Source organism: Candidatus Paceibacterota bacterium, from assembly GCA_035546035.1.
Lineage (GTDB): Bacteria > Patescibacteriota > Minisyncoccia > Phycocordibacterales > UBA6065 > UBA6065.
This window is the reverse complement of sequence record DASZXC010000008.1, coordinates 333513-380287: the sequence shown is the minus strand read 5'-3', so window position 1 is coordinate 380287 and position 46775 is coordinate 333513. Positions and strand designations below refer to the sequence as shown.

Here is a 46775-nt window from a genome sequence, read left to right as displayed (position 1 = left end):
ACTTAAATTAATCCCCCCCCCCCCGCACACAAAAACCACTCCAGGCTCTGGAGTGGTTTTTGTGTGCGGGGGGATTAGTAATTCTTCAGTTGCTTGATGCGCTCATGCTGCCTGATCTTCTCATGAGCCTTGGCTTCGATCTGACGGATGCGCTCGCGGGTGACGCCGAATTCCTTGCCCACCTCTTCGAGCGTATGGGTGATGCCGTCGTTCAGACCGTGTCGCATCTCCAAAATCTTGCGCTCCTTCGGCGAGAGGTCGTTCAAAATCCCCCTGACCTGATCGGCGAGGATGCGCCTCGACGATTCCTGGTCAGGCGACAATATCTTGTCGTCTGAAAGGAAGTCTCCGAGGGTCGATTTACCGTCGTCGCCGTCGTCGCCCACCGGCGATTCGAGCGATACGGTGTCCTGGTCGATCTTCTCGATCTGGTAGACCTTCTCTACTTCGAGGCCCATTTCGGTAGCGATCTCGTCAGGCAACGGGTCGCGGCCGAGGTCCTGCGACAATCGGCGCACGACCTGCTTGTATTTGGCGATGGTCTCCACCATGTGCACCGGAACGCGGATGGTTCGGGATTGGTCAGCCAATGCGCGGGTAATGGCCTGGCGGATCCACCACGTCGCATAGGTCGAGAACTTATAGCCCTTGGTCCAGTCGAATTTATCGACAGCCTTGAAGAGGCCGAGGTTTCCTTCCTGAATAAGGTCCAAAAGAGTCAGGTCAGCCGAGCGGCCTACGTATTTCTTGGCGATAGAGACCACGAGGCGGAGGTTCGCTTTAGCGAGAAGGCCCTTAGCCTCGTCGTCGCCGTTCTCGATGCGTCGAGCGAGCTCCTTTTCCATAGCCGCAGAAACGAGAGGATACTGGCCGATCTCCTTGAGGTACATCTGGATCGAGTCGTATGAGGATTCGGACGACGCGCGGCCGAAGCCGTATTTCTTGCCGCCTTTCGTCTCGGCAGGGGGCTCGAGGTCGAGCATGCCACCCGATTCGAGCACGTCCACGCCCGCAGTCGAGAGCTTGTTGTAAAGCTCGTCGAGGAACATGATATCGTCTTCGATCGTCGGGAATTCCTTGAGGATCTCGTCGTACGTCACGAAGCCGCGCTCTTTGCCCTTGGTCAAAAGGCGGTCGGCGCGTTTGGCCGCGTCTTTCGCCTTTTCCTTGGCTTTGAGGGCCTTCGGAGAGAGCTTTGCCTTGGCGACTTTCTTTGACGGCTTCTGGGCCGCCTTTTTCGTCGCCTTGGCCCTGGTTTTCTTTTGCTGCTTTTTCGCCATGTTTTTCTATGATATCAAACCTACATCTTTTCCGCCTGACCCTTCACCTCCTGTATCCTCTTCGATAGTACGTGGATATTTTTGATAAGTTCCGACGCGTCTCCCTTCTCTTTTTCCTTTCGGTGGAGCTCCGCCATCGCCGCTTCGAGCTTCTTCTTGGTCGCCTCTTCTTCAAAATTGAGCATCAGTACCTTCCATTCCCTCGCCGTATCTCCGTCTCCGTACGTGACCTCGGCTTCGAGCGTCAGTTCGGCCATATCGTCCGGAGAGAGACTCGCGAAAGCCCTCGCTTTCTCGTCTCCCGCCGCGCTTTCGAGCTCTCTCCTTCTAACTTCGTCTCCGTTCCAGTATTTTTTCGAATGAAGGAGGCCGAGGAGCTTGCGTTCGATGGATTCGAGGCGTTCAAGGCGCCTGCCGGGACTCTGGCCACTTGCGCTTTGGCCTGGAGACGCTCGCGCCGAGCGATTCGCTTTCACATAGTTCTGGAGGTCCTTCCAAAGCGCGTCTTCACTGATCGAAAGCCTGTCGGCGACTTTCTTGACGGCTTGGAATCGCGGCGTATCGTCGGGAATCGCCGCGATATACGGGAATATGTCGGTTTTGACCTGCTTCGCGACCGATGCGGCATTGGCTTTCGAATCGATGATTATGTCGGTGAGGTAGTCTATGAAGTCCTTTTTGGAGCCGAGCATGGTCGTCCAGTCTTTCGGATTGGCCTTGATGATGTCGGCCGGGTCTTTACCGCCTTTGATGTCGACGATCTTCACGTTCATGCCGAGCGATATCGCTGGGACGATACGCTTTACGGCCTTTTGCCCTGCCGAATCGGAATCGAATGCGAGGACGATATTGTCGGAAAGCCTCGTGAGGAGCCCGAATGCCGAATCGGCGCCGTCATCGTCCGTGAACGCCGTGCCTGACGATGCGACCGTATTGGCGAATCCGCCCTGGTGCGACATGACGAGGTCCATCTGGCCTTCGACGACGATGGAATAACCGCGCTCGCGGATAGCGGTCTTTGCTTTGTCCAAGCCGTATAGGGTTTTGGATTTGCTATAGAGCGCGGTCTCGGGGCTGTTGAGGTATTTCGGAGACTTTCCGTCGTCCACGACGATGCGGCCGGAGAATGCCACGGCGCGGCCCGAGGAATCGGCGATCGGAAACATGATCCTGCCTCGGAATACGTCGTAGAACGGGTCGCCGCCCGGTTTGTCGGTCTTTTTGATGAGGCCGACAGCCGCGACGTCTTCGTCCTTGTATCCCTTGCCTTTCAAATACGATCGGAGCTGGCGCCAGTCGTTCGGGGCATAGCCGATGCGGAATGAATCGATCGTCTTTTGCGTCAGTCCCCTGCCCAACGCATATTCCTTTGCATGAGGCTCGGCAACAAGCCTTTCCTCGAACCATGCCGCCGCTTTTTCAAGGATGTCATAGAGGATCTCTTTCCTGTTGTCCTTCGGCGCCGCGTCGCGGTCGAGCCTCACGCCTGCACGCTCGGCGAGCACCTTGAGAGAGCCCATAAAGTCCAAGCCCTCGAATTTTTCGACGAACGTGAATATGTCGCCCTTCGCCTGACAGCCGAAGCAGTAGAATGAGCCGCGCTCCGGCGATACGAAGAACGACGGCGTCTTTTCATTGTGAAAAGGACACCTCGCCTTGAAATTGGCGCCCACTTTGTCGAGCTTGATATACGAGCCGACGACCGCAGCTATATCGAGCTTGTCTTTGATCTCCTGAACATGAGTGCTCATTCGAATCATTATAAGCCTCTTTGCGAGGGCTTTTGATTATTCCAAGACTACCGAATCCTTCGGAGTGACAGAATCTACTATCTCCTTCTTCGGCGAGCCTGCATAGCCGGTACCTGCCGGTATGAGGCGGCCGATGATGACGTTTTCCTTGAGGCCCTGGAGCTTGTCTTCCGTGCCGCGGATAGCAGCCGAGATGAAGATCCTGGTCGTGTGCTGGAACGATGCGGCCGAGAGGAACGACTGGCGCGAGAGCGACACTTCCGTGATGCCCATTACCACGTTCTCGCCCACTGCCGACGACTTGCCCGCTTCCTTGATCCTGTCGTTCTCGACGTTGAGGTCGTATACGTCCACGACGTCGTCGATCGAGAACTTGGTGTCGCCCGCATCCGTGACGCGTCGGCGGGAGAACATCTGCTTCACGATGATCTCGATGTGCTTTCGCGACACCGTTTCGCCCTGGAGCTCGTAGATCTTGCCGATCTCGCGGATGATATAATCCATCGCGCGCTCCTTGCCCGCAAGCTCGAATACCTCGTCTATATCAGCTGAGCCGTCGGTGAGGAACTGGCCCTTGGCGACCTTGTCGCCTATTTTAACGAGGGCCATGCGACGCGAGCTGAACGTATACTCGACTTCCGCGGCGCCCTTCTTGGTCTTGCCCTTGTCTTCGAGGTCGGGAATGACGGCGATGACCTTCTCCTTGCCCATATCCTTGACCGACGAGACCGTGCCCGAAACCGATGCGATGACCGCAGGGTTCTTTGGGCGTCGCTTTTCGAAGACTTCTTCGACGCGAGGGAGACCTGCGGTGATGTCGCCGCCGACCGATGCCGTACCGCCTGCGTGGAAGGTGCGCATCGTGAGCTGGGTACCCGGCTCGCCGATAGCTTGCGCAGCGACGGTGCCTACTGCCTCGCCGATGTCTATGAGGTGGTTCTTGCCGAGGTCCATGCCGTAGCATGCCTTACATACGCCGTGAAGAGTCTTACATGCGAGAGGCGACCTGACACGGACTTCGGTGACGCCTGCGTTCTCGATAGCGGCTGCTTCCTGCTTGGTGAGGAGATGGCCCTTCTTGAACATAGCCTTGCCGTCCGTACCTTTGACGTCGTCTGCCAATACGCGGCCGCGGATGTTCTTGGCGATCGATACTTCGATGCCCGAAGCGCTTTCCTTCCTGATGATGATCGAGTCCTTGGTGCCGCAGTCGTCTTCGGTGACCATGACGTCCTGCGCCACGTCGAAGAGGCGGCGGGTAAGGTAGCCTGCGCGAGCGGTGTTGAGAGCCGTGTCGGTGAGGCCCTTTCGCGCGCCGTGGGTGGTGATGAAGTACTCGATCGGGGTGAGGCCGTCCTTCATGCCCGATATGATGGGAAACTCGATTGTCTCGCCGGCAGTGTTGGTGATGAGGCCCTTCATGCCCACCATTTGGGTGATGTTGCCCCACGAACCTCGGGCGCCGGACTTTACCATATCGGTGACGGGATCGTTCGGACCGAGAGCGCCCGGAACGAGCTTCTCGATGTCGTTCTTGGCCTTGTGCCAGATCTCGATATTCTTTCGGATGCGCTCGTCTTCCGCGAGGAGGCCTTCGTTGAACTGGTCGTTGACGGTATCGGACTCCTTCTTGGCCTTCGAGATGACGTCGGCCTTGCCTTCCGGCGTCTTGACGTCGTCGATAGCCCAGGTAACGCCCGAATAGGTCGTGTATTTGAAGCCGAATTTCTTGATCCTGTCGAGGAAGGTTGGAACCTGAGAGACGCCGTAACGGACGAGAAGGTCGTCTGCGATTCCCTGCATGCTCTTGCGATCTACTTCCTTGTTGATGAACGGATAATCGTCAGGGAGGACCTGGTTGAAGAGGATCCTGCCGACGGTCGTCTCGAATATGCCGCCCTTGAATTCGGCGTATTTGGCCGTTTCAGGAGCAAGCACCTTTACAGCCGCGCGGAGCGAGAGGACACCGAAATCAGGGGCGAGGACTGCGGCTTCAGGGGATTCGAATATCTTGCCTTCGCCCGCGTCGCCCTTGATGAGCTTGGTGATCCAGTAGACGCCGAGATTGATGTCGAGCATCTTGTTGGTGACCGTCGGGTCGCCGGAGCCTGGCTTGAGGATGTTCTTGTCCGAAGCCATGATCTCCTTCGCTTCCTTCTGCGCTTCAGGAGAGAGCGGGACGTGGACTGCCATCTGGTCGCCGTCGAAGTCCGCGTTGAATGCCGAACATACGAGCGGGTGCACCTGGATAGCGTTGCCTTCGATGAGGATAGGCCTGAATGCCTGGATACCGAGGCGATGGAGCGTAGGCGCGCGGTTCAAGAGCACGTATTTGCCGTCGATGACCTCTTCGAGGATCGCCCAGACTTCAGGGATGCCGTCTTCGATGAGCCTCGACGCGCCGCGGATGTTATACGCGAGCTCGCGGGCAAGGAGCTGGTTGATGACGAACGGCTTGAAGAGCTCGAGAGCCATGTGCTTTGGAAGTCCGCACTGGTCGAGAGCGAGCTCCGGACCGACGACGATAACCGAGCGGCCTGAATAGTCCACTCGTTTACCAAGAAGATTTCCACGGAGGAGGCCCCTCTTGCCCTTAAGGTTGTCGGCGAGCGACTTGAGGGCGCGCTTCGACGCGAGCGAGCCTGCAGCAGTCGTCGAATTGCCGTGGCGAATCGAATTGTCGATGAGAGCGTCTACGGCTTCCTGGAGGATGCGCTTCTCGTTTCGAAGGATGACATCAGGCGCGTTGATCTCCTTGAGCTTCATCAAGCGGTTGTTTCGGTTGATGACGCGGCGATAGAGGTCGTTGACGTCAGACGTCGCATAGCGTCCGCCATCGAGCGGAACCATCGGTCGGAGCGCCGGAGGGATAACCGGGATACGGGAAAGGAACATCCATTCTGGTCGGATCTGCGACTTGATCATCGCGCGGACGACCGAGAGGCGTCGGTTCATCTTGTCTTTCTCGAGGCTGTTAGCCTTCTCGAGGTCGACGACGAGCTTGGCTTCGAGCTTCTTGAGGTCGATGTTCTTGCAGATGTCGAACATAGCCTCTGCGCCGATGCCTGCTTCGAAGAGCGTCGAGTATTTCATCGAGAACTTGCCGTATTCGACTTCGTCGAGGACGGCGCCTTCAGAGATAGCGTCGATCTCCTTCTTTGCGCCCGAGTACATGGACTTGAGAGCCTCGCGGGTCTTCTCGTCCTGGACGGTCTTGACCTTGGACTTATATTCCGATTCCAAGTCCTTCATGATGGTCGCACGAGCATCTTCGTGCACCTTGGTGACGATGTAGCCGGCGAAATAGATGACCTTTTCGAGGTCAGCGGTCGTCATGCCGAGGATGAGGCCGAGGCGCGACGGCATCGAGCGGAGGAACCAGATGTGGGATACCGGCGTAGCGAGCTCGATGTGGCCCATGCGCTCGCGCCGGACGATGGAGCGGGTTATCTCGACGCCGCACTTCTCGCAGACGATGCCCTTGTATCGGATGCCGCGGTATTTTCCGCAGTAGCATTCGAAGTCCTTGTCCGGACCGAAGATCTTCTCGTCGAAGAGGCCGTTCTTCTCGGAGCGCTGGGTTCGGTAGTTGATCGTTTCAGGCTTGGTGACCTCGCCGAACGACCATTCCCTGATCCTGTCAGGCGATGCCAAGCGGAGGGCGACCGTGTCGAAGTCCGTGAACTCCTGCGCCTTAGATTTTGGTGTATATGCCATAGTAGTTTTTTTAAGTTAAGAAGATTATTGGCAATTACTTGTTTCCCTTCTTAATGTCTTTGCCTTCTTTGCGAAGCTCGACGTCCAACGCAAGGCCGCGGAGGCTGTTAAGAAGTACGTGGAACGAGGCCGGGATATTCGGAGGAGCGAGCTTTTCGCCCTTGACGATCGAATCGAACGTCGCCGAGCGTCCCTGGATGTCGTCCGACTTGACCGTGAGGATCTCGCGGAGCGTGTGGGCGACGCCGTGACCGAGGAGCGCCCAGACTTCCATTTCGCCGAATCGCTGGCCGCCGCCCTGCGCCTTGCCGCCCAACGGCTGCTGGGTGATGAGCGAGTACGGACCGATCGATCGCATGTGGATCTTGTCTTCCACCATGTGATGGAGCTTCAAGATGTACATGTAGCCGACCGAGATGTCCTGCTGGAACTTGTCGCCGGTGCGTCCGTCGAAGAGCGGCATCTTGCCGTTCTCGTTGAGGCCCGCTTTCTTGAGCTCGGCCTTGATCTCGTCGGACGTGGCGCCCGCGAACGGAGGCACGACTGCCTGGTAGTTGAGGGTGTTAGCGGCCATGCCAAGATGGAGCTCGAGGATCTGGCCGAGGTTCATACGCGATGGAACGCCGAGCGGGGTGAGGATCACGTCTATAGGCGTGCCGTCTGCCATGTATGGCATATCCTCTTCAGGGAGGATGCGCGAGATGACTCCTTTATTACCATGACGGCCTGCGAGCTTGTCGCCTACCGATACCGTTCGGAGCTGGGCAACCTCGACATGGATGCGCTTGATGATGCCCGATTCGAGCTTGTCGCCCTTCTCGCGAGAGAAGACTTTGACTGAAATGACGCGACCGCGCTTGCCGCCTTCCATGCGCTTGGACGTGTCCTTAACGTCACGCGCCTTCTCGCCGAAGATCGATCGGAGGAGGCGCTCTTCAGGGGTGAGCTGGGTCTCGCCCTTCGGTGTGATCTTGCCGACGAGGATATCGCCTGATCGCACTTCTGCGCCGATGCGGATGATGCCGTCTTCGTCGAGGTTGCGGAGCTTGCCTTCGCCGACATTCGGTATGTCGTGGGTCGTGACTTCGGGGCCGAGCTTGGTGTCGCGGACGTTCACGACGAATTCCTCGATATGGATAGAGGTGAATTTGCTGTTCTTGACGACGCGTTCCGAGATGATGATGGCGTCTTCGTAGTTCGCGCCGGACCATGACATGAACGCTACGAGCATGTTCTGGCCGAGGGCGATCTGACCGCCGTCAGACGACGACGCGTCTGCGAGGACTTGACCCTTCTTGACCTTCTCATTGAGGTTAACGACGGGGCGCTGGTGGTACGAGGTGAAGCCGTTCGTTCGCTCGAACGATACAAGCTTGTAGGTCGTCTCCTTGCCCTTGGCGTTCTTGAACGTGATGCTCGTCGCGTCTACAGCCGAGATAGCGCCGTCTTCAGGGGCGAGGACGATGCGGCCGGTGTACTCAGCAGCCTTAGCCTCGATGCCGGTAGCGACGAGCGGAGCTTCGGGGATGATGCACGGGGTCGCCTGCTTCTGCATGTTCGAACCCATGAGCGCTCGGTTCGCGTCGTCGTGGTTGAGGAACGGGATCATGTTCGTCGCGATCGAGAACGCCTGGTTCGTCGAAACGTCGATGAAATCTACTTCGTTCGGATGCGCGAGCGACGGCGAGCCGTTCTGTCGGATCTCGACGGCATTCTCCGTGATCTTGCCGTCTTTGTCGTATGCCGTCGCTGCATGAGCGATACGGTGCGACTCTTCCTCGAGTGCATTGAGGTATACGATCTCCTTGGTGACCTTGCCGTTCTTGACCTTGGCATACGGCGTTTCGATCATGCCGAAGTCGTTGAGGCGCGCATACGTCGAGAGGCGGAGGATGAGGCCGATGTTCGGGCCTTCAGGGGTGTGGATCGGGCAGAGTCGGCCGTAGTGCGACGGGTGCACGTCGCGGACTTCGAAGCCTGCGCGCTCGCGGGTAAGGCCGCCCGGGCCAAGGGCCGAGAGCGTGCGGAGGTGTTCGAGCTCGGTGAGGATGTTCTCCTGCTGCATGAACTGCGAGAGTTGGTTCGTGGTGAAGAACTCCTTGAGTCGGGCCTGGAGGGGTCGAGGCGATACGAACGTCAGAGGCTGGGTCGTATCAGGCTCGATAGTGGACATCCTGTCCTGGATGTTCCTCTTCATCTGCGAGAGGCCGACGCGGAGCTTCTGCTGCATCAATTCGCCGACATATCGCACGCGGCGCGAGCCGAGGTGGTCGATATCGTCTTCGACAGCGTCGAGCTTGTTGTTGAGGTGGATTATATTGCCGATGATGGTAGCAAGGTCGGAGGCATCGATGGTCTTCTTCTCGAGCGTCTTATCGTCCATAGGCTTGCCGAAGCGCTTGTTGAAGCGGAAACGGCCTACGTTCGAGAGATCGTAGCGGTCCTTGTGGAAGAGGCTCGAAATGAATTCCTTTGCATTGTCCGCGGTAGCAAGGTCGCCGTCGCGGAGTCGCTTGTGGATCTCTATATATGCGTCAGAGACGGTCTTTGCCGTGTCTTTCGCGAGAGATGCCGCCATGACCTTGGCTGCGGTCTCGTCGCCCTTGAAGAACGAGAGGATCTTTTCGTCGGTATCGGCGCCGAGGACGCGGAGGAGAGCCGTGACCATGAACTTTCGCTTGCGGTCGATGCGGGCATAGATGGTGCCGTCGTTGTCGGTCTCGATCTCGAGCCATACGCCGCGGGCGGGGATGACCTTGGCGCCGAAGACGGTCTTGCCCTTCACCTCGTCAGAGGTGAAGAAAACTCCGAACGAACGAGCGAGCTGGGGCACGATGACGCGCTCGATGCCGTTTATGATGAACGTTCCGTGATTCGTCATCAACGGGAAGTCCGCGAGGAATATCTCCTGCTCCTTCTCCGAATTGAACATCTTGTTCTTGAGCTTGATGCGGACTTTGAGAGGCGCTTCGTACGAGAGCTTGTTGTCTTTCGCGTAGTGCTCGTCGTATTTAGGCTCGGCGAGCTCGAAGCCCGTGAACGAGAGCTCGAACTTCTTGTCCGAGTAGTCCTTTATAGGAGAGAACTCCTGGAAGAGGTCCGCGAGGCCTTTCTCCACGAGCCATTTGAACGATTCGGTCTGCGCTTCGACGAGATTCGGGATCTCGGCGAGGGCTTCCTTGAAGCGCCCGAAATACTTCTGTTCCCTTTTGATCATTGCTGTAGGTTTCTAATACCGACGACCGGCAATTTATAAAAATACCGACGGCTGCCCCTGCCTTACGGATGGTTCAACCTCTCTATTGACGAACGGGACATAAAGACGCCTAAAAACACAAAAAGGGCCTCTGGGTGAAAGGCTCCTACCGGTTTTGGAATCGTTTATGAGATCGCTGGCAAGAAAAGTATGAAAACCGCCAATAAGCTACCTGCATACTTCGTGTTTCCCCAATAACACAATCAGCGTTGAAGTGAGGATAAGTATACTGACCGGCCGAAAGATGTCAAACAAAAAGGCCCCGGAGCACGGAGCCTTTGTTTCTATGCCTTTTGGAGAGAACCGACGAACCGGATGCTATCGATCGCCCCCTTCAGGATCATAAGTAAGAACAGCGTTCCCGCAACCAGCGCACTTTTGACGATAACATCCGCGTGCGCGAACGCCGCGGCGAAGAACCGCATCACGGCTGGGATGTCTAATGCCGCGGGCATATTGGCGAGCACATGGGAGACTGACACGGTCGATCCCACCACTACCGCCGCGGCTACAAGGAACACAAAAGGCGCGGCGAGCTTCCGTATCAGGAAGATCCTCCGCACCTTGATCATCACGTTATCCATTATTTGAGTCATTGAGGTATTTCGGGTGGACGGCAGCGCCGTCCTAATTATTACTACGCGTCGCTCTACGATATCTTTCGAGCGATGTCCCGCAGCTCTTCGCGGGCGCGATGCATGCGAGTCTTGATCGCGCCTTCGGACACGCCTTCGACTGCGGCTATCTCCTTATAATCCTTGCCTTCGCTCACATATAACCGCAATACGCGGGCGAAAGTTTCAGGCAGGCGCGAGAACATGGATTCAAGGTAGTCCCGGTCCAGTTTTTGCGTCCTTTCAACGCTATCGTCATGGGGTAATACGGCCTCCATGTCTTCGTCCAAGGCCGAAAAGAAGTCGCGCTCGCGCTTCATCTTCTTGTACCACTGGAAACAGACGTTCATGAGCACTTTATATGCCCACGATGAGAACCGCGCGCCTTCGACCGGTTTGAACGTCTTACCGTACAGATATATTTTGACGAAGGTATCCTGGACGATGTCGCGGGAAGCCTCGTCATGGCGCACGATGGACCGCGCTTTGCGCAGAAAAGCATCTTCGTAGCGCTCGACGAGGAGCTCGAACAGATACGGATACTTGAAAGACGCGGCGAGAACGTCTTCGTCCCGCTTTTCCTTGAATTCGGCCTTGTGGGCGTGAGGATTCATTGCCGTTATAGTATAGAATACTTCGGCAGCACCGCAGGTTACGCGCTCTTCCTGCCCGCCTTCCACTCGTCTATGAGCTTGTGATTGCCCGAAAGGAGCACTTTCGGCACGCGGTATTTTTTGCCGCGATATTCGATGACTTCCGGGCGCGTATACACGTCAGATGATGAGATGCGCTCTTCCTCGCGCGAATCATAGTTGCCGAGCACGCCTTCGATCTGGCGCGAGACCGAGTCCATGACGATCATAGCCGGTAATTCCCCGCCCGTGAGCACAAATGGACCGACGGATACGTCTTCCATCCTGAACATTTTTTTGACGCGAGCGTCGATGCCTTCATAGCGGCCGCAGACGAATATGACGTTCTTGTATTTCTTTGCCGTCGCCTTCGCATATGCCGTATCGAACGATTTCCCTGCAGGACTGAAGAAGATCATCTTCGTATCGCGCGCAGCTTTACCATTTTTGCCGCCTGCGGCTTTGACTGCCTTCTCAAGAGCCTTCGCCACAGGCAATGCCTGAATGACCATGCCGGGACCGCCGCCGTACGGCTTCTGATCGACGCGCTGCCATTTGTCGTCGGCGAAATCGCGCGGATTATAGAATTTCACGCGGATCTTCTTGTCTTCCAAGGCGCGCTTCAAGATCGATTCGCCGAGGTACGAATCAAATGCGCCAGGGAAAAGCGTGACTATATGGAATGTCATATCGCTACACTACCTCGAAATCGTCAAAAAGTGGAGCTTAGGCGAAGACGGCCTGCATGCACGCGACCGAGGCGGGCTTGCCCCAGCTCGCGCAGTACTGGATGAGCTCTTCGGCCATCGTCTTCGAGATCGGCAGCCCGTCGCGCAGTTCGGCGATCTTTTCCATATCGCCGTCGCGGAATACGGACATGACGGCCTGCCGCACGGTTTCGTCTATCGAGTCTTGCTCCATGTCGAACGCACTTTCGGCCGCGCGTGCGTTATAGATCTCCCCTTTCTTGAGGAAAGCGATGATAGCCTGGCGGACGATCTCGCAGATCTCGATCTCGGTGCCCAAATCTATGTCGCCCATATCTTCGCGGATCGTCAAAGCCTCCTGGATGTCTCCTTTCGATAGGGCCTTCGCGATCTTTTTGATGTCTTTTTGCATCGTTGCAGATGATTATATCATTTGACGTTATCCCCAAAGAACCGAAAACGCTCCTGACAAAAGAAAAACTCCCTTTCGGGAGGTTTTCTTTTCATTCTAGAGGTTGAGGTCGGCCATCGCTTCGTCTACGGTCTTCGAAGCGCGGGCTTCTTTCGGCATGCCACCCTGCGGTTCGCTGATCTTCAGGTTCACGCGGGAATTATTCTTCATCCCTACGATGCGAAGGAGGGTTCGGATCGCCTTGGCGGTATTGCCTTCGCGACCGATGATCTTGCCCATGTCTGCGGGATTAACGTCGAGGGTGAGGAGCACGCCCATCTCGTCTACGGTGCGGTTGATCTTTACGTCGTTCGGATTGTCTACCAGGGACTTAACGAGGAAATCGAGAAACTTTGCGTCTGCTTCCATTGTTATGCGGTTAGCGGGACTAAATCGAGCCTATATCGCTCTATCGGATAGCATAGCACGGGTACCATTGACATACCATGACATGTGTTGATAATTCCAAACAGGAACCTGTCTCGCCTGCACAGCTCCTTGAGATACGAAGCGGCCTTTCATCCCGGAAGGATGCATGGACGCGGGCCGGAAGCCCTTTCTCATAAAAACCGCGGGCTCGGAGATCCAGCAATGAAAGAAACATGTAGTTCAAACGGAGAGTTCATAGCCCTCCATCTGGAAGACAGGATAAGCCCCGTCCTCCGGGCGGGCTGGAAAAAGCGATCGGGGTTAGACCCTCTCGATCGCTTCGTCGCCGAAGCGGCTCGATATGGCGAGCGCATCGATTCGAATACCAGCTACCGCATCTCCGCCATACTCGCCGTCGTATCGCCGTGGAGCCTTGCCTTCCTCTTTATGCTGAAGGACGGGCTCCTCCCGGCACGAATCGAGAGGGCGATAGGAGCGGTCGCGCTTTCGGGATCCGTGGTCTTCGGAATCGCGACGATCGTCCATAGCTTCAAGAAGGCGCTTGAAAGACGGGCCTTCGACAGCTTCCTGGCGTCGGACAATGAATTCTTAGGAGGGATGCGACGGCTCTGCGAGATCCTCGACATCGATATCTCGTCCGCGCGCCTGCTCGATTGGGAAAGCTTCCATCAGAAAGCAAAGCGAGAGATCCATTCCCTCGCCCTTTCCCTGAAGGTCGCGGAACACCGGTCGGAGAAAGAAAAAGACGGCTCCTTCATATCGGACTGCAGAGAGAAAGAGAGCGATCGCCGCCGGGAATACAGCGAGGCTTTCGATCTCATGTCTGCTTTCGATGTCATCAAAGTCAGCCACGAGCAAGGCCTTGACCAAGTGACGACGGAAGAGGTTGCGCTCCGGACAGAGTGAGCGCCCGACCAAATCAAACCGCCCACAGAGATGTGGGCGGTTTTTTCTTGCTCTAGCGTCGGGCGAAATTTACGCCTTCGGAGCTTCTGCTGCGGGAGCTTCGGCTTTTGGAGCCTCTACCGGCGCTGCTGGCGTGGCGGCCTTTGCGGCCTCAGCGGCTGCTTTCGCTGCCTCTGCAGCCTTCGGGTCGACGATCGGGCTCTTCTTCGGGAGCGCGTTCACCTTCTTGCCGGGAATGACCTTCTTGTCGATAAGCCAATTATGGACGGTATCCGAGAGCTTCGCGCCGTGGCCCATCCAGTGCTTTACGCGGTCAGCCTTGATCTCTTTAACGTCGTTAACGGGGTCATACGTGCCGATAACCTCGAGCGAGCGGCCCGATTTTGTGGAATTCTTGGAATCAGTCACGACGACGCGGAACGTTGGAACGTTCACTCGGCCGACGCGCTGGAGTCGAATCTTTAACATAGACCAAGATACTAGCAGAAGCCCTTAAAATCGTCAATTTCTTCGATATTTGCTATAGTATCCTCAACAAAAACCTATCCACGATACATTAAATGACCCGTTCAGAACGAAAGGAAATGAAAGCGAAGACCCGCATGGTATCAGGCATCATATCGGTCAATTCGAAAGGCGTCGGATTCCTCGAAGATCCGGAGCATAAGGATCAGGAAGACCTCGAGATCCCTTCGGAGGCTCTCCATACGGCTATGCATAAAGACACGGTCGAGGCGCATCTGACCGGCGGCAAGAGCCGTTTCGGCAGGACGCTCGCCGAAGTCACGAAAATAGTGAAGCGCGACAAGATGCGATTCGCGGGCGCTTTGGAAGCGGCTGGCGATAATTTCGCGCTCGTGCCGGATGATAAGCGCCTCTATAAAGACATATTCATCGCAAAGGCAGACGCTCTCCACGGCCGCGCGGGAGACAAGGTATACGCCGAGATCGCCGAATGGGACGAAAAGAAGGGCTACCCCATCGGCAAAGTCATCGAAGTCATCGGCAAAAAGGGCGAGCATAACGCCGAAATGCGTGCCATCGTTTTGGAGCGCGGCCTGGCATACGACTTCCCCGTCGAAGTCGTGCGCGAAGCAGAGGCTATAGAAAAGAACAAGGCGATCACGGCCGCCGAACGCGCATTGCGCCGCGACTTCAGCGATACGCCGACGTTCACCATCGACCCCGTGGACGCGAAGGACTTCGACGACGCTATTTCTATGAAATTCCTGCCCGACGGCAGATACGAGATCGGCGTTCACATCGCTGACGTGTCTCACTATGTCCGCGAAGGCACCGCTTTGGACAAAGAAGCCCGCGAGCGCGGCTTCTCCGTATACCTCGTCGACCGCACCATTCCGATGCTGCCTGAAGTCCTGTCGAACGACGTGTGCTCGCTTAATCCCAACGAGGAGAAGCTGACGTTTTCATCCGTCTTCGTCATGAACGATAAAGGCGATGTGCTCGATCGCTGGTTCGGCAAGACCATCATCAAATCCTGGAAGCGCTTCACGTACGAAGGCGCACAGGACGTGCTCGAAGGCAAGTCGGAGGAATATAAAAAAGAGCTCTTCAAGCTGAACGAGATCGCCAAAAAGCTCCGCGAGAAGAAAGAGGCGGAAGGCGCCATAGATTTCGAGACGGACGAAGTGAAATTCGAGCTCGACCGCGCCGGCAAGCCTATCCGCGTATTCAAGAAGACCCGCAAGGACGCGCACAAGCTCGTCGAGGAATACATGCTCCTCTCCAACCGCGAGGTCGCATTGCGCATGTTCCAGGCTACTGAAAATACCGGCGGCGCGTTCCTGTACCGCATCCACGACCAGCCGGTCATGGAGAAACTCGACAATCTCGTGACGCTCGTCCGCGCTCTCGGATATCACCTCCCGGTCACGAAGAAAGGCGTCGCAGTGAAAGACCTGAAGCACTTGTTCAAGCAGATCGAGGGCAAGACCGAAGAATCACTCATCAAGACCGCCGCCATCAGGTCGATGGCCAAAGCAGTCTATTCAACCGAGAACATTGGCCACTACGGCTTGGCATTCGAGTACTATACGCACTTCACGTCCCCTATCCGCCGCTATGCCGACCTCATCGTCCATCGATTGCTCCAGCGCGAGCTGACGCATGGCAAAGTCGCCCGCGGCGAAATGTCGAAATATCAGAAGATCGCCGACGATAATTCGGAGAAAGAGATCCGCGCAGCGGAAGCCGAGCGCGCGTCGATCAAATACAAGCAAGTCGAATACATGATGGACCGCATCGGCCAGGAATTCGCCGGCACCGTCTCGGGCGTTTCCGACTGGGGCATATACGTCGAAGACAAGGAGACCAAGTGCGAAGGCATGGTCCGCCTGAAAGACATGACCGACGACTACTACGTATTCAATGAAAAGGCATATGCCGTCGTGGGCGAAAAGACAGGCAAAAAATACAGCCTCGGCGATACGGTGAAGTTCAAAGTGATGGGCGCCGACATGGAGAAAAGGACGCTCGACTACAAGCTGGCATAGACCCCCCCCCGGCGCGTATAAAAAAAGAACCTCCTAAGAGGTCCCTTGAGAAAGTCGTCTGATGATCGCGGCGTCATATGTGCCGAGGAAAAGCTCGCGGCTGAAACGGTTATTCCAGTCCTGCCGGGACTCGCCTTCGCGGCGCGGGCAGATCGTCTGGATCTGCGCATCGCGCTCTTTGGCGGCGTCGAGGACGACGACATAGACGTGGTCGTCATCGCCGATCCTCACGCGGCCGGCCGCGGTCAGGGCGTTCGTCCCGTCGTCAGGGACGGCTTTTTTCGCCTTTGTACGCCCGCCGGCGGGCGCATCGAATTCGAATTCCATTCCGGGGCTTAACGCCCTAAAAAGAACAGGTATATACATGCGTATGTGGGTTTCGTGTATAGAGTATGGCTTTAGAGCTATTTTCGCAAATGATCCAGGAATCACGTACTTAGTACGCGCCGCTCCGGCGGTTCATATTCAAACGAAAAGGCCCGACACGGTGGTCGGGCCTCGAGGAGGGTCAGACGGTGCAGGCGGAGCGCTCGACGAGATCGCCGCCCTGCATGCTGATAAGGCGGCCAGTCTGGACGCAGACCGCTTCGAGCGTCCTGCCGTCCTCCGTCCGGACGGGCTGGACGCGGATATACGTCAGCGCATAATCGACGCCGAGGCGATGGTCGCCGTTCGGGCCGAAAAGCTTGAAGCCGACGCTCGTAGGCACTTGGGAGAAAGGAGTCGGGAGAGGCATGGGAGAGCAGGGTTTGGATATATGATAGCGCCCCTTCCGGTTCGCGCAAATCGCAAAAAATCGGAGAAAGAAAAAAGGCCTGCGACGCGAAGCGTCGCAGGCCTTGAATACAAGCCCTCAGAAACCATGGCCATTGGCGACCGGATCGTTCTTGAAATCGGCGAGGACGGCATTCCAGAAAGCGTTAAGCGCTCTCCGTTCCGCCGTAGGGCCGAATTCGATCGGAACCAGTCCGCAGTCCTGGGCCTTGCGATCGGGCAGATCCTTGATCTGAAGCCCGAAACGGCTGACGACCAGATTGAAGGGCGCCCGCGCAGGGTCGCCGACGTCGATCTCGCCTTCGCGGATCTTGACCCACCACCTGCTGAACCCGAATTCCATGAAGAGATGGACTCCGGCGACGACGCGCTCGAATGCCTTGCGGATCGAGGCATCGTCGATCTGGATCTCGCCGGAGGCGCAGAGAGCCAGGATCTTTTGCTTGGTTTCTCGGAAGAGCTCTTCGAGCTCTTCCTGCGAATTAAGGAGACATGAGTTAATGTGCATATGCTATGCATCATTATAGCACATCTGTATAAAAAATCAAGTCCTATTTCGCCACCGCCAATGCCTCGTTGAATGCGATGGAAAGGAGCTTGGAATAGCCTTCCCTGCCCATAGTGACGCCATAGAGGACGCCCGCGCGCGACATAGTCTCGCGGTTGTGGGTGATGACGATGAGCTGGGAATGCTTCGACAGATTCTCGACCATGTCGCCGTATTTTTTGGAATTAGCCTCGTCGAGGGCGGCGTCGGTCTCGTCAAGGATGATGAACGGCGGCGGATTGACCTGCGAGATCGCGAAGAGGAGCGCGATAGAAGTGAGAGCGCGCTCGCCGCCCGAAAGCATCTCGAGGCCGCGGATCTTCTTCCGCGGCAGATTCACGTTGATATCCACGCCGAGCTCGGTCTCTTCCTCCTCTCCTTCGGGAGGGAGTTCGATGCCAGCCTCTTTCATTTCCGCCAATTCTTCCGCGGAAGGGCCCCGCTTGCGCTTCTTCTCTTTGATGACGCCGAGGGATGCTTCGCCGCCGCCGAACATGAGAGCGAAGAATTCTTTAAATTGCCTATTTATTTTAGAGATGCCGTCAGAGAACATGGTGTCGAGCTTCTCCTCGAGCTCGACGATGAGCCGGGTCAGGGATTCGGCCGATTTTTCGAGGTCCACGATCTCGCGGGCGAGGAATCCGTCGCGGTCGGACGTCTCCTTGAACTCCTTCATGACGTCTTCAGGCGAGACTCCGCCGGAATCCTCGAGGCGGACCTTGATCTTTTCGATGGAGCGGCGGCGCTCTTCCTGGGCGTGGCGGTCTTCGGCAGGATATACGGCCTCGTCCGACTCATAGAACGTTATGTCGCGGCCGATCAGTCCAGCGCCTTCGGCGAGCTCGCGCTTGAAGTCTTCTTTTTCGAGGCGGAGCTTGTCTTCGCGCACGCGGATAACGGAGAGCCTGCCGCGGATCTCGTTCTCTTCGGCCATGATGCGGAACATCGCCTTCTCGGCGTCGCGCGAGCTGTCTTTCTCCTTTTCTATCTCCTTCTGGAGAGCGGCGTATTTCGCGGAGAGAGCGCCGAATTCGGAGTCTCTTTCCTTGCTTTCCTTGTCCGCATCGATCTTGCGCTCCTTGAGGAGCTTTATCTCCTTCTCCAGGTCTGCGGCACGGCTATCGGATCGAGCGTTTTTATTCGAATCAAGGAAAGACTTGAGCAATGCACGGACTTTGGCGATGAGACCGAGGTCTTTGGCTGCGCCGGCGAGCATATCGTCGGCTTCGGCAATGAGAGATTTTACCTTCGAATATTCTACGGTGACGGCTTCCGCGGCTGCGGTCGCCTTTTCGCGCGCGAGGAGCTTTTCAAGGGTTGATATCTCGCCTTCGATGCGGCCGGTGGCGCGCGACGCGGCGTCGCGCGCCTCTCTGACCGCTTTCAGCCGACCCTCTAGCTGCATCAGCTCGCTCGACTTGGCGTCCTTATGCTTGGACTCGTCCAAGACCTTTTTCGCCGCCGCCAGTTCTTTTTCCAATCGATCGAGGTCGCGCTTCGGGCCCGCGGATTCTTCGACGAGAGCCTTTTCGGTCGCGCCCAGATATTCAGATTCCCTCTTCAGGTATTCTCTGTACATGTCGTTGAGCTCTTCGCGCAGAGCGATCGTCTTCTCGACCTTCTCCACCTGCTTTTTCAGGAACTTCAGATGCGGAGCGATCTCTTTGCGGAGCGATTCGACCTTGTCCATGTTCTCGCGCGTTTTCTCGAGCTTTCGCTCGCTCTCCTCCCTCTTGTACTGGAATATCTTGAGACCGAGCGCGTCCTCGATCATCTCGCGGCGCTCGCGTGCGTTCGCGTTCAGGATCCTGTCGGCCTCGCCCTGCGAGATGATGTGATGGCCCGAAGCGCCGATATGCGCGCCGGCGAGCAGTTCGACGATGTCTCGCAAGCGCACGGCCGATCCGTTAATGAAATATTCGGAAAGCGAGTCGCGGTGTATGACGCGCTCGATAGAGACCTCGTCGAAATCGATGTTCAGGAGCCGTGCGCCCTTTTGCGGCGCATTATCGAACGTCAGCTTGACCGACGCGCGGTTGCCGCGGGCCTGGGCTTCGGCTCCGTTGAAAATAAGGTCCTCGGTCTTCTTGCCGCGCATGGACTTGATGGATTGCTCGCCTAGGACGAACCGGAACGCCTCGGCGACGTTCGATTTACCCGATCCGTTCGGACCGACGATGGCGGTCACTTGCGCGTTGAATTCGAGCGCGCTCTTTTTAGCGAACGATTTGAAGCCGGAAAGCTCGAGTGATCGGAGATGCATGGAGGGAATTGGCTCTTTAAATATATCACTTACAGCCTGGAAATGCGCAAAAGCAGCGTCCGTGCTATTATGGCGCGGAATCCCTTGTACCCTATGAAAAGACTTCCCGCCTGGGTCAAAGACCCTGTCATCTTCGCCGCGGCCTCCTTATGCGCCATGGGCTTTTGCGGAGTGATCACGAATATCGCGGAGATCGTTCTCGCGGCCCACCCCTCCGACGAATTCCTGGAATCGCAGCACACGATGATCGTGCGCTCGATCATCGTAATGATCCCGTTTTGTCTCTATCATCTCGGTTTCTGCGGCTCTTGGAAGAATATCTTCCGAAAACCGAGCAGCTTGTAGGCTATCAAGGCCGCGCTCTTGCGAGAGCGCGGTTTTTTTATTCTCGATATTCCCGGAAGGACGCGGAAAGCAAGGCGCTTTCTACGGATTCCAACCCTTTGCCTCGAGCGCCCGCAATGCGGCGTTCTGTTCCGCTTCCTGCTTTGATTTTCCTTCGCCCGTGGCGACCTGCTCTTTGCCTATCATCACGCCGACCGTGAACGATTTGTCGTGGTCAGGGCCTGACTCACGCACCAATTTGTACGACGGCGTCACTCCCGTCTTCTCCTGGGCGCGCTCCTGGAACATGGACTTTGCGTCTACGAGGTTTCCGCGCGCGATCATAACGTCCGCAAATATGAATATGTGCTTCTCTATGAACTGCTTGGCGACGTCGTATCCTTGGTCCAGATAGATGGCGCCGACGACGGCTTCGAAGGTATTGGCCAATATATACTGGCGCGCGCGGCCATTGTCTTTAGCTTCACCCTTCGAAAGGAGGAGGAAATCGTTCATAGCGAGGTTCGACGCGACTTCGGAGAGCGTGACGGCGTTCACCAGGGCCGACCGGTACGTCGTGAGCTCTCCTTCCGGATTAGTCGGATATTTTCTGTACAGGAAGTCGGTGACGACCAATTCAAGGACCGCGTCGCCGAGGAATTCGAGGCGCTCGTTATGCTCGAGCCTGGTGTTCTTGTTCTCGTTGATGTAGGAACGGTGCGTAAAAGCCTGGCGGAGGAGCGCTTTGTCTTTGAAGACGACGCCTGCCTTGTCTTCGAATCGGGAAAGATTTCTGTCTATGTCTGTTGCCATGCGACTAACCTATATGAAAAGAGAGGAATTGCCAACTACTTCTTGGGAATGAGCTTTATGGCTTTCGTGAGGATCGGCAGCATGTCGTCATAGAAATTGAGGTCGCCGATCGCGTCCGCCTTGAACCACTGCGCTTTGTCGAGGCCGCCCGATTCTTTGAGCTTCAAAGGCTCGTACTTTGCTTCGGCGAGGAAATACGTCACCTGCTTGCGGAGCTTGCCTTTCTCCGGGTGCGTCGCGACATATTCGTTCGAAGCGACCTCCTTGAGGAGGCTGACGCCTATGCCGATCTCCTCTTTGATCTTGCGCATAGTGCCGACCTTCACGTCCTCGCCCTCTTCAAGGCTTCCTTTGGACAAGGTCCAGCGACCGAATACGTCATGGACGAGACCCAGGTATATGTCGCCGCCGTCGCGGGCGAATACGACCGCGCCGCCGAGCTTCACGATGGGCATCTTCTCGAACGGGATATTGAATTTGTCGTCCTTTTTCTTGGAAACCGCGTCCTTGCCCGGCTCGCCGAGCTCCTTGTATACGGAACCGAGCACGCCGTTCACGAATTTACCCGAATTCTCGCCGCCGAACGATTTGGCGAGCTCGATGGCCTCGTTGATGGCGACTTTCGCCGGAACCTCTTCGCGGTCGGCGAAGAGCAATTCAAAAAGACCGATGCGCAGGACATTTCGGTCTACGATGGAGATCTTGTCCAAAGGCCAGTCAGGAGCGGCCTTGGTTATGATGGTGTCTATCTCAGAACGCTTTGAAATGACTCCCTTGCCGAGCTCCTGCATGAACGAGACGTCGGAATTGCCCGGCGCGAACTCGGCCGCGTCGCGGGATATCGCATCGGAGAGGATGGCGTCGGATTTATCGCGGAAGTCCCACTCGAAGAGGGACTGCAGAACGACAGACCGCGCAAGGTGCCTATTTGCCATAAAATGTGCGTTCGTTAATGCCTGAAACTAATACGTTATAAAGGATACAAAGGTTTTAGAAGGTGCGCAAGAGAGCAATGGAGTCCGGACGGCTCGCTAGTATAAAAATCACCCCGCCGAGCCCTGGGGTGATTTTTATACTAGCGAGCCGTCTGTGCTTCTTTCGCTTTCTTGGCCTTCTTCGCGGCCTTCTTATCCATGTCTACGACGACGATACCTTTGTATTTGCCCGTAATCGCGGAAGCGCGGTGGCGGAGGTGGATAGCGCCCGTATTCGTATCGCGCGTCAATGCAGGGTTTTTAAGGGCGTGATGAGAACGCCTGTTGTTCCTGTGAGACCTCGTTGCTCGCATTCGTACTACCATAGGCCATTGACTATAGCAGACTTCATAAAAAAGGCAAGAAAGGGCCGGATTATGCGGCCTTTATGATGTTGGAAAGGAAGCTAAGCCTGTGGATCGGCGACGCGCCGTGCTTTCTGATAGCTTTTCGATGCTCATCGGTGCCATACCCCTTATGCGCCTCGAATCCATATGCGGGATATATGCGCCCCTGCTCTTCCATATGGCGGTCGCGGATGACCTTGGCGACGATGGACGCGGCGCTGATTATAGGCACCTTCTCGTCCCCTTTTATGATCGTCTCCTGATGCGCGAAGCGCTTCGGAGCCTTGAGCGATCCGTCCAAAAATATGTAAGTCGATTCAGGGACGAGGTCCAGAGCCTCGAGCGACACATGTATAGCCTTCTCGATCGCCCGTGCGATGCCGATCGCGTCTATCTCTTCCGCCGACACGGACGCGTATGCGAATTCGACCTGGCCACGCGACTTCAATTCCGATATGCGCAGGAACCACGATTCGCGCTTCTGGGGCGAAAGCTGCTTGGAATCCTTGATTCCCTTGAAATGCTCGAAATCGAATCCGTCGGCTACTCGGCAGGCACAGATAGTGACAGGCCCCGCCAACGGCCCGCGACCTACCTCGTCTATGCCCACGATATGGCGGATCTCCATTAGGTTCATTATCTCATACTACGAGGACGCTTGGTGCCTCGATGCAAAGAGCGTATACTTGTATGGTCACTGATCGATCGCAAGGCTTGTCCTTGGCGTTCCATTCAACCTATGTCCCGCTTCATCCATCTCCATACCCACAGCCACTACTCCCTCTTGGCGGCATTGCCAAAGATCGGAGACCTCGTGGAAGCGGCGAAAAAAGACAGCGCCCCTGCCCTGGCTCTGACCGACAACGGCAACCTCTACGGTGCCATCGAATTCTATAAAGAGTGCAAGGGCAAAGGCATCAAGCCGATCCTTGGCGTCGATTTCTACGTCTCGCCGCGCGGTCGCGCCGACAAGCAGTCGGGCATAGACTCGCGCCGCACGCGCCTCATACTTCTGGCCAAAAATTATAACGGATACAAAAACCTCATCCAGCTCGTCACCAAAAGCTACCTCGAAGGTTTCTACTACAAGCCGCGCATAGACGACGAGCTCATGAAGCTTTATAAAAGCGACCTCGTCGCCGTCGCATCGGCGTTCAGCGGCCCTTTGAGCACGGCGCTCCAGGGAAATGACATAGCCAAGGCCTGCGAGATCGCCGAAAGCTATCGTGCCATATACGGAGCAGATTTTTATATCGAGATCACCTACCATCCGGACATAGACGGCCACGACACGCTCATGGAGCGCACCAAAGACGTGGCGAAAAAGACCGGCATACCGTTAGTCGCCGGAGGCAACGTCTATTACATCAGACCTGAAGATAAGCAGGCTCAACAGACTCTGATGCTCGTGAACTCGTCGGGCGACGACCGCATTTCAGATGACGACGTCGCCGATTTCTCGTTCATATCCGACAAAACGGCCCAAGAATATTTCCGCGACATACCAGAAGCGATCGCCAACACCGAAAAGATCGCCGATGAATGCAACTGCGAGATAGAGCTCGGCAAATGGGTATTTCCCGACTTCAAATTGCCCGAGGGCGAAACGCCTGACACGGCTCTACGCAAGGTCGTATTCGAAGGCTTTGCCAAGCGAGACGTCGCGGAGACGCCCGACATATTGAAGCGCGTCGAATACGAGCTCTCCGTCATCAAGGGCAAGGGATATTCGCCGTACTTCCTGATCGTGGCGGACCTTCTGGCATATGCGCGAGCACACGGCATATTGTCGAATATCAGGGGTTCGGTCTCCGGCTCCATGGTCACATACCTCGCAGGCATCACGAATATAGACCCGCTCGAATATGAGATCCCGTTCGAACGATTCCTCAATCCCGACCGGCCTTCGGCGCCCGATATAGATATGGACTTCGCCGATAACAGGCGCGACGAGATGGTGGATTACGCCCGCAAGAAGTACGGCATAGAGAAAGTAGCCCAGATCGGCACGTTCGGCACCATGGCAGCCCGCGGCTCGGTGCGCGACGTGACTCGTGCTCTTGGCTACCCTGTCGAGACCGGCGACAAGCTCGCCAAAATGATCCCTATGGGATCGCAGGGCTTCCCTATGACCATCGATCATGCCATGGAGCTCGTGCCCGATCTGGCGAAGCTCTATAAAGAAGATCCCGATACCAAGCGCATCATAGACCTGGCAAAGAAGATCGAGGGCTGCGCCCGGCACATCTCCGTGCATGCCGCAGGCGTGGTCATCGCCCCGACGGAACTGACCGACTTCACTCCCCTCCAGTACGATACGAAAGGCGAACAGAAGATCATCAGCCAGTACGACATGTATTCGATCGAGGAAGCGGGCCTCCTGAAATTCGACTTCCTTGGCCTCAAAAACCTCTCTATCCTCGCCGACGTGGTGGACCGCATCGAAAAGATCGAGGGCCAGAAAATAGATCCCGAGACGGTGCCGCTCGATGACAAGAAGACATTCGATATGCTCGCGCGCGGCGAGACCGAAGGCCTTTTCCAGCTGAACGGCGACGGCATGACCAAATACCTGAAGGATCTCAAGCCGACGACCATCCACGACATCAACGCAATGGTGGCGCTCTATCGTCCCGGCCCGATCCAATTCATCCCGCTGTATATCGACCGAAAGCACGGCCGCTCGCCGATCGAATATCCCGACCCGGCGCTCGAACCTATCTTGAACAAAACATACGGCGTGCTCGTATACCAGGACGACCTTCTGATGATCGCGCACAAGATCGCGGGATATTCATGGGGCGAAGTCGACAAGTTCCGAAAGGCCGTCGGCAAGAAGATCCCGGAAGAGATGGCGGTCCAGAAGGAGAAATTCATCAAGGGCTGCGTCTCGCATTCCAAATGGGCCGAGAAGAAGGCGAAGGAATTGTGGACCTGGATCGAACCGTTCGCCGCATATGGCTTCAACAAGGCTCACTCGGTATCATACGGCAAAGTCGCATACGAGACGGCGTATTTCAAAGCCAACTTCCCTGCCATCTATATGTCCGCCGTGCTGACCGCCGATTCAGGCGACGTCGAGCGCATCGGCGAATCGATCATCGAATGCAAGCGCATGGGCATTCCGGTATTGCCGCCATCCGTGAATGAAAGCTTCACGGCATTCTCCGTGATCAAAGACGCGACCGCGAACGGAGCCGGCGGCACGGCGCGCATCCGCTTCGGACTTACGACGATCAAGAACTTCGGCGAAGGCATAGCCCGCGCCATCATCCACGAGCGCAAGGCAGGCGGAAAATACAAGTCGCTCTCGGATTTCCTTTCCCGGATCAAGGACCGGAACCTGAACAAGAAATCGCTCGAATCTCTCATCAAGTGCGGCGCTTTGGACGAATTCGCCGACCGCGCTGCCATGTACGGCAACATCGATAAATTGCTCGAATACAACAAAGAGAAAGCTAGGTCGGGCGGCGCGCAGGATTCATTGTTCGGCGGCCATGAAGCGTTCGCGGGCCACGACGACATCAGGCTCGATACGGTGTCTCCCGTGACCCAGCACGAGAGGCTGCTCTGGGAAAAAGAGCTCCTCGGCCTTTATATCTCCGGGCATCCTTTAGACAAATATAAAGCGGTGCTCGAGAAACGCCCGATCCATATCGCCACGGCAAAAGCTAAAGCCATGAAGGAATTCGAAACGACGGGCAAGGTAAAGGAAGAGATGGTCGTGCTCGGCGGCATTATCGAGGAAGTCCGCGTCATCATGACGAAGAAGAACGAGCCGATGGCGTTCATCCGCATGGCAGACCTGACCGGCACGATCGAAGCGGTAGCATTCCCCCGCACGTACGCGCGATACAAAGCCGTCATCGTGCCCGAGAAATGCGTGGCATTGAAAGCGAAAGTTTCGGAGAGGAACGGCGAGATCTCCCTACTCGCCGATAATTTCATGGCGCTTGCATAGAAGCCGCGCCGGAGAGGGCTTTTCGTGATATAACATACGAGGAGTCCTTATGGTAGAAGCGCCTCGCAACTGATTCGCGAGGCGAAGTCCGAACCGCAAGTGCGGCAACCCGGGCTCATACGGAGCAGTCCCAGGCCGGGAGCGCGCCCGTTAAGGAATGCTGCGCTCGTCAACCGGCATAGGCATCTGGCGCATCGCGCGCGTTCAACGGATGCCGACGAACGGGAAACCTCCCGTAGCAAGGCTGGATTGAATCCGGCGACAAATGCGGTCGAGCGGCGTGATTGCCGGGGATCGCTCTTGGCCCAGGGATGTTCACATCCCTGGGCCTTTGTGCTATCGTTTGACCGGATCGGCACCATCATCGCCGATAGCGGAAAAGATCGTACGAGGGAACGCCGGCACTCTGACGGCACCACTCCCGCCAACCTGGCAGGTCCGGCCTGCGCGCCGAGAGCTTGTTGGAAACCAGTCGCCGCCCGATGGGCGAATGACCAGGTTTGGGCCCCACTGATTCGTGGGGCTTTTTACTTTCACATGCGATATCCGCATGGTCCGAAAGGAACTCGCAGGGCATATTGCCCATAATATGCATCCTTAAGAGCGGTCGCAGCCGTCAGGCGATCGCTCTTTTACTTTCCCCTGAATCGTAGTACCATTGATCCGTCAGAGATTGCTTGGCCCACCAAACCAAGGGACCGCCGAAAGGCCTAATCTGGCGCCAATTCGAGAGATATAAGCCTAGGTGGAACCGCGCTCATGCGCCCTAGCGAACCGGAATCCCGCTCCGGTTCGCTAGGGCCGTTTTTAGTTCGAAAATCCTTTTTTATAACCTTATCATCATGTCTTCCGCAGAAAACATCCGCCATTCGTTCGCACATCTCCTCGCCGCCGCCGTGGGCGAGCTCTACCCCGGTGTCAAGAACACCATCGGCCCCGCGATCGAGAACGGCTTCTATTACGATTTCGAATTCCCTGCAGGCAAGGACGGCAAAAGCGGCGCGCCCTCGGACAAGGAATTCAAGGATATAGAAAAGCGCATGCGCAAGATACTTCCTTCCTGGAAGTCATTCGAAGGTAAGGAGGTCTCCGAAGCCGAGGCTCGCGAGATCTTCAAAGACAATCCGTACAAGCTCGAGCTCATCTCTGACATCGCTGCCAAGGGCGAGAAGATCACTCTCTATACGTCGGGCAAATTCACTGACCTCTGCCGCGGCGGACACGCTGACCCGAAGGACATGCATGACGATGCGTTCAAGATCGAGCGCATAGCGGGTGCATACTGGCGCGGCGACGAGAAGAACGCCATGCTGACCCGCATATACGGCCTCGCCTTCGCTTCGAAAGCCGAACTCGACGCATACGTAGCGCAGCAGGAAGAAGCCAAGAAGCGCGACCACAAGAAGCTCGGCCCTGAACTGGATCTCTTCACGTTCTCTGACCTCGTCGGCGCGGGCCTTCCCCTCTGGACGCCCCGCGGCACCATGCTCCGCCATCTCCTCGACGGATACGTATGGTCGCTCCGCTCCATGCGCGGATACGAGAAGGTCGAGATCCCTCATATCACCAAAAAGGACCTCTATATCACGTCCGGCCACTGGGAGAAGTATCAGAACGATCTGTTCAAGATCACGACGCGCGAAGGCCACGAATTCGCCATGAAGCCGATGAACTGCCCTCATCACACGCAGATATACGCCCGCAGGCTCTGGAGCTACAAGGATCTGCCCCAGCGATACGCCAATACGACTACCTGCTATCGCGACGAGCAGACCGGCGAACTGTCCGGCCTTTCGCGCACGCGCGCGTTCGCCCAGGACGACGCGCACGTCTTCTGCCGCATGGCAGACGTCAAATCAGAGTTCCTGAAGATCTGGGACATCATCAACGAATTCTATCCGACATTCGGATTCAAGCTCGAAGCGCGCCTCTCGTTCCATGATCCGAAGCAGCCTGAAAAATACCTCGGCAACAAGAAGCGCTGGGAGACGGCAGAGGCATTGCTCCGCGAAATAGTGGACGAAAAGGGCGTAAAGGCCCTCGACGGCATCGGCGAAGCCGCGTTCTATGGCCCCAAGATCGACTTCATGGCCAATGACGCCATCGGCCGCCGCTGGCAGGTCGCCACGATCCAACTCGACATGAATATGCCGGAGCGATTCGATCTGTCCTGCGTGAACGAGAAGGGCGAGCGCGAAAGGATCGTCATGATCCACGCCGCCATCATGGGATCGCTCGAACGATTCATGAGCATCCTGATCGAGCATACGGGCGGCAACTTCCCTCTCTGGCTCGCTCCGACCCAGGTCAAAATCGTGCCCGTCCGCGAATCGAATAATGCCCGCGCAGCGGAGGTCGGCGTATTGCTCAAAAGAGCGGGCATACGCGTCGACATAGACGCATCGGACGCGGGCTTCGGCAAAAAGGTCCGCGAGGCAAAAGACATGAAGATCCCCTATACCGTCATCATCGGCGACAAAGATATGGAAAAAGGCGTCGTCACGCTCGAGTCCCGCGATAAAGGCAAAGTAGGCGAGATGAAAGCCGAAGAAGCCGTCGCCATGCTTTCGGCGGAGGCGGCAGAGAAGAAATAAAAAAAGCGCCCGTCATATTTCAGACGGGCGCCGTTCGAATTCCTTAGTAGTTCTTTTTGACTATACTCTCGACTTTGGCGATGATCTCGCTTTCCGACAGGTCGAGCTCCTTGCGGATCTCTTCCATCTCTGCGAGCTCTTCCTGGCTGGCTTCGTCGCGCGCTTTGCGCATGGCCAGTTCGCCGTAGCGAAGGAGCCTGACTTTGCGTTCCGTGGTCTGGTCGGTCATACATTACCTCCTTCGGTTGTCTTGATGTACTCGAAAGCGATAACGATGGCGAACCGGCCCAAGGCCGCGCGGTCATGCCCGACCCTGCCCCGCCACTCGGCTTTCCTGCCCTGCCGGACAAGCGTCCGGGAGAGGATATTCACATGCTCGATGAAAGCGTTGTGAACCGTGCGACGGGTGTCCTCGATGGCCTGGCGGGTGCCGATGGCATCGAATTCATCCGGGGTCTCCACCGCCATGCGCTGCCATCGGCATACCGATTCGGCGTAGCGCAGGGCGAAGTCGATCATATTCTCAAAAAGCTCTGTAAGGATTTCGTTGCCCTCGCACTCGGATTTGATCTCCTCGAGCGGGGCAATGATCTTGAATCGAGAGGACGTCTGCGTGAGACGGTTTTTGTCCTCTATGGATAATGCATGCATTCTCCTACTATTATATCACCTCTTATATATAAAGTCAATACACACGAAAAAAGCCCTTAAATAGGGCTTTTTTCGTGTGTATGATCTTGATTATACGTCTATCGTCGCCTTGTGGGCGTTGGACTGGATGAAGGTCTTGCGGCTCGGCACGTCGGTACCCATGAGCATATCGAATACCTTGTCTGCTTCCTGCGCGTCGGCGATGGTGACTTGCTTCAAGAGGCGCCGCGCGGGGTCCATAGTGGTCTCCCAGAGCTCTTCCGCGTTCATCTCGCCGAGGCCCTTGTAGCGCTGGACGTGAGTCCTCGCGGCTTTTTTGGCGCCCTTCCCTTTCGCCTCTTCCTCTTCTGCTTCTTCAGCGGCCTCTTCTGCGTTCTCGTCGCTTTCGAGAGGGATCTCGTCTTTGCCGAGTATTTTAGTCTTCTCTTCCTCGGAATAGAAATACATGAGCTCCTTTCCGCGCTTCACCTTATAGAGCGGCGGCTGGGCGATGTAGATATATCCGCCGTCTATAAGCGGCTTGAAGTATCGGTACAAGAGCGTGAGGATGAGCGTCCTGATATGCGCGCCGTCCACGTCGGCATCGGTCGCGATGATGACCTTGTGATAGCGGAGCTTCGATATGTCGAACGTCTCGCCTATCGCCGTGCCCATGGCGACGACGAGGTTCTTGATCTGCTCGGAGCCGAGCATGCGGTCGAGGCGGGCCCTTTCGATATTAAGAATCTTTCCGCGGAGCGGGAGCACGGCCTGCGTCTTTCGATTGCGACCGGTCTTCGCGGTGCCGCCTGCCGAGTCGCCCTCTACGATGAAGACCTCGGATTCCGATGCGTCGCTCGATTCGCAGTCGGCAAGCTTGCCCGGGAGCGTCATGCCTTCGAGGGCGCCCTTACGGAGGATCGAATCCTTTGCGGCCTTTGCGGCCTTGCGGGCCTTCATGGCGAGGGTCGCCTTGGCGATCATGGCTTTGGCGTCGTCAGGGTTCTCTTCGAGGAAGAGCTGGAACGCCTCGCCGAATACGCCTGCAGTGGCCGACTGGGCCTCTACGGAGCCGAGCTTGGCCTTGGTCTGGCCTTCGAACTGGATCTCGCGGAGCTTTACGGATACGACGGCAGTGAGGCCTTCAAGGACATCGTCGCCGGTGAAAGAGTCGTCTTCCTTGCCGCCGTTCTTCTTGGCATAGCTGTTGAGCGTTCGAGTAAGCGCGGTCTTAAAGCCGGTGATATGCGTGCCGCCCTCGCCGTTATAGATATTGTTCGCGAACGGAAGGATGCGCGACGAGATGTCGTCCACGTACTGGAGGGCGACTTCGACCGATTCGACGCCTTCGGCCTTCTTTTCCACATAGAAGATGTTCTTGTGGATCGGCTTCTGGAGAGAATTGGTGAAGCGGACGAGAGATACGAGACCGCCTTCGAAATAGAAGGTCTGGGACGGAGCCTCGATCATGGACTCGCGGAAATAGAATATGTCGTCGGTGTCTATCGAGCCCTTGTATTCGCGCGCGTCTATGACGGAAATGCGGAGGCCGCGCACAAGATACGCCTGCTGGCGCATATGGGTGACGATGCGGTTGAAATCGAAGACCTGCGGGCCGAATATTTCGGTATCGGGCTGGAACGTAGTGATGGTGCCGTTGAGCTTGGACGAGCCGACTTTCTTTACGGCCGCCTTGCGCTTGCCCTGGGAGTATTCCTGGACATATTTGCCGCCGTCACGATGGACTTCGGCCTTGCAATAAATGGACAGAGCGTTGACTACGGATGCGCCCACGCCGTGGAGGCCTCCGGAGACTTTATATCCCGAATCCTCGCCGCCGAACTTGCCGCCGGCGTGAAGGACGGTCATGACCATCTCGAGGGCCGAGATCTTGGTCTTGGCATGGACGTCTACGGGGATGCCGCGGCCGTTGTCCGCAACGCGGACCATTTCGCCCGGAAGGAGCGCGATCTCGATATCGTTCGCGTGGCCGCCCATGGCTTCGTCGCGCGAGTTATCGAAGATCTCGGTTATGAGATGGTGGAAGCCGTCAGGACCGGTCGTGCCGATATACATGCCGGGGCGCTTTCGCACCGGCTCGAGGCCTTCGAGGACCTGGATCGATTCAGCGCCGTATGAAGACTTTTTATCTGCTTTTTTCTCTGCCATAAACAAAAAATGAGACCGCCGGGAATGGTTATTTACCCTAGAATTATAGCAAATTTGAGGGGTATTCGCCACCCTCTTATCCGTCATCTCTAAGGCCTATCTTAGGGCCAAAAACTAGCGAACCAGAGCACCGAGCTCTGCCGTTGTCTTCTCCTGGATCTTGGCGTGGATAGCATTCACTTCCTCGTTCGTGAGGGTGCGCTCCGGCGAGCGGTATGTGATGCGGAACGTATAGCTGACCTTCCCTTCTCCAAACTTCTTGGCGTTCTCAAAAGTGTCGACAAGGGCGAGCTCCTCGATGAGGTTTCCAGCGCAGTCACGGGCAATCTCGTAGTAGTTGTTGAGGCCTGTGGATTTGTCTACGATGAAGGATATATCGCGCACGATCGGCGGATACTTGGATACTTCCTTGAATTTGCTGTCGAGATTCTTGAACTGGCTCGTGATGCGAGGGTCTTCGGACCAGAGAATGCGGATGTCCGGAATGGCCATCTTGACCATGGCGAGCCTGTCGCCGAATCCGAATGCCCAGCCGTTATAGACTTCGGGATCGAGGCCGAAATTACGGAGCACCTGCGGATGGACGAGGCCGGCGCCGTTCACCTCCATCCAGTCGCCATTGAACATGATGTCCATTTCGACCGACGGATCGGTGAACGGAAAGGCGTCGACGAGGAATTTATATTCGATAGTGTCGCCGAATATGCCCTTGGCCATCTCTTTCTGAACCTCCTCGAGATCGCCCTGGGTGATCTGCTTCTTGGACTTCTTGCATATATAGAGGCCGTCTACTTGATGGAACGCCGGATAATGTCGCCTGTCTATTTCGTCCTTGCGGAAGACGATGCCCGGCGAGAGAGCCATCACTTCCCCGTCCTTCTCGAGACGGGCCAGGACGTCCTTGTCGCGCAGATAGAACGACCACATGACGGTCATCTGGGTGCGGAGGACGTGGGTATCATCCACGTAGTACGTGTCGTTCTCGCGGCGGCTCGGGTGGTCCTTCGGCGTATTGAGCAGGTCGAAATTCTCCTCGACCGTGACGATGCGCGGGAATTCTACGATATCGAAGTCTTTGAAGACCGGAAGCGCGAGGATGTGATCAAAGAGGATCTTTACCGGCGAATTAGCCTTCTTGGTGAGGTCAGGCAGTGCGAGAAGGCGCTTGAGACGCTCGGATTTGACGTCCGTCTTACCCTGAAGACCAGCGATAAGCTCGGCTTCCTTCGGGTCTTTTATAACGATATGATGTCGCGTGGGCATGTGGATCGAACGCTGGTTACTCTATCAAAAGTATTCTGGTTGAGCCACCTCCCGGGCTTGAACCGGGGACCTACTGTTTACAAAACAGTTGCTCTACCAACTGAGCTAAGGTGGCAATGCCTAGCCTTCGATGCGTGTTGTCGGCTCGGGAGCCGACTGGACTCCGTCCTTAGTTTCCTTGATCTGCTTCAGGTAAAAGGATGCGGCGCCGCCTCGAGAGAGGTCTTCGGTCTTCTTGGACGCCTTTTCGACGATATTGGACGATACTTTGTGCGCGCGGTGCGAGACATCCATAAAGAATTTGACCACGGCGACGAATGCGTGATTCAAGACGAGGACGAGGTTCCTGAACGTGAGCTGCGATGCGAGGCGCATGCTCTTATGGGCGATATCCTGAAAGAAAGGATCGGCCTTGGTGCGAACGTTCTCGACGCGCGCGGATGCGGCGCCTTTAGCGAGTTCGGAGCGCTTGTGGACGAGCAGGGCGATCATTCCTGCTGCTGCCACCGTCATGAGCGTGAGCTCGAGGGTCATAGTGATGATTTAAGCTGCCTGTTATGCGCCGTAGCGGGTGAAGCGGACGATCTCGATCTTCTCGCCGAATTTCTGGACGCCCTGAGAGAGGAGGCCCGCGATGGTGAGCTCCGGGTTCTTGATGAACGGCTGGTCCAAGAGGACGCGCTCGGAGAAATACGACGCGAGCTTACCTTCGAGGATCTTCGCCTTCATCTCTGCGGGCTTGCCTTCGACTTCCTGGGCGAATACGGATTCTGCGGTAGCGCGGGCTTCAGCGTTGACGTCCTCCTTCTTTACGAATTCGGGCTTCGAAGCGGCGATGTGCATGGCGATGTCGTATGCCATCTGCTTGAATTCCGGATTCTTAGCTACGAAGTCGGTCTCGCATGCGAGCTCGACCAAGACGCCGACGACGCCGGTCGAATGGACGTATGCGGCGATCTGGGTAGCGCCGAGGGTCCGGTCGCCTTTCTTTGCGGCTGCTTCAGCGCCTTTTTTCTTCAATATGACGATGGCCTTCGCCATGTCGCCGCCGGCCTCTTCAAGGGCTTTCTTGCACTGCATGACGGAAACGCCGGTAGACTCTCGGAGCTCCTTGATCTGGTCGTTGGTTACCATAAATAGAAAAAATTAAAGCTGGCAGGGACTGACATTATATCACGGGCAGAAGCCGAGAGTTAGGCTGTCTTTGCCTCCGGCTTCATGACCTTGGCTTCAGCGTATGCGCGAGCCAATTCGTCGAGGAAGAATGCTGCAGATGCAGCCGAAGAGTCGTTCGCAGGGATAGCGAAATCGACGAGAGAGAAGTCGCAATCGGACGATGCGATAGCGACGACAGGGACGCCGGTCTGGCGGGCCTCGTCTACGGCGATATATTCCTTCTTCGGGTCTACGACGATGAGAACGCCGGGCTTGTCCTTCATGGAGACGATGCCCCCGAAGAGGGTTTCGAGCTTTGCGATCTCGCGATCGATGAGGAGGCGCTCCTTCTTGGTGTATTTAGCGAGCTCGCCCTTCTCCTTTTCCTTGAGGCGATTCTCGTACTTCTCGATGCGCTTCTTGATCTGCGTCGAGTTCGTGAGAGTTCCGCCGATCCATCGGCCTGCGACCATAGGCTGGCCGGCTTTGACCGCAGCAGCCTTTACCGCGGGAATGACCTCGCTCTTGCCGCCGACAAAGAGAGCCTGCTTGCCCGAAGCGGCGATAGACGCTACGAAAGACTTGGCCTTCTCGAGGGCTTCGTTCGTCTTCTCGAGGTCGAAGATCTCGATATTGTTTTTGACGCCGAATACGTACGGCTTGGTCGTAGGATGGCGGCGAGCTTTAGCGAGGCCGAAATGGGCCCCTGCTTTGAACATCGCTTCTACCATCGAATCCTTGTTTTTTGCGGTTGGCATTAGGTTTGCTGCGTTTTTGAAACGTTTGGAAAGCTTATCAAAGAGGGCTTAAAAAGGCAAGGAACGGCTCTATTCCTCGTCGTCCGCCCCGCCCTCCGCCACTTCTCCCGTGAAGTTAGCCAGGGTATCGATGATATCGCCGAGCTTCTCGCCCGAAAGAATAGTTTCTATGTTGTGCCAGCTCTGCCTGATGCGGTGATCGGTGATGCGATCCTGTGGGAAATTATACGTGCGGATCTTCTCGGACCTGCTGCCGGTGCCGAGCTGACCCTTCTTGTTCGCGGCGAATTTCGCCGCCTCGTCCTCGTCTTTTTTCTGCTGGAGCATGGCGGTGAGCATGACCATGGCGCGCTCGCGGTTCTTGGACTGGCTACGCTCGGCGGTCACGCGCACGGCGAGGCCGGTAGGCTTGTGGAACAGGCGCACGGCCGTCTCGACCTTGTTGACGTTCTGGCCGCCTTTGCCGCCCGCGCGCGAGAATTCCATTTCGATGTCGGCGGGATTGATGTCCACGCTCGTGTGCTTGCGGATCGGGAGAATGGCTATAGAGACGGTGGACGTATGGACGCGGCCCATTTTTTCGGTCTCCGGCACGCGTTGGACGCGGTGCACGCCGGTCTCATAGCGGAGCTTCTTATATATATCCTGGCCGTGGATCTCCATGGAGACTTCTTTGTACCCGCCGACGTCTGAGCGCGATTCGTCGAGCATCGTCACCTGCCAGCCCTGTTCTGCGGCATACGCGCGATACATATTCGCCAATTCTTCGGCGAAAAGCGCCGATTCGTCGCCGCCGGCGCCTGCGCGGATCTCCATGATGAGTTCGTTCGGGAACTGCTCTTCTTCCTTTTCAGCGGCCTCGATGGCTTCGACCTGCCTCACGATGTCTTTCTTCTGCGCGTCGATGGATTCGAGGTCGGCTTTGCCCATATCAGCCATAGACGCGTCCGACGCCATGAGCGCCTTCAGGTCGGTCTCGTCCTTGTCGAGCTTTTCGTACATGTCCGCCAGGTACGAGGTCTTATGGTTCTTTTTATACTTCGCTATGTCCATTGGGATAAGTATACAGGCAAAAGGCGGGATTCGATCCCGCCTTTTCCGTTACGCCTTCTTGGTCTTCGTCTTCGCCTGGCGAGCCTTGAACTTCTCGACGCGACCTGCGGTGTCTATGACGGTCTCGTTACCGGTATAGAACGGATGCGACGCCGAAGAGATTTCAACGTGATAGAGAGGATATTCCTTGCCGTCCTCCCACTTGTCGGTTTCCTTCGTGGAAACGACGGAATTGATCAAAAAGCGGGCCTTCGACGAGTTGTCGAGGAATATGACCGGGCGGTAGTTTTTCGCGTGGATTTCTTTCTTCATAGAGAGGCAAACTATAGCCCATAAGCCGTATAAACGCAAGGAGGGCCGCTTTTAGCCTATTTCTGGGAGCCTGTCAGAATGCCGAAACAAAGGCTCCTTCCCGGGGCATCCGCGAACGTCGCTTCCCTGTTCGTCAAATAGGTGTAGCCGTAGCAGGTCGGCTTGGTTGCCTCGAATTGGGCATACGTTTCAGCCGATACGAATCCTGGCGACGAGGTGAACGGCTTTGGCCAGATAACTACGACGACAGCGATGACGATGACTACGATAAGCGTCTTTTTCATATGATTTTATTAACAACCGCTCGACTTACCCAATATCGGGTCGATCATGCATTCCTGGATATTCTCGGCTTTAGCCATGACGGATGCGCCATACGACGCGCCCGTGCCGGCGCTGCACTTTTTACCCGAATAATATTTGCACGCCGCGTCTTTTTCGGCGGTATAGGTCTGAAGGCCCGCGCCCAGGTCCGAAAGATAGAGCGACGATGCGAGGATCGCATGCTCGGGATCCCACGGGTTGGCTATGCCGACGCCGAGGGCCTTTTCGATGCGATCGTCGAAGAGATCCCAGGTCGAAGGGATGAACTGCGCCGGACCCATGGCACCCCCCCATCCGGTCGGCTGGCCTTTCGAATACATCGCTATCCAGCACGATACGCGCTGGGATTGCGGATTGAGCCCGAGCTCGCGAGTGATGCGGAGGAACGGCTGGACGTCGCGCGTCGGCGACATGGTGCGGGGCTTTGCCGCGCCCGTGGTCACGGACACGCCTTCGCCCGTATCGTAATCGCGCAGGTAGCACGAGCCGAGGTTTTTACCCAAATCGGTCTCCTGCGTCAAGATAGCCAGGATGAATGCCGGACGGACGCCGGTCTTCTGGGACGCGATCGTCGCGTATTCGAGGGCTTTGCCGAACTGGATGCCGTCGGAATCGCGGAGCGCGAAGAGCGCCGTCGAGATCTGCGCTATCTTCTGCTCCTTTTGGGCGATCAGCTTCGCATATGCCGCTTCCTGGCCCTTGGTCGTGGTCAGGATCTGGTTCTTATCCGACTTGGCGCGCTCGATAACGCGCTGCTGGGCCAGGATATCCTCGCGCGCGTTCGTCTCCTGGTTCTTCTTGTCTTCGAGGTCCGCCTTCTCGTCTTCGGTCTGGCCTTTATACGCCTTCACGTCTTCCATCGAGGCGTTCAGGGCTTCTTTGACCGTCTGGAACGTGTCTACTTCCTGGAAGAACGACGAAAAGCTCTTTTGGCCGAGGAGGATCGTCGGGATCGAGACGGAATCGTTCTCGTTCGTCTGGCGCAGGAGGTTCCCGAGCGATTCGGCGCTGCGCTCGAGCTTTCCCTCGAGGTCGTTAATGGTCGTCTGTTTGGCGCCGATATCCGTCGCGAGGCGGCTGATGGTGAGATTCTTCACCTTTATCTGCGCTTCAGCAGCCTTTATCTGAACGTCGAGGAGCGATATGTCGCGCTCGATGGACGCTTTCTGGCTCTTGATCTGCGAGCTCTGCGCGTTCAGGGCGTCGAGCTCTTTTTTCGCCTGATCGAGCTGGGCCTGAAGGTCGCTCTGGCGGGCATCCGCGGCATCAGAGATGCTCTGGGCGAACGCAAAGAAAGGCACGAAGAGAGAAGTCGCGACGAGCGAGAGGACGAGAAAAGGCGTGAGCAGAAGCCGGTTCATGCAATTATTATACCGCACCCGCGCCCTGGCTCCGCATCGGGGGCTATAAAAAACGCCCAATCGGGCGTTTTTCGTATTATTTCTTCGCTTCCTTCTTGTCTGCCTTGTCGTCTGCAGGAGCCTCTGCGCCTTCGGCGCCTTCCTTGGCTTCCTTGCCCTTCTTCTCGACTTCGATAGCGTCGAGGTCGACAGGGGCCGTCGGCTCTTCTTCCTCGGCCTTAGGAGCCGCGGCCGATGCGACGACGTCGTCAGCCTTGATGGCGAGCTCTACGCCCGCAGGGAGCTTGATGTCGCCCGCCTTGATGGTCGATCCGAAGTCTACGAGGCCTGCGATGTCTACCTCGATCTTATGAGGAAGATCCTTAGGGAGAGCCTCGATCTCGATATCGTGGAGGACCTTGATGAGAGAGCCTCCGAGCTCCTTGATCGCAGGGGCCGTTCCGACGAATTCGAGAGGAACGTCAACCTTGATCTTCTTGCCCTTTTCGAAGACGTAGAAGTCGGCATGGAGAGGCTTATTGGTCACCGGATGGAGGTCGATGTCATGAATGAGGGACTCGACTTCGATGCCGTCGCCCTGGAGTATGACGACAGTGGATTCGCCGGCCTGGCGGTATGCCTTTATGAAATCGACGGACGCGATCGAAATAGGGGTCGAAGCCTCCTTCTTGCCGTAAAAGACGGCAGGGACCTTGCCTGCCTTGCGGAGCTTTGCCAGGTCGGCTTTCGCGTCCCTTTTCTCTACTTTGAGGGTTATTGCCATAGGGTTCCTAGTATATACAAAGGCCTCTAAATGTCAAAAGAAGGCGAAATATATGGCGAGAGCGAAGAATAGGCAGGCCGCGAACACCTGGAGCTTGTTAGCGCCGGCGACATCTTTGGCCAAATGATGCGATATGAGCCATGAGGCGAATTTAGGCGCCGGTTCGGAATAGAAATTCCGCTTCATCTCGAAATTATTCTCTTCGAATTCGACTGGCATACGGCCATTATACCACTCTCCTATTCGCGCGCGAGGCGGCTGATCATGTATTCCTTGGTGCCGGGCGCGTCATGCGCAGTGCCGGCTACAACCTTTTTGCCTGGATTGAATATATGCTGGGGATCGAATGCGTCCTTGGTCTTTTCGAAGAGCGCGACGACCTCCGAACCGAACTGCTTGGCGAGATAGGGCGTCCGGATGATGCCGTCGTTATGCTCAGCCGTGATCGAGCCTCGATATGAGAGCACGAGGTCGTAGACCTTGTCGGAAACCTCGTCGATCGCCTGTATGTTCGCGCGGTCATGCATGTCCATCAGGGGAATGATATGGAAATTGCCGTTGCCCGCATGCCCGGCGATAGTATAGAGCAGCTTGTAGTCGTCGAGGATCTTGCGCATCTTCGGCAAGAAATCGGGCATGGTTTCCGGAGGCACGATGATGTCGTCCACGAACGGCGCGGTGCGGCGTCCCCGCGAATGCTTGCGCAAGAGGTTGAAGCTCTCGCGCCTGATAGTCCAATATTTTTCGGAATCGAATTCGTTCTTGGCGCGGCGCATCTTGAACCCGTAATGGCCGATCTTATCCTCGAGCACCGTCATGCGGTCGTCTACTTCTTTTTCCGTATCGCCCGAGAATTCGACGAGGAGCACGAGCTTCGGGAAGCCGCCCGAGAGCGCCATCCATGCTTCAGGCCTGAAGCTCCAGACAAGCCGCGCGAAATTATGGAGACGCATGGTACGGATCATGTCCGGCATGAATTTCACGGCCAAAGCCATGGTACTGTCGTCGTACGATTCGAAGCTTTCCGGCTTGAATGCGGCGATATCGCGGACGATATCGCCGAGCCTGTCGAGCGTCGGCATGAAGACGACGAACAATTTGGATAAAGGCTTTATCGGGACCAGTCTGATGGTCGCCCGGGTCACGATGCCGAGCGTTCCCTGCGAACCGACGATCAGTTTCGTCAGGTCGAACGTCTGCGACGCTTCATCCCAAACATTCCAGAGATAATATCCGGCAGAATTTTTGCTGACCTTCGGCTTTGCGAATGCGAGCAGGCCTTTGTTTTGCGAGACGATGTCCCAAACCTTGCGATACAGCTCGCCTTCAGCGTCTTCTTGCGACAGTTTCAGCCTGAATTCTTCTTTGCCCAAAGGCCTTAGAGTATATTCATTGCCGTCGGGAAGGACGACGTCCAAAGAGACGATGAAATTCTCCATCTTGCCGTAACGGAGTGTTTTCTCTCCCGCGGAATTATTCCCTATCATACCGCCGAGGGTATTCAGGTTCTTCGAAGCCGTATAGCACGGGAGCACGAGGCCGAGCTTCGCCGCCTCCGGCTCGAAATCGCGATAGAAAGTTCCCGGAAGGATAGTGGCCAAGCCGCCCGCGTCGGCGACTTGGCCTGTTTTCTTGATCTCAATGATCCCTTTTATGTATCGCGCGACGTCGAGGATGATAGAATCGTTCAGAGGGCCGCCTGACATGTCGGTGCCGGCCGATCGGACCGTGACCGAAAGATCGGGGTACGCGGATTTATTGATGCGGACGAAATTGACGACGGCTTGGATGTCTTTCGAATCTTTCGGATAGAGGACGATCTTCGGCTTCACTTCGAGGAGGCTCGCATCATGGCTCATATTCGCCAGAGTCGCTTCCGAATCGTCTATGTCGCCCCTGAAAGCGTCCTTAAGATAGTTTTTGAGAGCCGAAATGGAATCCATATTTACTTATTCTAACATGAATATTTATGGCGCTTTCATCGTATTATGTATGTATAAACCAAGATTATGAACAAGAAATACGTATGGATATCGGTAGTGCTTATCATTATCGCGGCTGCAGCCTATTACATGACGAGAGTTCCGTATGCTGAAGTTCCGGTCGATCAGAACGGCGGCGAGGGCGGCATCCAAAGCCCGATCGGCAATCCCGGCGGATCCGTTTCAAGCGGCGACCAGGGCACCGTCGAGGCAGTCGTGAGCGCCTTCGGCAAAGCCATGAGGAACGTCTCGATCCTCGCGCCGACGACGACCGCGGCCGCGGCATTCGACGCGAATTACGGCTCGCTCATCTCGCCGGAGCTTCTCCAGCAATGGAAAGCGAGCCCCTCGAAAGCGATCGGCCGCATGACGTCGAACCCGTGGCCTGAAAGCATCGGCATCGTGAGCGTCAGCGCGAATACGGACGGAAGCTACACGGTCCAGGGCAACGTCGTCGAGGTAACGACGACGGATCCGAATGACGTCGCGGCGGCCTATCCGGTGACTCTCACTCTCGAAAAGCGCGACGCGTCATGGCGTATCACGAATATAACGAGGGGCGCGTATTCCAATTTGCCCCAGCGCGTGACGATCACGGGCAACCGCATATGCCTGCCCCACAAAGACACGACCGGACCGCAGACATTGGAATGCGCATTCGGGATCAAGGCCGATGACGGCAAGAACTACGGTCTCGATACGTCCCTCCTTTCAGCCACGGGAACGGTGGACGCTATAAATAGCGCAACGCGCGTGCGCGTGACCGGCGCCCTGACGCCCGTTGAAATGCTTAACAGCAATTTCTGGCAGCGCTACGATATCGCAGGGATCCTGCAAGTCACGAGCGCGCAGGTTATCCAATAGGATATAAGGCATACTAAAAATCGCCCCAGGGCCTGGCGGGGCGATTTTTAGTATGCCTTATATCCTATTGAAGATCTTGAGCTTCTCGAGCACTACGGCTTGCATGGCCTGTAACGGCGCTTTCATTATTTTGTAGGGCGCGACTTCATCGGTGTTTTCCTCTAATTCCTTTTTGAGCGCCTTGCGGAATGCGACGCGGATCTCTGTGTTCACATGAATAATGGCGACCCCGGCATCTATCGCCGCGACAAAATCTTCTGCTGAATTGCCTGAACCGCCATGGAGAACGAGAGGGATCTTGACCGCATCGGCGATCTCTTTGATGCGCGCGATGTTGAGATCGGGGTCTTTGCCGCCCGAAAGCATGCCATGTATGTTCCCGACCGCCGGAGCGAGCATATCCACGCCTGTGAGCTCGACGAACCTCTTCGCCTCCTCGGGCTTGGTCAAAAATTCATCGGTGATCTTCACTCCCGCCGGGATTTCCGCTAGGACCTTCGACGACTTCCCTATGAATCCGAGCTCGGCTTCGATAACGAGGTCTTTTTTCGATTTCTTTGCCGCGGCGCGGAGATATTCCGCGCACTTCTTCGTCGCAGCGACGTTGTCGTCAAAGCTCTGCTCGGTCCCGTCATAGATGACCGAATCGTATCCGGCGTCTATGACTTCGGCCACCTTATCGAAAGAATACGTATGATCGGCATTCAAGAACACCGGCTGGCCCGAAGCGACCGCGGTGTTTACCAATGCTCGGACCTGCTCGACGCCCATGAACGACCGCTCGCCTTCGGATACGCCGATGATGACGGGAATATCGCGGCCCGCGGCCAAAGATAATTCTTTGGCCGCGCGGATGACAGCCCAGAAGCCTTCGAGATTCGATATGTTGAAATGGCCGATAGCGACCTTTCGTGACAATGCGTCCGTCACGTATTCGCGAAGGGATTTGGGCGGGATTTTCATATGGATTAAGTATACCAAAACTGAAAGACCGATATATAATGTATGCATGTTCTCCAAGCATCACGAGTTTATCGCCATAGGCGATATCGTCACCGACGCCTTCATCCGATTGAAGGACGCGCACGTGAATTGTTCGATAGACCGCGATTCATGCGAGCTCTGCATGAAATTCGCCGACAAGATCCCCTATGAATCAGTGACTGTCGTGCGCGCCGTCGGCAATTCCGCCAATGCGGCCGTCTCTGCGGCGCGGCTTGGGCTCAAATCGGCGCTCATCGCCGACGTGGGCAACGATTTGAACGGCATCGAATGCCTCCAATCGCTCAAAAAAGACGCCGTTGATTCGCGCTTCGTCACTCAGCACAAAGGAATGGAGACGAATTATCATTACGTCCTCTGGTACGAAGCCGACCGCACTATCCTGGTGAAGCATCAGGAGTATCCATACAAACTGCCGGACATAGACCACCCGAAGTGGATATACATCAGCTCTCTCGGCGGAAATTCGTATGACTATCACGTTCAGATCATGGAATGGCTGAAAAAACACCCTGACGTGAAGGTCGCATTCCAGCCGGGGACGTTTCAGATGTCGCTCGGCGTCGAAAAATTAGGCGAGATATACAAGCGATCCGATATTTTCTTCTGCAACAAGGAAGAGGCGCAGAGGATATTGAAGACGCAGGAAAAAGACGCCAAGAAATTGCTCGCGCTCGTGCGCGGATTGGGACCGAAGATCGCAGTCATAACCGACGGGCCCGCGGGCGCATACGCGGATGACGGGACGAACGCGTATTTCATGCCGCCCTATCCTGACCCGAAGCCTCCGTTCGAACGGACCGGCGCGGGCGACGCATTCGCTTCGACGCTCACCGTCGCCCTCGTCCTGGGCAAGAGCCTCGAAGAAGCGCTCCTCTGGGCACCCATCAATTCCGCCGCGTGCGTCCAGGAGATCGGCGCCCAGAAGGGGCTTCTGAATCGCGCGCAGCTGGAAGAATGGCTTTCGAAGGCGCCGGCAGACTATAAGCCGAAGAAAATATAGAGCGCAAGGATCGAATATAGATGCAAAGAAAAAGGGGGTGGAATCTATATCCCACCCCCGAAACCCATTAGCCTATAGCTACAAACAGACTATCAAGCCTATCTAAACCTAACCTCTGTAGTCTATGCTTATTTCGAGCTGATTGCAACCTGTTTCCGGGCTTTGATCCGCCCGGCTTTTTTGAGGAGCCGGGACGCTTCAGCCCTGCTCGCTTCCGAAGGCTTTCGCTCTTCGGCGACAGGTTCGTCTTCAGGGACGATATGCTCGCGATAGGGACCATTGCCGTTTCGGACGGCGATAGCGACCTTATAGCGCTTCTTCCGAGCGCTCCGGACGATCTCCTCGAGCCGACCGATGCCGATATCGGTCGCTTTCCAGACGTCGCGTCTCGATCCGAGACAGGATTCGTTTTCGATAAGGCGAGTGGTGTCATACTCGCTTCCGCGGCCGAGCGATCGGCCGAGCATGCGATGCGAATCGTCATCCATGCCATAGATGACGATCTGACGTGTGTTTTTCATGATGTACCTCCTTTCCTTACCCTACTCTCCGACGCCTGATTTGTCGAGAAATGAAAGCCCCGGTCTCTCGCGAGAGACCGGGGCTTGCGGGATAGAGCGTCGATTAACGCTTCTTGCCACTGGCGCGCTTTTTGCCGCGCCTGGATTTGCCTTTGGGCATGATTCCGATGGGTTGAGGTTGGAGCTATGGGCCGCAAAGCCCGTTACAGAATGTATATTGACCTAAACTTTCGTTTTTGTCAAGAAAGCCTCGACTTTGGCAGCCACTTCGGAAGCGTTCTCGCATTCCATGAGCTCCATCCGGAATTCTTTAGCGCCGTCGAATCCGTTCACGTATGCCTTGTAGTGCTTCTTCATGACGGCGAAACTCTTTATGCCGCCAAGGAGCTTTTCGAAGAGCCTGGTGTGCTCGACCATGACCTTGAGCTTCTCTTCTATGGTAGGGACGGTCTGTTCGCCGCCGTTCCTACCAAGAGACGTGAAGAGCCAGGGATTTCCGAAGATGGCGCGGCCGAGCATAACGCCGTCGGCGCCGAACTCGCGCGCTTTGGCCCGCGCGTCTTCGATATCGCGGGCATCGCCGTTCCCGATGACGAGCGTTTCGGGCGAAAGCCTGTCGCGGAGAGCCGCCGCTTCCCGCACATGCTCCCAGCGTGCAGGGACCAGGGACATTTCCTTTCGAGTGCGGCAGTGAATAGTCAGAGCGGCGGGCTTTTCGGCGAGGATCTCAGGTATCCAGGTCGCTATCTCGTTCTTGTTATAGCCGATGCGCGTCTTTACGGAGACCGGAAGGTCCGGCGCGCCTTCTTTCGCCGCGCGGATGACGGCGCGGGCGGTCTTCGGGTCTTTGATCATGGCCGCGCCTGCTCCCTGCTTCTCTATGGACCGGTCGGGACAGCCCATATTGATGTCTATTCCGTCGAAACCGAGCTCCTGGCAGAGCTTCGCGGCCTCGCGCATCTTATCGGGCTTGGACGTGAAGAGCTGCGCGACGATCGGATGCTCGGCCTCGGTGAATTCGAGGTCTTTGAGAAGGACTTTTCTTCCCGGCGATGCGAGGCCGTCAGCGGAGACGAACTCGGTCCAGAACACGTCGGGACTCCCATGCTCGGCGATGATCCGCCTGAAGGCGCAGTCGGTCACGTCCGCCATAGGCGCAAGGACGAAGAAGGGCTTTTTGAGCTTGGACCAGAAGCCGAGATTAGCGGTAGGGGTATCCATGCCCGCACTTTATCGCGGCTTGAGCTTATAGACAACCTTGTTGCCTATGTCGAGCTTCATATAATCGAGGTTCAAAAGGAATTCGGAGAGCGACGGGGCGACGGCCTTATTCGATATGACGGCGGCGATATTCGAGAGCACCGCCGAAAGGTCGTCCTCGGAATTGACGATGAGGTCTCCCCCGCCCGCGAGCTTGATCGTCATATAGAGCGCGGTCGAAGTGCCGGAGAAGACGGCTTCGCGCGGCTCGATCGAAAGCCCGGAGAGCTGGTTCATAAAGAAGCTTATCTTCCTGAATTCGTCGGCGGGAAGGAAATGCTTGCCGACAGGGTCAGAGGCGACGAGGCCGCGGTATTTTATGAGCTGCGGATCTTCATGCGGCTGTCCGTCGAAGATAAAGCCGTCGTCGTCCATGGAGAAACAGCCTGTATCGGGAGTGAGTCCCGCGCACCAGAGCGCGGTTTCATCGCGTTCTGTCACGGATATAAGGAGCGTGCGGGCGCCGTCGCGACCGACGCTCGCTGCCTTCACGAGAGGCAACGCCGCGACGGCGCCGCGGATATCGCTTTTAGGATAGAGGAAGATATTCCGTCGCGAAAAGAAGCCAAGATCGTTACCCGCCATCTCTTCGAGAGCGATGTTCTCGAGCGCAGAGCTCGGGATACGGGCATTCCCTTTAATAGCGACGGAATCGATGGAAAGAGAATCGAGCTGGGAAACGAAAGAAAGGACGGAGAAGACGATGCCCGCCGCCGCCGCGAAAAAGAGAAGGAGGAAGGCGGCGCGCTTGCGGCGGCGGGCGGCGAGCTTTCCCTGACGCGTTTTGAGAACGTCTCGCATCGGACGGCGCTATTTCTTCTTTATAACGTCGGCGCCGAGGTATTTCTGGAGCGCTTCCGGAATACGGATAGATCCGTCTGCCTGCTGATTATTCTCAACCAGAGATACAAGTATGCGCGGCGTCGGGATAGCGGTGCAATTCAGTGAATGCGCATACTGGAGCTTCCCCGCCGCATCGCGATAGCGGATATTGAATCGCCTCGTCTGGAAATCATGGAAATAGGACGCGGACGATATCTCGCGGTACTTGCCTTCCTTCGGCACCCAGAGCTCGATGTCGTATTTCTTCACCTGGCCCAGACCGAGATCGCCGCCGCAGTTCACGACCGTGTGATACGGGATGCCGAGGGACTCGATGAACTCTTCGGTATTCCTGTTGAGCTCCTCGTGGAGCTTCACCGACGTCTCGTGCGACGCCTCGCAAAGGACGACTTGCTCCAGCTTATAGAACTCATGGACGCGGATGAGACCCTTCACGTCCTTCGAATGGCTTCCCGCTTCGCGCCTGTAGCAGGGAGAGAAGCCCAGGTACTTTATCGGGAACGACCTGGCGTCGAGCGTCTCGCCCGAATGGTATGCCATGACGGGCACTTCGGCCGTGCCGGCGAGAGCGTCGCCGTCCTGGGTCATATAATAGTCTTCGACGTCGCCCGGAAGATGCGCCGTGCCGTAGAGGTTCTCCTTGCGCACGATGGTCGGAGGTATGACCGGCGTGAATCCGCGCTTGCTGAAGAACTCCA

General features: G+C 56.4%; 44 protein-coding genes and 1 tRNA gene (1 of these 45 only partly in view). 7 read left to right on the top strand and 38 right to left on the bottom strand.

The genetic code is table 11. From position 1 onward, the window contains the following. Positions 1–74: 74 nt before the first annotated feature. The 9 genes from VHE10_03495 to VHE10_03455 all read right to left on the bottom strand — a co-directional run bounded on the left by VHE10_03495 (position 75) and on the right by VHE10_03455 (position 12777). Positions 75–1280, bottom strand: a complete 1206-nt coding sequence (locus tag VHE10_03495; protein ID HVU06822.1) for a sigma-70 family RNA polymerase sigma factor — start codon at positions 1278–1280, stop codon at positions 75–77. Positions 1281–1300: 20 nt separating this feature from the next. Beyond that, complete coding sequence (gene dnaG, locus VHE10_03490) at positions 1301–3031, bottom strand: DNA primase (protein ID HVU06821.1); 1731 nt, start codon at positions 3029–3031, stop codon at positions 1301–1303. 36 nt (positions 3032–3067) lie between these two features. Further along, entirely contained in the window at positions 3068–6748 is a 3681-nt protein-coding gene (gene rpoC, locus VHE10_03485) for a DNA-directed RNA polymerase subunit beta' (protein HVU06820.1), read from the bottom strand. Between the two features lie 34 nt (positions 6749–6782). Next, positions 6783–9965, bottom strand: a complete 3183-nt coding sequence (locus VHE10_03480) for a DNA-directed RNA polymerase subunit beta (protein HVU06819.1) — start codon at positions 9963–9965, stop codon at positions 6783–6785. Positions 9966–10288: 323 nt separating this feature from the next. Then, positions 10289–10588 carry a hypothetical protein gene (locus VHE10_03475; GenBank protein ID HVU06818.1) on the bottom strand — a complete coding sequence of 100 codons (300 nt, stop codon included), beginning with the start codon at positions 10586–10588 and terminating at the stop codon, positions 10289–10291. 65 nt (positions 10589–10653) lie between these two features. After that, positions 10654–11232, bottom strand: a complete 579-nt coding sequence (locus VHE10_03470) for an RNA polymerase sigma factor (GenBank protein HVU06817.1) — start codon at positions 11230–11232, stop codon at positions 10654–10656. A 38-nt stretch (positions 11233–11270) separates the two neighbouring features. After that, entirely contained in the window at positions 11271–11939 is a 669-nt protein-coding gene (gene trmD, locus VHE10_03465) for a tRNA (guanosine(37)-N1)-methyltransferase TrmD (GenBank protein ID HVU06816.1), read from the bottom strand. 37 nt (positions 11940–11976) lie between these two features. After that, the gene (locus VHE10_03460; GenBank protein ID HVU06815.1) at positions 11977–12369 is read right to left on the bottom strand and encodes a hypothetical protein; all 393 of its coding nucleotides are present in this window, start codon (positions 12367–12369) and stop codon (positions 11977–11979) included. A gap of 96 nt (positions 12370–12465) precedes the next feature. Beyond that, positions 12466–12777: a KH domain-containing protein gene (locus VHE10_03455; protein ID HVU06814.1), complete on the bottom strand. Its 312-nt coding sequence runs from the start codon at positions 12775–12777 to the stop codon at positions 12466–12468. A gap of 222 nt (positions 12778–12999) precedes the next feature. Between VHE10_03455 and VHE10_03450 the strand changes: the two genes are divergently transcribed. Beyond that, positions 13000–13704: a hypothetical protein gene (locus VHE10_03450; protein HVU06813.1), complete on the top strand. Its 705-nt coding sequence runs from the start codon at positions 13000–13002 to the stop codon at positions 13702–13704. A gap of 69 nt (positions 13705–13773) precedes the next feature. On the opposite strand, the gene rpsP is transcribed toward VHE10_03450, so the two are convergent. Beyond that, positions 13774–14172 (bottom strand): 30S ribosomal protein S16, encoded by a 399-nt coding sequence (rpsP, locus tag VHE10_03445; GenBank protein HVU06812.1) that lies wholly within the window; start codon positions 14170–14172, stop codon positions 13774–13776. A 92-nt stretch (positions 14173–14264) separates the two neighbouring features. Between rpsP and rnr the strand changes: the two genes are divergently transcribed. Continuing rightward, the gene (gene rnr, locus VHE10_03440) at positions 14265–16217 is read left to right on the top strand and encodes a ribonuclease R (protein HVU06811.1); all 1953 of its coding nucleotides are present in this window, start codon (positions 14265–14267) and stop codon (positions 16215–16217) included. Between the two features lie 33 nt (positions 16218–16250). Here the strand turns inward: rnr and VHE10_03435 are convergent, their stop codons facing one another. The 4 genes from VHE10_03435 to VHE10_03420 all read right to left on the bottom strand — a co-directional run bounded on the left by VHE10_03435 (position 16251) and on the right by VHE10_03420 (position 19801). Beyond that, on the bottom strand, positions 16251–16544 hold the full coding sequence (locus VHE10_03435; GenBank protein ID HVU06810.1) for a hypothetical protein: 294 nt from the start codon (positions 16542–16544) through the stop codon (positions 16251–16253). Positions 16545–16725: 181 nt separating this feature from the next. After that, a complete protein-coding gene (locus VHE10_03430; protein ID HVU06809.1) occupies positions 16726–16953 on the bottom strand; it encodes a hypothetical protein in 228 nt (75 codons plus the stop codon). 117 nt (positions 16954–17070) lie between these two features. Next, positions 17071–17499 carry a hypothetical protein gene (locus VHE10_03425; protein ID HVU06808.1) on the bottom strand — a complete coding sequence of 143 codons (429 nt, stop codon included), beginning with the start codon at positions 17497–17499 and terminating at the stop codon, positions 17071–17073. Positions 17500–17542: 43 nt separating this feature from the next. Then, the gene (locus tag VHE10_03420) at positions 17543–19801 is read right to left on the bottom strand and encodes an AAA family ATPase (protein ID HVU06807.1); all 2259 of its coding nucleotides are present in this window, start codon (positions 19799–19801) and stop codon (positions 17543–17545) included. Between the two features lie 93 nt (positions 19802–19894). On the opposite strand from VHE10_03420, the gene VHE10_03415 reads away from it, so the two are divergent. After that, a complete protein-coding gene (locus tag VHE10_03415; GenBank protein HVU06806.1) occupies positions 19895–20146 on the top strand; it encodes a hypothetical protein in 252 nt (83 codons plus the stop codon). A gap of 81 nt (positions 20147–20227) precedes the next feature. Here the strand turns inward: VHE10_03415 and rnc are convergent, their stop codons facing one another. The 4 genes from rnc to VHE10_03395 all read right to left on the bottom strand — a co-directional run bounded on the left by rnc (position 20228) and on the right by VHE10_03395 (position 22896). After that, positions 20228–20938 carry a ribonuclease III gene (gene rnc, locus VHE10_03410; GenBank protein HVU06805.1) on the bottom strand — a complete coding sequence of 237 codons (711 nt, stop codon included), beginning with the start codon at positions 20936–20938 and terminating at the stop codon, positions 20228–20230. A gap of 35 nt (positions 20939–20973) precedes the next feature. Then, positions 20974–21873 (bottom strand): transcription antitermination factor NusB, encoded by a 900-nt coding sequence (nusB, locus tag VHE10_03405; GenBank protein ID HVU06804.1) that lies wholly within the window; start codon positions 21871–21873, stop codon positions 20974–20976. Positions 21874–22013: 140 nt separating this feature from the next. Further along, complete coding sequence (gene rpmF / locus VHE10_03400; protein ID HVU06803.1) at positions 22014–22238, bottom strand: 50S ribosomal protein L32; 225 nt, start codon at positions 22236–22238, stop codon at positions 22014–22016. 49 nt (positions 22239–22287) lie between these two features. Then, positions 22288–22896, bottom strand: coding sequence for a ribonuclease HII (locus VHE10_03395; protein HVU06802.1), 609 nt, complete (start codon positions 22894–22896; stop codon positions 22288–22290). Positions 22897–22998: 102 nt separating this feature from the next. Here VHE10_03395 and dnaE point away from each other — a divergent pair, with 102 nt between their 5' ends. Continuing rightward, complete coding sequence (gene dnaE, locus VHE10_03390) at positions 22999–26220, top strand: DNA polymerase III subunit alpha (GenBank protein ID HVU06801.1); 3222 nt, start codon at positions 22999–23001, stop codon at positions 26218–26220. Positions 26221–27062: 842 nt separating this feature from the next. Beyond that, positions 27063–28814, top strand: coding sequence for a threonine--tRNA ligase (thrS, locus tag VHE10_03385; protein ID HVU06800.1), 1752 nt, complete (start codon positions 27063–27065; stop codon positions 28812–28814). A gap of 43 nt (positions 28815–28857) precedes the next feature. On the opposite strand, the gene VHE10_03380 is transcribed toward thrS, so the two are convergent. The 15 genes from VHE10_03380 to VHE10_03310 all read right to left on the bottom strand — a co-directional run bounded on the left by VHE10_03380 (position 28858) and on the right by VHE10_03310 (position 40545). Then, complete coding sequence (locus tag VHE10_03380; GenBank protein HVU06799.1) at positions 28858–29043, bottom strand: hypothetical protein; 186 nt, start codon at positions 29041–29043, stop codon at positions 28858–28860. Then, positions 29040–29465, bottom strand: coding sequence for a hypothetical protein (locus VHE10_03375; protein ID HVU06798.1), 426 nt, complete (start codon positions 29463–29465; stop codon positions 29040–29042). Before VHE10_03375 ends, VHE10_03380 begins: the two co-directional genes overlap by 4 nt. Positions 29466–29555: 90 nt before the next feature. Next, positions 29556–31613 (bottom strand): DNA gyrase subunit B, encoded by a 2058-nt coding sequence (locus VHE10_03370; GenBank protein HVU06797.1) that lies wholly within the window; start codon positions 31611–31613, stop codon positions 29556–29558. 114 nt (positions 31614–31727) lie between these two features. Further along, complete coding sequence (locus tag VHE10_03365) at positions 31728–32876, bottom strand: hypothetical protein (GenBank protein ID HVU06796.1); 1149 nt, start codon at positions 32874–32876, stop codon at positions 31728–31730. Positions 32877–32918: 42 nt separating this feature from the next. Then, positions 32919–32991: transfer RNA gene (locus VHE10_03360), tRNA-Thr, on the bottom strand. A gap of 5 nt (positions 32992–32996) precedes the next feature. After that, positions 32997–33410 (bottom strand): hypothetical protein, encoded by a 414-nt coding sequence (locus VHE10_03355; protein ID HVU06795.1) that lies wholly within the window; start codon positions 33408–33410, stop codon positions 32997–32999. A gap of 21 nt (positions 33411–33431) precedes the next feature. Then, positions 33432–34010 carry an elongation factor Ts gene (tsf, locus tag VHE10_03350; GenBank protein HVU06794.1) on the bottom strand — a complete coding sequence of 193 codons (579 nt, stop codon included), beginning with the start codon at positions 34008–34010 and terminating at the stop codon, positions 33432–33434. A gap of 59 nt (positions 34011–34069) precedes the next feature. After that, the gene (gene rpsB, locus VHE10_03345; protein ID HVU06793.1) at positions 34070–34789 is read right to left on the bottom strand and encodes a 30S ribosomal protein S2; all 720 of its coding nucleotides are present in this window, start codon (positions 34787–34789) and stop codon (positions 34070–34072) included. 69 nt (positions 34790–34858) lie between these two features. Then, positions 34859–35842: a PCRF domain-containing protein gene (locus VHE10_03340; protein ID HVU06792.1), complete on the bottom strand. Its 984-nt coding sequence runs from the start codon at positions 35840–35842 to the stop codon at positions 34859–34861. Positions 35843–35890: 48 nt separating this feature from the next. Then, complete coding sequence (locus VHE10_03335) at positions 35891–36154, bottom strand: type B 50S ribosomal protein L31 (GenBank protein HVU06791.1); 264 nt, start codon at positions 36152–36154, stop codon at positions 35891–35893. Positions 36155–36210: 56 nt separating this feature from the next. Further along, positions 36211–36438 carry a hypothetical protein gene (locus VHE10_03330; protein ID HVU06790.1) on the bottom strand — a complete coding sequence of 76 codons (228 nt, stop codon included), beginning with the start codon at positions 36436–36438 and terminating at the stop codon, positions 36211–36213. Positions 36439–36447: 9 nt separating this feature from the next. Next, positions 36448–37839: a lytic murein transglycosylase gene (locus VHE10_03325; protein ID HVU06789.1), complete on the bottom strand. Its 1392-nt coding sequence runs from the start codon at positions 37837–37839 to the stop codon at positions 36448–36450. Positions 37840–37915: 76 nt separating this feature from the next. After that, complete coding sequence (locus tag VHE10_03320; protein ID HVU06788.1) at positions 37916–38602, bottom strand: 50S ribosomal protein L25; 687 nt, start codon at positions 38600–38602, stop codon at positions 37916–37918. Positions 38603–38635: 33 nt separating this feature from the next. Further along, the gene (locus VHE10_03315) at positions 38636–38821 is read right to left on the bottom strand and encodes a hypothetical protein (GenBank protein HVU06787.1); all 186 of its coding nucleotides are present in this window, start codon (positions 38819–38821) and stop codon (positions 38636–38638) included. Between the two features lie 20 nt (positions 38822–38841). Then, on the bottom strand, positions 38842–40545 hold the full coding sequence (locus VHE10_03310; protein HVU06786.1) for an FAD-binding oxidoreductase: 1704 nt from the start codon (positions 40543–40545) through the stop codon (positions 38842–38844). Between the two features lie 66 nt (positions 40546–40611). On the opposite strand from VHE10_03310, the gene VHE10_03305 reads away from it, so the two are divergent. After that, positions 40612–41448, top strand: a complete 837-nt coding sequence (locus tag VHE10_03305) for a hypothetical protein (protein HVU06785.1) — start codon at positions 40612–40614, stop codon at positions 41446–41448. 57 nt (positions 41449–41505) lie between these two features. On the opposite strand, the gene VHE10_03300 is transcribed toward VHE10_03305, so the two are convergent. Next, positions 41506–42411 (bottom strand): class II fructose-bisphosphate aldolase, encoded by a 906-nt coding sequence (locus VHE10_03300; protein ID HVU06784.1) that lies wholly within the window; start codon positions 42409–42411, stop codon positions 41506–41508. 46 nt (positions 42412–42457) lie between these two features. Between VHE10_03300 and VHE10_03295 the strand changes: the two genes are divergently transcribed. After that, positions 42458–43453, top strand: coding sequence for a carbohydrate kinase family protein (locus tag VHE10_03295; protein ID HVU06783.1), 996 nt, complete (start codon positions 42458–42460; stop codon positions 43451–43453). A gap of 128 nt (positions 43454–43581) precedes the next feature. Here VHE10_03295 and VHE10_03290 read toward each other — a convergent pair whose 3' ends face one another. The 4 genes from VHE10_03290 to serS all read right to left on the bottom strand — a co-directional run. After that, a complete protein-coding gene (locus tag VHE10_03290; protein ID HVU06782.1) occupies positions 43582–43974 on the bottom strand; it encodes a hypothetical protein in 393 nt (130 codons plus the stop codon). Positions 43975–44196: 222 nt separating this feature from the next. Next, a complete protein-coding gene (locus tag VHE10_03285) occupies positions 44197–45195 on the bottom strand; it encodes a tRNA-dihydrouridine synthase (GenBank protein ID HVU06781.1) in 999 nt (332 codons plus the stop codon). 9 nt (positions 45196–45204) lie between these two features. Then, the gene (locus VHE10_03280; protein ID HVU06780.1) at positions 45205–46035 is read right to left on the bottom strand and encodes an FtsQ-type POTRA domain-containing protein; all 831 of its coding nucleotides are present in this window, start codon (positions 46033–46035) and stop codon (positions 45205–45207) included. 9 nt (positions 46036–46044) lie between these two features. Continuing rightward, positions 46045–46775, bottom strand: the 3' portion of a protein-coding gene (serS, locus tag VHE10_03275) for a serine--tRNA ligase (protein HVU06779.1). 535 nt of this gene lie beyond the right edge of the window; only the last 731 of its 1266 coding nucleotides appear in the window; its start codon lies off the right edge, out of view; its stop codon occupies positions 46045–46047.

Coding starts and splice junctions, on each gene's coding strand:
- VHE10_03495 (HVU06822.1), bottom strand. CDS start 1,280: ATGGCGAAAAAGCAGCAAAAGAAAACCAGGGCCAAGGCGACGAAAAAG.
- dnaG (HVU06821.1), bottom strand. CDS start 3,031: ATGAGCACTCATGTTCAGGAGATCAAAGACAAGCTCGATATAGCTGCG.
- rpoC (HVU06820.1), bottom strand. CDS start 6,748: ATGGCATATACACCAAAATCTAAGGCGCAGGAGTTCACGGACTTCGAC.
- VHE10_03480 (HVU06819.1), bottom strand. CDS start 9,965: ATGATCAAAAGGGAACAGAAGTATTTCGGGCGCTTCAAGGAAGCCCTC.
- VHE10_03475 (HVU06818.1), bottom strand. CDS start 10,588: ATGGATAACGTGATGATCAAGGTGCGGAGGATCTTCCTGATACGGAAG.
- VHE10_03470 (HVU06817.1), bottom strand. CDS start 11,232: ATGAATCCTCACGCCCACAAGGCCGAATTCAAGGAAAAGCGGGACGAA.
- trmD (HVU06816.1), bottom strand. CDS start 11,939: ATGACATTCCATATAGTCACGCTTTTCCCTGGCGCATTTGATTCGTAC.
- VHE10_03460 (HVU06815.1), bottom strand. CDS start 12,369: ATGCAAAAAGACATCAAAAAGATCGCGAAGGCCCTATCGAAAGGAGAC.
- VHE10_03455 (HVU06814.1), bottom strand. CDS start 12,777: ATGGAAGCAGACGCAAAGTTTCTCGATTTCCTCGTTAAGTCCCTGGTA.
- VHE10_03450 (HVU06813.1), top strand. CDS start 13,000: ATGAAAGAAACATGTAGTTCAAACGGAGAGTTCATAGCCCTCCATCTG.
- rpsP (HVU06812.1), bottom strand. CDS start 14,172: ATGTTAAAGATTCGACTCCAGCGCGTCGGCCGAGTGAACGTTCCAACG.
- rnr (HVU06811.1), top strand. CDS start 14,265: ATGACCCGTTCAGAACGAAAGGAAATGAAAGCGAAGACCCGCATGGTA.
- VHE10_03435 (HVU06810.1), bottom strand. CDS start 16,544: ATGGAATTCGAATTCGATGCGCCCGCCGGCGGGCGTACAAAGGCGAAA.
- VHE10_03430 (HVU06809.1), bottom strand. CDS start 16,953: ATGCCTCTCCCGACTCCTTTCTCCCAAGTGCCTACGAGCGTCGGCTTC.
- VHE10_03425 (HVU06808.1), bottom strand. CDS start 17,499: ATGCACATTAACTCATGTCTCCTTAATTCGCAGGAAGAGCTCGAAGAG.
- VHE10_03420 (HVU06807.1), bottom strand. CDS start 19,801: ATGCATCTCCGATCACTCGAGCTTTCCGGCTTCAAATCGTTCGCTAAA.
- VHE10_03415 (HVU06806.1), top strand. CDS start 19,895: ATGAAAAGACTTCCCGCCTGGGTCAAAGACCCTGTCATCTTCGCCGCG.
- rnc (HVU06805.1), bottom strand. CDS start 20,938: ATGGCAACAGACATAGACAGAAATCTTTCCCGATTCGAAGACAAGGCA.
- nusB (HVU06804.1), bottom strand. CDS start 21,873: ATGGCAAATAGGCACCTTGCGCGGTCTGTCGTTCTGCAGTCCCTCTTC.
- rpmF (HVU06803.1), bottom strand. CDS start 22,238: ATGGTAGTACGAATGCGAGCAACGAGGTCTCACAGGAACAACAGGCGT.
- VHE10_03395 (HVU06802.1), bottom strand. CDS start 22,896: ATGAACCTAATGGAGATCCGCCATATCGTGGGCATAGACGAGGTAGGT.
- dnaE (HVU06801.1), top strand. CDS start 22,999: ATGTCCCGCTTCATCCATCTCCATACCCACAGCCACTACTCCCTCTTG.
- thrS (HVU06800.1), top strand. CDS start 27,063: ATGTCTTCCGCAGAAAACATCCGCCATTCGTTCGCACATCTCCTCGCC.
- VHE10_03380 (HVU06799.1), bottom strand. CDS start 29,043: ATGACCGACCAGACCACGGAACGCAAAGTCAGGCTCCTTCGCTACGGC.
- VHE10_03375 (HVU06798.1), bottom strand. CDS start 29,465: ATGCATGCATTATCCATAGAGGACAAAAACCGTCTCACGCAGACGTCC.
- VHE10_03370 (HVU06797.1), bottom strand. CDS start 31,613: ATGGCAGAGAAAAAAGCAGATAAAAAGTCTTCATACGGCGCTGAATCG.
- VHE10_03365 (HVU06796.1), bottom strand. CDS start 32,876: ATGCCCACGCGACATCATATCGTTATAAAAGACCCGAAGGAAGCCGAG.
- VHE10_03355 (HVU06795.1), bottom strand. CDS start 33,410: ATGACCCTCGAGCTCACGCTCATGACGGTGGCAGCAGCAGGAATGATC.
- tsf (HVU06794.1), bottom strand. CDS start 34,010: ATGGTAACCAACGACCAGATCAAGGAGCTCCGAGAGTCTACCGGCGTT.
- rpsB (HVU06793.1), bottom strand. CDS start 34,789: ATGCCAACCGCAAAAAACAAGGATTCGATGGTAGAAGCGATGTTCAAA.
- VHE10_03340 (HVU06792.1), bottom strand. CDS start 35,842: ATGGACATAGCGAAGTATAAAAAGAACCATAAGACCTCGTACCTGGCG.
- VHE10_03335 (HVU06791.1), bottom strand. CDS start 36,154: ATGAAGAAAGAAATCCACGCGAAAAACTACCGCCCGGTCATATTCCTC.
- VHE10_03330 (HVU06790.1), bottom strand. CDS start 36,438: ATGAAAAAGACGCTTATCGTAGTCATCGTCATCGCTGTCGTCGTAGTT.
- VHE10_03325 (HVU06789.1), bottom strand. CDS start 37,839: ATGAACCGGCTTCTGCTCACGCCTTTTCTCGTCCTCTCGCTCGTCGCG.
- VHE10_03320 (HVU06788.1), bottom strand. CDS start 38,602: ATGGCAATAACCCTCAAAGTAGAGAAAAGGGACGCGAAAGCCGACCTG.
- VHE10_03315 (HVU06787.1), bottom strand. CDS start 38,821: ATGCCAGTCGAATTCGAAGAGAATAATTTCGAGATGAAGCGGAATTTC.
- VHE10_03310 (HVU06786.1), bottom strand. CDS start 40,545: ATGGATTCCATTTCGGCTCTCAAAAACTATCTTAAGGACGCTTTCAGG.
- VHE10_03305 (HVU06785.1), top strand. CDS start 40,612: ATGAACAAGAAATACGTATGGATATCGGTAGTGCTTATCATTATCGCG.
- VHE10_03300 (HVU06784.1), bottom strand. CDS start 42,411: ATGAAAATCCCGCCCAAATCCCTTCGCGAATACGTGACGGACGCATTG.
- VHE10_03295 (HVU06783.1), top strand. CDS start 42,458: ATGTTCTCCAAGCATCACGAGTTTATCGCCATAGGCGATATCGTCACC.
- VHE10_03290 (HVU06782.1), bottom strand. CDS start 43,974: ATGAAAAACACACGTCAGATCGTCATCTATGGCATGGATGACGATTCG.
- VHE10_03285 (HVU06781.1), bottom strand. CDS start 45,195: ATGGATACCCCTACCGCTAATCTCGGCTTCTGGTCCAAGCTCAAAAAG.
- VHE10_03280 (HVU06780.1), bottom strand. CDS start 46,035: ATGCGAGACGTTCTCAAAACGCGTCAGGGAAAGCTCGCCGCCCGCCGC.